Annotated in this window: 40 protein-coding genes and 1 riboswitch; of the genes, 11 read left to right on the top strand and 29 right to left on the bottom strand. The window is 70.7% G+C overall.

All coding sequences use genetic code 11. The annotated features are described in order from the left end of the window. Positions 1-334 precede the first annotated feature (334 nt). The 3 genes from pknB (at position 335) to AB0D04_RS28590 (ending at position 3,846) form a co-directional block, all read left to right on the top strand. Positions 335-2,296 carry a Stk1 family PASTA domain-containing Ser/Thr kinase gene (gene pknB, locus AB0D04_RS28600; protein WP_362708911.1) on the top strand — a complete coding sequence of 654 codons (1,962 nt, stop codon included), beginning with the start codon at positions 335-337 and terminating at the stop codon, positions 2,294-2,296. A gap of 64 nt (positions 2,297-2,360) precedes the next feature. Then, positions 2,361-3,245, top strand: a complete 885-nt coding sequence (locus tag AB0D04_RS28595) for a deoxyribonuclease IV (protein ID WP_362708909.1) — start codon at positions 2,361-2,363, stop codon at positions 3,243-3,245. 70 nt (positions 3,246-3,315) lie between these two features. Beyond that, positions 3,316-3,846: a DUF4396 domain-containing protein gene (locus tag AB0D04_RS28590; protein ID WP_362708907.1), complete on the top strand. Its 531-nt coding sequence runs from the start codon at positions 3,316-3,318 to the stop codon at positions 3,844-3,846. Positions 3,847-3,867: 21 nt separating this feature from the next. Here AB0D04_RS28590 and AB0D04_RS28585 read toward each other — a convergent pair whose 3' ends face one another. Then, positions 3,868-4,491, bottom strand: a complete 624-nt coding sequence (locus AB0D04_RS28585) for a sulfite oxidase-like oxidoreductase (protein WP_362708905.1) — start codon at positions 4,489-4,491, stop codon at positions 3,868-3,870. Positions 4,492-4,645: 154 nt separating this feature from the next. On the opposite strand from AB0D04_RS28585, the gene bfr reads away from it, so the two are divergent. Further along, positions 4,646-5,122 (top strand): bacterioferritin, encoded by a 477-nt coding sequence (gene bfr / locus AB0D04_RS28580; RefSeq protein ID WP_362708903.1) that lies wholly within the window; start codon positions 4,646-4,648, stop codon positions 5,120-5,122. Positions 5,123-5,158: 36 nt separating this feature from the next. Here the strand turns inward: bfr and AB0D04_RS28575 are convergent, their stop codons facing one another. Both AB0D04_RS28575 and AB0D04_RS28570 read right to left on the bottom strand, forming a co-directional pair. Further along, entirely contained in the window at positions 5,159-5,437 is a 279-nt protein-coding gene (locus AB0D04_RS28575) for a (2Fe-2S)-binding protein (RefSeq protein ID WP_362708900.1), read from the bottom strand. Between the two features lie 176 nt (positions 5,438-5,613). Beyond that, a complete protein-coding gene (locus tag AB0D04_RS28570) occupies positions 5,614-6,957 on the bottom strand; it encodes a class II 3-deoxy-7-phosphoheptulonate synthase (protein ID WP_362708922.1) in 1,344 nt (447 codons plus the stop codon). 288 nt (positions 6,958-7,245) lie between these two features. Between AB0D04_RS28570 and AB0D04_RS28565 the strand changes: the two genes are divergently transcribed. Then, the gene (locus tag AB0D04_RS28565) at positions 7,246-9,228 is read left to right on the top strand and encodes an anthranilate synthase family protein (RefSeq protein ID WP_362708897.1); all 1,983 of its coding nucleotides are present in this window, start codon (positions 7,246-7,248) and stop codon (positions 9,226-9,228) included. Here the strand turns inward: AB0D04_RS28565 and AB0D04_RS28560 are convergent. The 5 genes from AB0D04_RS28560 to AB0D04_RS28540 all read right to left on the bottom strand — a co-directional run bounded on the left by AB0D04_RS28560 (position 9,194) and on the right by AB0D04_RS28540 (position 14,258). Continuing rightward, the gene (locus AB0D04_RS28560; RefSeq protein ID WP_362708895.1) at positions 9,194-10,210 is read right to left on the bottom strand and encodes a 2-hydroxyacid dehydrogenase; all 1,017 of its coding nucleotides are present in this window, start codon (positions 10,208-10,210) and stop codon (positions 9,194-9,196) included. The two genes, AB0D04_RS28565 and AB0D04_RS28560, sit on opposite strands and share 35 nt — an antisense overlap. Before the next feature lie 131 nt (positions 10,211-10,341). Then, positions 10,342-11,370 carry a 6-phosphofructokinase gene (locus AB0D04_RS28555; RefSeq protein WP_362708893.1) on the bottom strand — a complete coding sequence of 343 codons (1,029 nt, stop codon included), beginning with the start codon at positions 11,368-11,370 and terminating at the stop codon, positions 10,342-10,344. 160 nt (positions 11,371-11,530) lie between these two features. Continuing rightward, a complete protein-coding gene (locus AB0D04_RS28550; protein ID WP_362708891.1) occupies positions 11,531-12,202 on the bottom strand; it encodes a response regulator transcription factor in 672 nt (223 codons plus the stop codon). Beyond that, positions 12,199-13,392 (bottom strand): DUF5931 domain-containing protein, encoded by a 1,194-nt coding sequence (locus tag AB0D04_RS28545; protein ID WP_362708919.1) that lies wholly within the window; start codon positions 13,390-13,392, stop codon positions 12,199-12,201. The genes AB0D04_RS28550 and AB0D04_RS28545 overlap by 4 nt, the downstream gene beginning before the upstream one ends. Positions 13,393-13,502: 110 nt before the next feature. Continuing rightward, positions 13,503-14,258, bottom strand: coding sequence for a lysophospholipid acyltransferase family protein (locus tag AB0D04_RS28540; RefSeq protein ID WP_362708917.1), 756 nt, complete (start codon positions 14,256-14,258; stop codon positions 13,503-13,505). Positions 14,259-14,500: 242 nt separating this feature from the next. On the opposite strand from AB0D04_RS28540, the gene AB0D04_RS28535 reads away from it, so the two are divergent. Together AB0D04_RS28535 and AB0D04_RS28530 are read left to right on the top strand one after the other, a co-directional pair. Continuing rightward, complete coding sequence (locus AB0D04_RS28535; RefSeq protein ID WP_362708888.1) at positions 14,501-15,298, top strand: alpha/beta fold hydrolase; 798 nt, start codon at positions 14,501-14,503, stop codon at positions 15,296-15,298. Next, positions 15,285-15,878 carry a hypothetical protein gene (locus tag AB0D04_RS28530; RefSeq protein WP_362708885.1) on the top strand — a complete coding sequence of 198 codons (594 nt, stop codon included), beginning with the start codon at positions 15,285-15,287 and terminating at the stop codon, positions 15,876-15,878. The genes AB0D04_RS28535 and AB0D04_RS28530 overlap by 14 nt, the downstream gene beginning before the upstream one ends. Before the next feature lie 7 nt (positions 15,879-15,885). Here the strand turns inward: AB0D04_RS28530 and AB0D04_RS28525 are convergent, their stop codons facing one another. The 6 genes from AB0D04_RS28525 to AB0D04_RS28500 all read right to left on the bottom strand — a co-directional run bounded on the left by AB0D04_RS28525 (position 15,886) and on the right by AB0D04_RS28500 (position 21,017). Continuing rightward, complete coding sequence (locus AB0D04_RS28525; protein WP_362708882.1) at positions 15,886-16,632, bottom strand: endonuclease/exonuclease/phosphatase family protein; 747 nt, start codon at positions 16,630-16,632, stop codon at positions 15,886-15,888. A 130-nt stretch (positions 16,633-16,762) separates the two neighbouring features. Continuing rightward, positions 16,763-17,704, bottom strand: a complete 942-nt coding sequence (locus AB0D04_RS28520; RefSeq protein WP_362708880.1) for an ROK family glucokinase — start codon at positions 17,702-17,704, stop codon at positions 16,763-16,765. Positions 17,705-17,792: 88 nt separating this feature from the next. After that, entirely contained in the window at positions 17,793-18,278 is a 486-nt protein-coding gene (locus AB0D04_RS28515) for a DUF5304 domain-containing protein (RefSeq protein WP_362708877.1), read from the bottom strand. A gap of 65 nt (positions 18,279-18,343) precedes the next feature. After that, entirely contained in the window at positions 18,344-19,558 is a 1,215-nt protein-coding gene (locus tag AB0D04_RS28510; protein ID WP_362708875.1) for an ArsA-related P-loop ATPase, read from the bottom strand. 2 nt (positions 19,559-19,560) lie between these two features. Beyond that, positions 19,561-20,052, bottom strand: coding sequence for an SRPBCC family protein (locus AB0D04_RS28505; protein ID WP_362708872.1), 492 nt, complete (start codon positions 20,050-20,052; stop codon positions 19,561-19,563). A gap of 188 nt (positions 20,053-20,240) precedes the next feature. Further along, positions 20,241-21,017 carry a metallophosphoesterase gene (locus AB0D04_RS28500; protein WP_362708870.1) on the bottom strand — a complete coding sequence of 259 codons (777 nt, stop codon included), beginning with the start codon at positions 21,015-21,017 and terminating at the stop codon, positions 20,241-20,243. 286 nt (positions 21,018-21,303) lie between these two features. On the opposite strand from AB0D04_RS28500, the gene AB0D04_RS28495 reads away from it, so the two are divergent. Further along, positions 21,304-23,100, top strand: a complete 1,797-nt coding sequence (locus AB0D04_RS28495; protein ID WP_362708868.1) for an AMP-dependent synthetase/ligase — start codon at positions 21,304-21,306, stop codon at positions 23,098-23,100. A 34-nt stretch (positions 23,101-23,134) separates the two neighbouring features. On the opposite strand, the gene AB0D04_RS28490 is transcribed toward AB0D04_RS28495, so the two are convergent. From AB0D04_RS28490 to AB0D04_RS28465, 6 genes are all read right to left on the bottom strand, one after another. Further along, entirely contained in the window at positions 23,135-24,277 is a 1,143-nt protein-coding gene (locus tag AB0D04_RS28490) for a glycosyltransferase family 4 protein (protein WP_362708866.1), read from the bottom strand. Positions 24,278-24,394: 117 nt separating this feature from the next. Further along, positions 24,395-25,789, bottom strand: a complete 1,395-nt coding sequence (locus tag AB0D04_RS28485) for a hypothetical protein (protein ID WP_362708864.1) — start codon at positions 25,787-25,789, stop codon at positions 24,395-24,397. 73 nt (positions 25,790-25,862) lie between these two features. Beyond that, a complete protein-coding gene (locus tag AB0D04_RS28480) occupies positions 25,863-26,909 on the bottom strand; it encodes an NlpC/P60 family protein (protein WP_362708861.1) in 1,047 nt (348 codons plus the stop codon). Between the two features lie 255 nt (positions 26,910-27,164). Next, positions 27,165-28,190, bottom strand: a complete 1,026-nt coding sequence (locus AB0D04_RS28475; protein ID WP_362708859.1) for an NlpC/P60 family protein — start codon at positions 28,188-28,190, stop codon at positions 27,165-27,167. Positions 28,191-28,505: 315 nt separating this feature from the next. Beyond that, on the bottom strand, positions 28,506-29,879 hold the full coding sequence (locus AB0D04_RS28470; protein ID WP_362708857.1) for an NYN domain-containing protein: 1,374 nt from the start codon (positions 29,877-29,879) through the stop codon (positions 28,506-28,508). Between the two features lie 18 nt (positions 29,880-29,897). Then, positions 29,898-30,137, bottom strand: coding sequence for a hypothetical protein (locus AB0D04_RS28465; RefSeq protein WP_362708914.1), 240 nt, complete (start codon positions 30,135-30,137; stop codon positions 29,898-29,900). Positions 30,138-30,342: 205 nt separating this feature from the next. On the opposite strand from AB0D04_RS28465, the gene AB0D04_RS28460 reads away from it, so the two are divergent. Both AB0D04_RS28460 and AB0D04_RS28455 read left to right on the top strand, forming a co-directional pair. Beyond that, entirely contained in the window at positions 30,343-31,101 is a 759-nt protein-coding gene (locus AB0D04_RS28460) for a rhomboid family intramembrane serine protease (RefSeq protein ID WP_362708854.1), read from the top strand. Beyond that, positions 31,098-31,379, top strand: coding sequence for an Lrp/AsnC ligand binding domain-containing protein (locus tag AB0D04_RS28455; RefSeq protein WP_362708852.1), 282 nt, complete (start codon positions 31,098-31,100; stop codon positions 31,377-31,379). Before AB0D04_RS28460 ends, AB0D04_RS28455 begins: the two co-directional genes overlap by 4 nt. Positions 31,380-31,763: 384 nt before the next feature. Here the strand turns inward: AB0D04_RS28455 and AB0D04_RS28450 are convergent, their stop codons facing one another. The 6 genes from AB0D04_RS28450 to AB0D04_RS28425 all read right to left on the bottom strand — a co-directional run bounded on the left by AB0D04_RS28450 (position 31,764) and on the right by AB0D04_RS28425 (position 38,961). Continuing rightward, positions 31,764-33,185 carry an aminotransferase class V-fold PLP-dependent enzyme gene (locus tag AB0D04_RS28450; RefSeq protein WP_362708851.1) on the bottom strand — a complete coding sequence of 474 codons (1,422 nt, stop codon included), beginning with the start codon at positions 33,183-33,185 and terminating at the stop codon, positions 31,764-31,766. A 170-nt stretch (positions 33,186-33,355) separates the two neighbouring features. Then, a riboswitch (SAM riboswitch) is annotated at positions 33,356-33,473 on the bottom strand. Between the two features lie 91 nt (positions 33,474-33,564). Continuing rightward, a complete protein-coding gene (gene trpD, locus AB0D04_RS28445) occupies positions 33,565-34,629 on the bottom strand; it encodes an anthranilate phosphoribosyltransferase (protein ID WP_362708848.1) in 1,065 nt (354 codons plus the stop codon). A gap of 134 nt (positions 34,630-34,763) precedes the next feature. Further along, positions 34,764-36,401 (bottom strand): ubiquinol-cytochrome c reductase cytochrome b subunit, encoded by a 1,638-nt coding sequence (locus AB0D04_RS28440; RefSeq protein WP_362708846.1) that lies wholly within the window; start codon positions 36,399-36,401, stop codon positions 34,764-34,766. Continuing rightward, positions 36,398-37,459 carry a Rieske 2Fe-2S domain-containing protein gene (locus tag AB0D04_RS28435; protein ID WP_362708843.1) on the bottom strand — a complete coding sequence of 354 codons (1,062 nt, stop codon included), beginning with the start codon at positions 37,457-37,459 and terminating at the stop codon, positions 36,398-36,400. Before AB0D04_RS28435 ends, AB0D04_RS28440 begins: the two co-directional genes overlap by 4 nt. Then, positions 37,456-38,265 carry a c-type cytochrome gene (locus AB0D04_RS28430; protein ID WP_362708841.1) on the bottom strand — a complete coding sequence of 270 codons (810 nt, stop codon included), beginning with the start codon at positions 38,263-38,265 and terminating at the stop codon, positions 37,456-37,458. The genes AB0D04_RS28435 and AB0D04_RS28430 overlap by 4 nt, the downstream gene beginning before the upstream one ends. Positions 38,266-38,340: 75 nt before the next feature. Beyond that, positions 38,341-38,961: a heme-copper oxidase subunit III gene (locus AB0D04_RS28425; RefSeq protein ID WP_362708839.1), complete on the bottom strand. Its 621-nt coding sequence runs from the start codon at positions 38,959-38,961 to the stop codon at positions 38,341-38,343. Positions 38,962-39,231: 270 nt separating this feature from the next. On the opposite strand from AB0D04_RS28425, the gene AB0D04_RS28420 reads away from it, so the two are divergent. Further along, positions 39,232-39,633, top strand: a complete 402-nt coding sequence (locus AB0D04_RS28420) for a hypothetical protein (protein ID WP_362708837.1) — start codon at positions 39,232-39,234, stop codon at positions 39,631-39,633. 57 nt (positions 39,634-39,690) lie between these two features. Here AB0D04_RS28420 and AB0D04_RS28415 read toward each other — a convergent pair whose 3' ends face one another. From AB0D04_RS28415 to AB0D04_RS28405, 3 genes are all read right to left on the bottom strand, one after another. Further along, positions 39,691-40,968 (bottom strand): Ig-like domain-containing protein, encoded by a 1,278-nt coding sequence (locus tag AB0D04_RS28415; protein ID WP_362708836.1) that lies wholly within the window; start codon positions 40,966-40,968, stop codon positions 39,691-39,693. Between the two features lie 173 nt (positions 40,969-41,141). Next, positions 41,142-41,540, bottom strand: a complete 399-nt coding sequence (locus AB0D04_RS28410) for a cytochrome c oxidase subunit 4 (protein ID WP_362708833.1) — start codon at positions 41,538-41,540, stop codon at positions 41,142-41,144. Next, positions 41,537-42,670: cbb3-type cytochrome c oxidase subunit I (locus AB0D04_RS28405; RefSeq protein WP_362708831.1), on the bottom strand; the 1,134-nt coding region annotated here is incomplete at its 5' end. The genes AB0D04_RS28410 and AB0D04_RS28405, both read right to left, overlap by 4 nt.

Raw genomic sequence — 42,670 nt, 5'->3', positions numbered from 1 at the left:
TGTTCGGCTGCGGCACCGGGCCTCCGGACTTCGTCCTGCGGCCCGGCGCCTCCCCGTTGGGGGTGGTGAAGACCGGTGGGGGCGTAAGTGCGTGGTCGGGTGCGGCCGGTGGACGCAGTGATGGGGCAACCGGACACACGATGCCGACCCCCACCGGCCTCACCACCCACCCATGGGAGGGGACGGACCGTAGCGGCGAAGCCGTGCAGGGCCGTCACCGCACCCGACAAACCCACGCCCGCCGCAGGCGCAACGGCGACAAACCCCAACGGCGCCGCAGCCGAACACGTCGGCCCAGGCAAAGCGCAGCGGAGGGGCCCTTAGACTCTGGGCCGTGGATACGACCCTTCAGGACCCGCTCGAGGGCCAGCTGCTCGACGGCCGCTACCGCATCCAGGCGCGCATCGCCGCAGGCGGCATGGCCACGGTTTACCGGGCCTTGGACACCCGGCTCGACCGTGTGCTCGCGCTGAAGGTGATGCATCCGAGCCTCGCCACCGACGCGGCGTTCGTGGACCGCTTCATCCGGGAGGCGAAGTCGGTCGCGCGGCTGTCCCACCCCAACGTGGTCGGCGTCTTCGACCAGGGCACGGACGGTACGTACGTCTATCTGGCGATGGAGTACGTCGCCGGGTGCACGCTGCGCGACGTCCTGCGTGAGCGGGGCGCCCTGCAGCCGCGGGCCGCGCTGGACATCCTGGAGCCGATCCTCGCCGCCCTGGGTGCCGCGCACCGGGCGGGCCTGGTCCACCGGGACATGAAGCCGGAGAACGTCCTGATCGGCGACGACGGCCGGGTCAAGGTCGCCGACTTCGGCCTGGTACGCGCGGTGGACACCAACACCACCGCCTCCACCGGATCCGTTCTGGGCACCGTCTCCTATCTCGCGCCCGAGCAGATGGAGCACGGCACCGCCGACGCCCGGGTCGATGTCTACGCCTGCGGTGTGGTGCTCTTCGAGATGCTGACCGGCGGCAAGCCGCACACCGGCGGCTCCGCGGCGCAGATCCTGTACCAGCATCTGCACGAGGACGTGGCGCCGCCGTCCACCTTTGTGCCCGGTCTGGCGCCGCAGCTGGACGAGCTGGTCGCGCTGGCCACCGCCCGCGATCCGCAGCAGCGCCCGCAGGACGCCGTGGCCCTGTTCTCCCGGGCGCGGTCGGCCCGCGGCGAGCTGACCGACGCGCAGCTGGACGTCGTGCCGCCGCAGGCGCACGCGGTGCCCGAGAGCGACACGGAGCGGACGGATGTGCTGCCGCGGCTCGGCGCCGTGCCGCTGCCGGGCGAGGCGGAGCTGAACCGCACCAGCCGCCTCGAGATCCCGCCGCCGGGCGGGGTGCCGCCCACGGATGCGACCACCCGGCTGCGCCCGGTGCCCGCCGCGCCGCGGCCGACCGGGCTGATACAGCGGCACAAGATCCTCACCATCGTCGCGGCCGTCCTGCTGGTCCTGGGCGTGGGCACCGGCGTCTGGTACATCACGGCCGGCCAGTTCACGACCGTCCCCGCCGTGCTGGACATGCCGCAGGCCAAGGCCGAGCGGACGCTGCGCGACGAGGGGCTGGGCGTGAAGGTGGTGCGCGGCTTCAGTACCAATGTGGAGCGCGGCCATGTCATGAAGACCGACCCGGGCACCGGCAAGCAGATTCGCGATACGGACACGGTCACCCTCACCATCTCGCGGGGCCCGGAGATCGTCTCCGTACCGGATCTGTCGGGCACCCCGTTGGCCGACGCCAAGCGCAAGCTGCGCGACCGGGGGCTGATTCCGGGCACCGAGACCCGGACGTTCAACGCAGAGGTCGCCAAGGGCTCGGTGATCCATACGGATCCGGCCGCGGGCAGCAAGCGGCGGCCGGACACCGCGGTGGCGCTGACGATCAGCCGGGGCGCCGCGATCGATGTGCCGGATGTGATCGGGGACGACCGTGCCGATGCCGTGGCCTCGCTGCAGGAGGAGGGCCTCAAGGTGAAGTTCACCGCGCCGGTCTTCTCCGAGGAGGACAAGGGCACCATCGCCAGCCAGTCGCCCGTCGGGGACAAGGACGAGCAGCTCGGCAAGGGCGACACGGTCACCCTCACGGTCTCCAAGGGCCCGGAGATGGTCACCGTGCCCGATGTCACCGGGGAGGACGTCGAGGACGCCAAGAAGGAGCTGACCGATCTCGGCTTCCAGGTCGTGGTGAAGAAGCCGTTGCTCTTCCCGCAGGACACCGTCGAGAGCCAGTCGGTCGAGGGCGACGAGCAGGCCCCGAAGGGCAGCACGATCACCATCAAGCTCGAGGGCGCCCTCTAGCTGCGCGCCTGCCGGCCGCTGTCCCCCGGACGGCGGCCGGCAGGCCACCTGGCACCCTGGGTGGGTGAGCACTTCCTCCCCACGCACCCGTAATCCGGTCGGCGGCCATGTGCCGGTGGCCGGCGGCCTGGCGAAGACCGGCCTCCCGTACGCCCGCGAGATGGGCGGCGAGACCGTACAGGTCTTCGTGGCCAACCCGCGCGGCTGGGCGACGCCGCCCGGCAGCCCCGCGCAGGACGAGGCGTTCCGGGCGGCCTGTGCGCAGGAGGAGATCCCGGTCTACGTCCATGCGCCGTATCTGATCAACTTCGGGTCGCACAACGAGGCGACCGTCGAGAAGTCCGTGGAGTCGCTGCGCCATTCGCTGCGGCGCGGGCGGGAGATCGGTGCGCTGGGGGTGGTGGTGCACACCGGGTCGGCGACCGGCGGGCGCCCGCGGACGGAGGCGCTGGCGCAGGTACGGGAGCGGATGCGGCCGCTGCTGGACGAGCTGACGCACGACGACGACCCCTGGCTGCTGCTGGAGCCGACGGCCGGGCAGGGCGCTTCGCTGTGCGCGCTGGCCGAGGATCTCGGCCCGTATTTCGACGTACTCGACCGGCATCCCCGGCTCGGCGTCTGCCTGGACACCTGCCATGCCTTCGCGGCCGGGCACGACATGGCCGCGCCGGGCGGGATGAAGGCGCTACTGGACGAGCTGGTGGACGTCACCGGCGAGGGCCGGCTGAAGCTGATCCACGCCAATGACTCCAAGGACGTGGTGGGCGCGCACAAGGACCGGCACGCCAACATCGGCGCCGGGCACATCGGCGCGGAGCCGTTCGGCGAGCTGTTCCGGCATCCGGCGACCGACGGGGTGCCGCTGGTCATCGAGACGCCGGGCGGCAAGGAGGGCCATGCGGCGGACGTGGCCCGGCTGAAGGAGCTGCGCGGGCCGAGCACCCCCTGAGGAATACCCCCAGGGGGTATACGGTTCCTGTCATCGGGCAGGAACCGCTACCTCTCGTTGGGGGATTCGCATGCAGCACCAGGCGCACCACGAGCACCCGGCCGCCGGGCACCACGAAGGCCGCGGGCACCATGAAGGCCATGGGGACCACCACGGCCACGGCCCGGTCAGCTGGGCGATGGCCGCCAAAGCCACCCTGCACTGCCTCACCGGGTGCGCCATCGGCGAGGTCCTCGGCATGGCGATCGGCACCGCACTGGGCTGGCCCAACGCCCCGACGATGATCCTCGCGATCGCACTGGCCTTCACCTTCGGCTATGCGCTCACACTGCGCGGCATCCTGACGGCGGGCGTCGGCTTCCGTACGGCCTTCCGGATCGCGCTCGCCGCCGACACCCTCTCCATCGCCGTCATGGAGCTGATCGACAACGGCGTGATCGCGCTCTGGCCGGGCGCCATGGACGCCCATCTGGCGGATGCGCTGTTCTGGGGCGCCCTGGCGGCCTCACTGGCGCTCGCCTTCGTGGTGACCACGCCGGTCAACAAGTGGATGATCGGCCGCGGCAAGGGCCATGCGGTGGTGCACCGGTACCACCACTGAGGGCGGACGGGGGCGCGGGGCTCAGAGCTCCGGGCCCTCGCCCGGCTCCTCCTGGTAGGAGTAGCGCTGCTCGCGCCACGGGTCGCCGAGATTGTGGTAGCCGCGCTCCTCCCAGAAGCCGCGGCGGTCGGCCGTCATGTATTCGATGCCGCGGACCCACTTGGGGCCCTTCCAGGCGTAGAGATGCGGCACGATCAGCCGGACCGGGAATCCGTGTTCGGCAGTGAGCAGTTCAGCCGAGCGGTGGGTGGCGAAAATGCAGTTCTCCGCGGCGAAATCCGCAAGCCGCAGATTCGAGCTGAATCCGTACTCGGCCCACACCATCACATGGGTGACATCCGGCGCGGGCGGCGCAAGGTCCAGGATCGTCTGCGTCCGGACCCCGCCCCATTCGGCGCCGAGCATGCTGAATTTCGTGACGCAGTGCATGTCCGAGACGACGGTCGCATACGGCAGGGCCGCGAATTCCTCGTGCGACCAGCAGTGCTTTCCGCCGTCCTTGGTGGCACCGAAGGCCCGGAACTCCCAGCGCTCGGGGCGGAACTTCGGGACCGGCCCGTAATGCGTCACCGGCCAGCCCCGCTGCAGTCGCTGCCCCGGAGGCAACTGAGGATGCCCCTCTTCGCGGCTGTGCGGCTGACCCATGCCTCCATGTTGTCAGACCGGAAGGGGTGCCGATGACCAGGGAGGGAGGGAATCGGGCAACTCATACTAAGCGTGCACTTACTGGACGCTCACTCCGGGCGGTGCGAGGATGCGCGGCACCTGCCCAGTTCACGCGCGGAAGGAGCCCGCAGCCATGCAGGGCGACCCCGAGGTCATCGAATTCCTCAACGAGCAGCTGACTGCCGAGCTGACCGCGATCAATCAGTACTTCCTGCACGCCAAGATGCAGGAGAACTTCGGCTGGACGAAGCTCGCGAAGTACACACGCAGCGAGTCGTTCGACGAAATGAAGCATGCGGAGCTGCTGACCGACCGCATTCTCTTCCTCGACGGGCTGCCGAACTACCAGCGGCTGTTCCATGTACGCGTCGGCCAGACCGTCACCGAGATGTTCCAGGCGGACCGGCAGGTCGAGGTCGAGGCGATCGACCGGCTGCGCCGCGGTATCGACATCATGCGCGCCAAGGGCGACATCACCTCGGCGAATATCTTCGAGGACATCCTCGCGGACGAGGAACACCACATCGACTATCTCGACACACAGCTGGAGCTGGTGGAGAAACTCGGTGAGGCGCTGTACATCGCCCAGCTGATCGAGCAGCCGAGCTGAGCGCGCGCACCGGACGGGCCACCCGGCCCGGCAGGGCTACGCGACCTCCTGGAGCGCCACGGGCACCGCTGCGGCCACCTCCGCGACCGGCGGCGGCCCGGCGGCGGAGCCCAGCGGCTCGGGGTCCCCGCTGTCGATGAGGTCACGGCGCGGGCACGCGCCACGGCCGAGCAGCTCCTGGATACGGCGTACACAGCCGCCGCAGTCGGTGCCGGCCTTGCAAGCGGAGGCGATCTGGCGGGGCGTACACGCGCCGGTGCCCGCGTGGTCGCGGACCTGCTGCTCGGTGATCCCGAAGCATGAGCAGACGTACACGCGGTTTCACCTCCGTAGGACACCTCACCGGCACTCATCACCGGTACTCATCGATCCCGCTGATCTTGAGTGAGGTTACCCTTACCTTACCTGGCCCGCAGGGCGGGAACAACGCGATGGGGCGCGGATCACAGATCCGCGCCCCACTCACGTTCTACCGGTCACTCACCGCGTGCTCACTGGTCGCGGTACATCTCCGCCACCAGGAACGCCAGGTCCAGCGACTGGCTGCGGTTGAGCCGCGGGTCGCAGGCGGTCTCGTAGCGCTGGTGCAGATCGTCGACGAAGATCTCGTCGCCGCCGCCCACGCACTCCGTGACGTCGTCACCGGTCAGCTCGACGTGGATGCCGCCCGGGTGCGTGCCGAGGCCCTTGTGGACCTCGAAGAAGCCCTTGACCTCGTCCAGCACATCGTCGAAGCGACGGGTCTTGTGACCCGAGGCCGCCTCGAAGGTGTTGCCGTGCATCGGGTCGCAGATCCACGCCACCTTGGCGCCGGCGGCGGTGACCTTCTCGACCAGCTCGGGGAGCTTGTCGCGGACCTTGTCCGCACCCATCCGGGTAATGAAGGTCAGCCGGCCCGGCTCGCGCTCCGGGTCGAGGCGCTCGATGAGGGTGAGCGCGTCATCGACCGTGCTGGTCGGGCCGAGCTTGACGCCGATCGGGTTACGGATGCGGGAGGCGAACTCGATGTGCGCGCCGTCCAGCTGCCGGGTGCGCTCGCCGATCCACACCATGTGGCCCGAGACGTCGTAGAGGTTGCCGGTCCGCGAGTCCACGCGGGTCAGCGCCGACTCGTAGTCCAGGACCAGCGCCTCGTGGGAGGCGTAGAACTCGACGGTACGGAACTCCTCCGGGTCCACCCCGCAGGCGTTCATGAAGTTCATCGCGCGGTCGATCTCGCGGGCCAGATCCTCATAGCGCTGCCCCGCCGGCGACGACTTCACGAAGTCCTGGTTCCAGGCGTGCACCTGGCGCAGGTCGGCGTAGCCGCCGGTGGTGAAGGCGCGCACGAGGTTCAGGGTCGCCGCGGATGCGTTGTACATCCGCTTGAGCCGCTGCGGGTCCGGGATCCGGGCCGCCTCGGTGAATTCGAAGCCGTTGACGGAGTCGCCGCGGTAGGTCGGCAGCGTCACGCCGTCGCGGGTCTCGGTCGGCTTGGAGCGCGGCTTGCTGTACTGGCCGGCGATCCGGCCGACCTTGACCACCGGGACGGACCCGGCGTAGGTCAGTACGGCGCCCATCTGGAGGAGCGTCTTGAGCTTGTTCCGGATGTGCTCGGCGGATACGGCGTCGAAGGCCTCCGCACAGTCGCCGCCCTGAAGCAGGAACGCCTCACCACGGGCGACCGCTCCCAGGCGCTCACGCAACTGGTCGCACTCGCCCGCGAAGACGAGCGGCGGATAGGACTCGAGCTCCGCGATCACATCGCGCAGAGCCTCTTGGTCCGGCCAGTCAGGCTGCTGCGCCGCGGGTAGGTCTCGCCAGGTGTTGCCACCGGCGTGGGTTTCAGCGTTCACGGTCACGAACACCACATTACGGGGTCTTCACAGGGGTCCAGAACGCCGCCCGCAGAGTGAGACGGGCTGCGCACGGCACGGGGCGGCACCGGCGCATCGGGTAGGGTGCCCGGCATGCACGCGCAACCGGCCATGAACAGGCACTGGTGGTGGACCGCTCATCCGGCGGCCCACTGATTTTCGCGCGCGCACCACAGACTCCGCGAAGGCCGCCCCTGGGGCGGCCTTCGGCGTTTCCGGAGCGGGCCGTCCCTCTGCCCCACCACTTGAGTGAGAAGGACGAGGACCATGGACCTGCCCCAGCCGCTCGCCGACGACCGGCCGTTTCCCCGCCCGTCGCCCGCCACCGCCCTCAGCCGACTGCTCTGCGAGCAGACCCCATTTGCCTTGTTGCGCCGCCGTACACCGGGCCGCGACCACGACACGGTGGAGGTCCTCGTCGGCCCCGTCGCCGCGTACGACCGGCTCGCCGACCTCCCCGAGGGCCTGGCGCTGGTGCCGTTCCGGCAGATCAGGGAGCGCGGCTTCGACGTCCGCGACGACGGCACCCCGCTGCTGGCCCTGACCCCCGAGGAGACGTACGAGCTGCCGCTCGCCGAGGCGCTGGCGCAGCTCCCGGACCATGAGGTGCGGGTGACGGACGGGGCCTTCGATGTGTCCGACGAGGCGTACGCGGAGATCGTCGGCCGGGTGCTGGACGAGGAGATCGGGCGGGGCGAGGGCGCGAACTTCGTGATCCGGCGGACGTACGAGGGCGTGATCCCCGGGTTCGGCAGGGCCGATGCGCTGGCGCTGTTCCGGCGGCTGCTGGCCATGGAGCGGGGCGCGTACTGGACGTTCGTCGTGCACACCGGGGAGCAGACGCTGGTGGGCGCCAGCCCGGAGGTGCATGTGCGGATGAGCGGCGGCACCGTGGTGATGAACCCGATCAGCGGGACGTACCGCTATCCGGCCGGCGGCCCGACCGCCGACGATCTTCTGGACTTCCTCGCCGACGGCAAGGAGATCGAGGAGCTCTCGATGGTCGTCGACGAAGAGCTGAAGATGATGTGCACCGTCGGCGACATGGGCGGCGTGGTCATCGGGCCGCGGCTCAAGGAGATGGCGCACCTCGCGCACACCGAGTACGAGCTGCGCGGACGGTCGTCGCTGGATGTACGGGAGGTACTGAAGGAGACGATGTTCGCGGCGACGGTGACCGGTTCGCCCGTACAGAACGCCTGCCGGGTCATCGAGCGCCATGAGGCCGGCGGGCGCGGCTACTACGCGGGCGCGCTGGCGCTGATCGGCCGCGACGCGGGCGGCGCGCAGACGCTGGACTCGCCGATCCTGATCCGTACGGCCCACATCGACGGCGGGGGCAGCTCCCGCTCGAGCGGAGCCGAGAGCGGGGGAGGACGGCTGCGGGTGCCGGTCGGGGCGACGCTGGTGCGCGGCTCGGACCCGGCGGGCGAGGTGGCGGAGACGCACGCCAAGGCGGCGGGGGTGCTCACCGCGCTCGGTGTGCGCAAGGCCCCCGCCCTCCCCCATGGCCTGAAGGGCGGGGGAGGCACCGCCACGGCGGACGCCGCGCCGCCCCGGCTGGCCGACGACCCGCGGGTGCAGGCCGCGCTGGACGCCCGCCGCGCCGACCTCGCCCCGTTCTGGCTGCGGATGCGGACCACCGCGCCGACCGCCGCGCTCAGCGGCCATGCGCTGGTCATCGACGGTGAGGACACCTTCACCGCGATGCTGGCGCATCTGCTGCGCACCTCGGGCCTGACGGTGGACGTGCGCCGCTACGACGAGCCGGGGCTGCGCGCCGTGCTGCTCGCGCACGAAGGGCCGGTGGTGCTGGGCCCCGGCCCCGGCAACCCGGCCGACGCCGCCGACCCCAAGATGCGCACGCTGCGCGCCCTGACCGCCGAGCTGGTCCGCGGGCACCGGCACGGGCTTCTCGGTGTCTGCCTGGGTCATGAGCTGCTCGCCGCCGAGCTGGGGCTGGAGATCGTCCGCAAGGAGGTGCCCTTCCAGGGCGCGCAGGAGCGGATCGACTTCTTCGGACGGCAGGAGACGGTCGGCTTCTACAACACCTTCACGGCCCGCTGCGACGACACCACGGCCGCCGAACTGGCCATGCACCGCATCGAGTTGAGCCGGGACGCGAAGACCGGCGATGTCCATGCGCTGCGCGGGCCGGGCTTCGCGGGGGTGCAGTTCCACCCCGAGTCGGTGCTGACCCTGGACGGCGCCGCGGTCACTGCTCAGCTGCTGGCGGCTGTCCTCGTGTGACCAGCATGTTCTCGTTGGAGCGGTGGGCCAGATAGTCCTCGACATTGCGCACGGTGGCGTCGACGATCTGGCCGACTGCGTCCTCGGTGAAATACGCCTGGTGCGAGGTGACCAGCACATTCGCGAAGGTCATCAGGCGGGCGAGGATGTCGTCGTCGATAACGTCGAGGGACTTGTCGAGGAAGAAGAGCCCGGCCTCCTCCTCGTAGACGTCCAGGCCGACACCGGCGAGCCGGCCCGCCTTGAGCGTGTCGACGAGGGCCGCGGTGTCGACGAGCCCGCCGCGGCTGGAGTTGATCAGGATCGCCTCGTCCTTCATCGCGGCCAGCGCCGCGGCGTCGATGAGGTGCCGGGTGGCCTCCAGCAGCGGGACATGCAGGGTGATCAGGTCCGACCGGGCGAACAGCTGCTCCTGGGCGACGTACTTCATGCCGAGGGCGACGCAGTTGGGGTTCTCCGTGATGTCCCAGCCGAGGAGGTTCATACCGAATCCATGGGCGATGCGGGTGAACGCCTCGCCGATCCTGCCGGTGCCGATCACGCCCGCCGTACGGCCGCGCAGATCGCGGCCCATCAGACCGTCCAGCCGGAAGTCGAAGTTCCGGGTGCGGTTGGCGGCCCGTACGATCCGCCGGTTCACCGCCAGCGCGAGGCCCCAGGCGAACTCCGCGACCGCGTACGGGGAGTAGGCGGAGACCCGGCCGATGGTCATGCCGAGGTCGGCCGCGGCCTCCAGGTCGATGTTGTTGAAGCCCGTGGAGCGCTGGGCGATCATCTTGGTGCCGCCGGCCGCGAGGGTCTGGAGCACATCGGCGCCCAGGTCGGCGTTGACGCTGGAGCTGACGACCTCGTAGCCGTGCGCGATGGGCGCGGTGTCCCGGTTGATGAACACCTCCAGGCTGCGGACCTGGTGCCGGCCCTCGAAGGCCTTCTCCAGAAAGGCGCGCTCATCCGCCTGGACACCGAAGGCGACGATCTCCACGTTCTCTCCCGCTGGTATGAATTGCCCCGCATATATGTAATGGGCCGGATATGTCGCGTACGGCGAATATACGGCCCATCGGGGGGCGGCGCCGACCGGGCCGCAGGCAGGGCGGCGCGGCCCGGTCCGGCTCAGCCGAAGAACACGCCGACCTCGGTGTAGAGCGCCGGATCGACGGTCTTCAGCTTCGCGGTGGCCTCCGAGATCGGCACCCGGACGATGTCCGTGCCGCGCAGCGCGACCATCTTGCCGAAGTCGCCGTCGCGCACCGCGTCGATGGCGTGCAGCCCGAAGCGGGTGGCCAGCCAGCGGTCGAAGGCGCTGGGGGTGCCGCCGCGCTGGGTGTGGCCGAGCACCGTCGTCCGCGCCTCCTTGCCGGTGCGCGACTCGATCTCCTTGGCGAGCCACTCCCCCACGCCCGAGAGCCGGACATGGCCGAAGGAGTCGGTGGACCCGTCCTTGAGCACCATCTGGCCGTCCTTGGGCATCGCCCCCTCGGCGACGACCACGATCGGGGCGTAGCGGACCTTGAAGCGCGACTCGATCCAGCCGCAGACCTCGTCGATGTCGAAGCGCTGCTCGGGAATGAGGATGACATTGGCGCCACCGGCGAGGCCGGAGTGCAGCGCGATCCAGCCGGCGTGCCGGCCCATCACCTCGACGACCAGGACCCGCATATGGGATTCGGCGGTGGTGTGGAGGCGGTCGATGGCCTCGGTGGCGACGCCGACGGCGGTGTCGAAGCCGAAGGTGTAGTCGGTGGCCGAAAGGTCGTTGTCGATGGTCTTGGGGACGCCGACGCAGGGCACGTCGTGTTCGTCGGAGAGCCGGGCGGCGACGCCCAGGGTGTCCTCGCCGCCGATCGCGATCAGCGCGCCGATCTCGTTCTTGGCGAGGTTCTCCTTGATCCGGCGGATGCCGTCGTCCTCTTGGAAGGGGTTGGTCCGCGACGAGCCGAGGATGGTGCCGCCGCGCGGCAGGATCCCGCGGACCGCCGGGATGTCCAGCGGCACGGTGTTGCCCTCGAGGGGGCCGCGCCAGCCGTCCCGGAAGCCGACGAAGTCATAGCCGTATTCCTGGGTGCCCTTGCGGACGGCACCCCTGATCACCGCGTTCAGACCAGGGCAGTCGCCGCCGCCGGTGAGTACTCCGACCCGCATCGCTTCACCTATCCCGTCGTTGGCCGCGTACGGCCGTGCATGAGCAGACCCGGTCACGCTAATGGTGACCTGGGTCACTCCGGGATGGGACACACACCGATTCCGGTGAATTCGCGGGGAGTTGACGCCGGGCGTTCACCCGTACGAGCGGCCCCCGCCGCTACGCGTCGTCGAGGCCGCGCTCGATGGCGTACCGCACCAGCTCCACGCGGTTGTGCAACTGGAGCTTGCCCAGGGTGTTCTGGACGTGGTTCTGCACCGTGCGGTGCGAGATGACCAGGCGCTCGGCGATCTGCTTGTACGAGAGTCCCTTGGCCACCAGGCGCAGCACCTCGGTCTCGCGCTCCGTCAGCTGCGGTGCGCCCGGCTCGTCCGACGTCGCGGGGGCCGGTTCGGTGGCCAGCCTGCGGTACTCGCCGAGGACCAGACCGGCCAGGCCCGGCGTGAACACCGGGTCGCCGGCGGCCGTACGGCGCACCGCGTCCAGCAGCTCCTCCGTGCTCGCCGACTTCAGCAGGTAGCCGGTCGCCCCGGACTTGACCGCCTCCAGGACATCGGCGTGCTCGCCGCTCGCGGAGAGCACCAGCACCCGCAGCGCCGGATTGCCGCCGACCAGCTCCTTGCACACCTGGACGCCGGGCAGCCCGGGCAGATTCAGGTCCAGCACCAGCACATCGGGGGAGGCGGCCTGCGCCCGGCGCACCGCCTGGAGGCCGTCGCCGGCCGTGGCCACCACGTCGAAGCCGGCCTCGGCCAGATCCCGCGCTACCGCATCGCGCCACATCGGGTGATCGTCGACCACCATCACCTTCAGGCCCGTCGGTTCACTCACGTTTTCGCCTTCCCCCTGCCCTTGGGCTCCGCGCCCTTGGGAACCGTCAACTCCACTTCCGTGCCCTGGCCGGGGACCGAGACCCACTCGGCGCGGCCCCCCAGATCCCGCAGCCGGCCGCGGATCGACAGGGCCACACCGAGGCGGCCCTCGCGCTCGGCGTCCGCGAGCCGGCCCTCCGGGATGCCGGGGCCGTCGTCGCGCACCGTCACGATCACCGCCTGCGGTTCGTCCTCCACCAGGATCCACGCGTGGGCACCGTCCCCCGCGTGCACCCGGACATTGTCCAGTGCGGCACCGACAGCAGCCACCAGTTCCGCCGCCGCGGCGGCCGCCAGCTCCACCGGGGCGCCGGGCTCGGAGAAGGTGACGCCGGCGCCCGCGTACGGGGCGAGGAGGGCGCGGACGTCGCACGGCCCGCCGGTCTGCCGAACCGCTTCGGCGGTGTGGCGCACCGGCTCCGCGGCGGCCGCCGCCCGCGGCTGCGGCATCAGCCCGCCGGAGACCAACGTCCGCAGCGCGACCTCCTGTTCGCCCGCCATCCGGCCCAGCTCGGCCGCCTCGCCGCCGATCGCGGCGCCGCGCCGCTGCACCATCGCCAGCACCTGCAGCACGCTGTCGTGGATGTCGCGGGCCAGCCGCTCCCGCTCTCTGGTGGCGGCCTCTATCTGCAGCGCGCGGGCGAGGGTGCGCTCACTGGCGCGGGCCACCTCGACGACGTAGCCGATCGCGACGCTGGCAACCCACACCAGGACGACGTTGTGGATGGTGTCGCGGGCCATCTCCTGGCGTTCGACGAGGTTGGCGACGGCCACCAGGGCGGAGGCCACCGCGGCCCAGCGCCAGCCGCGCTTGATCGCAAAGCCCAGCACGGCGCCCGCCGTCCAGATGGAGGGCAGGGTGGGCCCGCCCTCCATGATGCGGGTGGGAGTGTCCACCAGCGGCGTCAGCAGGATGCCGCCGACCGCGAAGCCGAGGTCGCCGAGCAGGAAGTGCCGGGTGCAGCGCTCCGCCGAGGTCGTACGGCGCCAGGTGAACGCCATCCAGACGGTGAGCGCCGCGATGTAGGCGAAGGCGCCCCACGGACGCGCGTACTCCTTGTACGAGAGCGCGAACAGGCACAGCACATAGCCGAGGGTGAGGATGCGGTAGCCGGTGAGCGCGCGCCACAGCGGCAGCTCCACGGACATCCGCAGCACCTTCGGCGGCCGCTTGCCGTGCCGCCGGCCGGCGGCCATGCCACCGCTCACATCCGTTATGCCGGCATCCGTCATGCCGCCCCCCACCCCTCGCCGGGCGTCTACGCCCCGGCCGTCTCGGCCTTCCCGTTGTCGGCGGCCTTCCCGGCCTCGGCCTCCGCCTTCTTCTTCGTCTCCGCCGCCTTCGCCGCCTCGGCAATCTGCCGCTTGGCCGCCGTCGCGTAGATGTCGACGTACTCCTGGCCGGACAGCTTCATGATCTCGTACATGACCTCGTCGGTGACCGACCGCAGGATGAAGCGGTCGCCCTCCATGCCCTGATAGCGGGTGAAGTCCAGCGGCTTGCCGATGCGGATGCCCGGCCGGATCATCTTCGGCACGATCTTGCCCGGAGGCTGCACCTTCTCGGTGTCGATCATCGCCACGGGGATGACCGGGGCTCCGGTGGCCAGCGCCACGCGGGCCAGGCCGCCCGGCTTGCCGCGGTAGAGCCGGCCGTCCGGGGAGCGGGTGCCCTCCGGGTAGATGCCGAACAGCTCACCGCGCTCCAGCACCTCGATGCCACTCTTGATGGCCGCCTCGCCCGCACCCCGGCCGCCCGAGCGGTCGACCGGCAGCTGGCCCACGCCCTTGAAGAACGCGGCGGTCAGCTTGCCCTTCACGCCCGGGGAGGTGAAGTACTCGGACTTCGCGATGAAGGTGACCTTGCGGTCGAGCACCGCGGGCAGGAAGAAGGAGTCCGAGAAGGACAGGTGGTTGCTCGCGAGGATCGCCGGACCCTCGGCGGGGATGTTCTCGATGCCTTCCACCCAGGGCCTGAAGGCAAGCTTCAGCGACCCGCCGATGGAAAACTTCATTGCGCCGTAGATCAACCGACTGCCTCCTGTGTGTGACGCAAAGACCTTAACCTGCCCCGGCGCCCCGCTCGCCGCGGCGGGGCTGCGGCGGCCCGATACGACGGAACGGCTCCCCGCCCCTGACCGGGCCGGGCGGACGCCCGGTGACCGGCCGCGCGGCCGCCGCCGGACCTATCCGCTCCGCGTCGCTCCGCGTACGCTGAGGTAACCCACCAGGCCCCTTTATCGATCGGAGTTCCCCGGTGCCGCTCCTTCCCGGAGCCGAGCCGTTCCGCCGTGACGGCGGAGAGGTCGGCGTCCTTGTGTGCCACGGCTTCACCGGTTCCCCGCAGTCCGTACGCCCCTGGGCCGAGCATCTGGCCGACCAGGGGCTGACCGTCGCCCTGCCGCTGCTGCCGGGACACGGCACCCGCTGGCAGGACCTGCAGGTCACCACCTGGCAGGACTGGTACGCCGAGGTCGACCGCGAGCTGCGCGCACTGACCGAGCGCTGCACCAAGGTCTTCGTCTGCGGCCTGTCCATGGGCGGCGCGCTGGCGCTCCGCCTGGCCGCCAAGCACGGCGACGCAATCAGCGGCGTGGCCGTGGTCAACCCTGCCAACAAGGTCCATGATGCCGCGGCGCCGCTGCTTGTGGTGCTGCGCCATCTCGTACGGACCACCAAGGGGATCGCCAGCGACATCGCCAAGCCGGGCGCCGAGGAGGTCGGCTACGACCGGGTGCCGCTGCACGCCGCGTACTCACTGCGCCGCTTCTTCCAGCAGGTCGACTCCGAACTCCCGGGCGTGACCCAGCCGTTGCTGGTGATGACCAGCCCGCAGGACCATGTCGTACCGCCCGCGGACTCCGAGCGGATCCTTGGCCGGGTCTCGTCCACGGACGTCCGGCACAAGCTGCTGGAGCGCAGCTATCACGTCGCCACGCTCGACCACGACGCCGAGCGGATCGCCGAGGACACCTTCGCCTTCATCACCCGGCTCGCCCCCGAGGCGGTGCCGGGTGGCGTCACGGAGGGGACGGCGGCCCGTGGCGGAGCGTAGCCCCCGCGACCCCCAGGACCCGCTGGACGAAGAGGCCGCCTGGGCCGAGATCGTGGCGGGGTACGGCGAGCAGCCGGAGTTCCCTGCGGCGGACGAGGACAAGGAAGAGCCCGCGGTCGAGGGTGAGGCCGTGGGCCGTAAGGACGGCGCGGCCGGCACGGGCGGCGTGGACGGTACGGGCGGCGCGGACGGTACGGCGCAGCCGGGGGCGGGCGACAAGGCCCCCGGCGACGGCCGCCCCGGCAGCTTCATCGTCTTCGCCCCCGGCGTCGGACCGCGCGACTGGAGCGCCACCGAGCCGTCCGACGACGACTTCGACGAAACCGACGAGGGCCACTTCACCCCGCCCGAGCCGCCCCCGCTGCCCACGGCCGACGTCACCACGAGGTTCGCCTGGCTCGCGGTGCTCGGCGGTCCGCTGCTGCTGGTGGCCATGGTGCTCTTCCAGCAGCCCATGACGTGGTGGATTGCCCTCCTGGGCATCGGCGGCTTCCTCGGCGGCTTCGCGACGCTGGTGGGGCGGATGAAGGAGAGCGGCGGCGACGATGACGACCGGCCGGGCGGCGGGGCGGTGGTCTGAACCGGCGCTAGGCGGCCGGCACCCGCAGCGCGGCCAGGACCGGCAGGTGGTCGGAGGCGGCCAGCAGATCCGCCTCCCGCACCCCCGGCAGGCCGTGCGGCACCCCGCACCCCAGCACCTCGACACCCTCGGTGAAAAAGATCGCGTCGATCCGCTGATACGGCTCATGGGGCGGGGAGGTCATCTCCCCGCCCCACGGCTTGACCGCCCACCCGTCCCGCAGCGCCCCCGCCACCCGCCGGAAACTCCGCCCGTCCGGCCGGTCGTTGAGGTCCCCGCCCGCGACCGCGTACGGCACATCCAGCAGCGCCAGCCGCTCCAGCAGCAGACCGGCCTGCCCGTGGCGTTCCGCGTCGGCCAGGCTGAGGTGACAGCTGAGCACCCCCAGCCGGGCGCCCCCGATCCGCACCACGGCGGTCGCGAATCCGCGCTGGTGCAGGCCGGGCGTACGAGGCAGCAGGAAGTCCTCCGTGCGCTCCACGTGGGCGCGCAGCGAGGAGAGGATCATCGGGCCCGCGGTCGTGGCGCCGCCGGTGACGTACACCAGCTCCGACGTGCGGGCCAGCCGCTCGGCGGCCTTGCGCCAGCGGAAGAACCGCGGCGCCTCCTGGACGAGCACGAGATCGGGGGCGCAGGCCCGGATGACCCGCGCCAGCGCCGCCCGGTCGTCGCGCAGCGAGCGGATGTTGTAGCTGAGCACCCGGATCACGGCCGAACCGTCGGGTTCCGTACGGGAGTCAGGGAGCAAGATCAAGGAGGCAGGTCCTCTCGCCGGGGCCGTCCTGGAGGCCAGGAGACAGGGTCGTCATACGGGCCCAGAATAGGCAACGCCCGCCGCATCCCGGGGGATGTGACGGGCGTTGCCCTACGGCCTACGGGCGGCCTCAGCCCTGGCGGGCCAGGTCAGCGGCTCCCACCAGCCCGGCCTTGCCGCCGAGCTGGGCGGCGAGCACCTGGGCGTGCGGGCGGTACTGGTTGCCCACCAGCCAGCGGCGGAAGGACTTGCGGATCGGGTCGAGGACCAGCTCGCCCTCGTCGGAGACGCCGCCGCCGACGATGAAGGCGGACGGGTCGAAGAGCGAGGCGAGGTCGGCCAGGCCCGCGCCGGCCCAGCGGGCGAGTTCGCGGAAGGAGTCGATGGCGACCGCATCGCCCTGGCGCGCGGCCGCGCTGATGTGCTTGCCCTGGATGCCCTCGGGGGTGCCGTCGCCGAGCGAGAGCAGCGCCGTGGCGTTCTCGGGGGTGGCGAAGGCGCGCTGGCGGGCGTAGCGCAGCAGGGCGCGGCCGGAGGCGTACTGCTCCCAGCAGCCCTGGCTGCCGCAGCCGCACAGCAGGCCGTCGGGCACGACCCGGATGTGGCCGAACTCGGCGGCGACGCCGAAGCGGCCGCGGCGCAGCTTGTTGCCGATGATGATGCCGCCGCCCAGGCCCGTGCCGAGGGTGATGCAGATGACGTCGCTGTGGCCCTGGCCCGCGCCGAACTTGTACTCGCCCCAGGCCGCGGCGTTGGCGTCGTTCTCGACGACCACGGGGAGGCCGACGCGCTGCTCGACCTTGTCCTTGAGCGGCTCGTGTCGCCAGTCGATGTTGGGCGCGAAGAGGACCGTGGCCCGCTTCTCGTCGACATAGCCGGCCGCGCCGATGCCGACGGCCTCGATCTGGTGGCCGGTTCCGACGGTGCGGACCGCGTCCGCGATGGCCTCGGTCAGCGCGTCGGTGGCCTGCGGGGTCGGTACCTGGCACGTCTCAAGGATCGAGCCCTCTTCGTCGACCACGCCGGCCGCGATCTTCGTGCCGCCGATGTCGACGCCGATGGTGAGTCCCATGTGTCCCTCAGTTATTCGCTCGGCTCCCCGCCGGGGTCAACCGTACCGGAGGAGGGACCGCCTTCCGCTGCCCTGCCGCTGCGGGGCGTCAGTCGAGGTCGATCCGCTCGGTGCCGGTGGGGCCGTCGTCGTCACGCGGGTCGTCGCCGCGGCCCGGTGCCCCGCCGTCGGGGCGGTCCTCGAGGTCGTCGCGGGTCCAGCGGCGCTCGCTGCGCTCGACGGCCGAGCGGTAGGCGGCGAGCAGTTCGGATCCGGCCGCGGCGAGGTGGTCGAAGAGCTCGGGGTTGCGCTCGATCACCGGCTCCACGGCGGCCTTGGCCTGCCGGAACAGCTGGCTGACGGCGCCCTGCGCGGCGATCCCGCCCAGTGCGCCGGGCAGCTGGATGCCGGCGAGCTTGTCGGTGACGGCCTCGGCGAGCTTGCGCAGCTCCTCGGCGGCGCTGCCCGGCTCGGGGCCGAATTCGGTACGGCGGCGGTCCTTCTCCGCCGCGAGGTCCTCGGCGCAGGCCGTCTCCCAGGCATCGGCGTCGAAGCCGTCCTTGCGGTCGGCGGGACGCTCGGTCGCATCACTCATGATGATCTCCGTGGACTCCAGCGGCGGGACTCACCCCCGACGTTACCCGAATGGTGGTACGGCGTTCAGGAACTCGGTTCAGGGCTTTTGGGCCACAGGCCCGGATCGGGGGTGAAGCGGATGTCGAGGACGCCGTCGCGCAGTCCGGCGCCGGAGACGCTGCAGCGGCGCAGCGCCGAGGGAAGCGTACGGATCCTGCGGAAGCTGCCGACGGTGACGACGATCTCGTCGCCGCGGCGCACCAGGCCGAGGCCCTCCCGCCGGGCGCCGGGGAGCGGCACCCTCCACAGCAGGATGCCGTCCGTGGCGCGTCGGTCCTCCACCGCCCAGGGGTCGGCGTGCGTGTCGGCGGCGGGTCCGGTGTCGCCGATCTTGCCGGTGGGCCCGTCGATCAGCTCGTCCAGCTCGTCGACGCCCTGGGGGTCGCGGCCCAGGTGCGGCACCTCGTGCACCGGCACGCCGGGGAATTCCTCGCGCAGCGCCTTGAGGGCGGTCTGCTGGCTGCCGGAGAGGGCGGCGAGGAACGGGTCCGCGGAGCTGGTGGGCAGCAGCCGGTTGACGAGGACGGCGTCGGTGCGGCGGCCGTGGAGGGCCAGCCCGGCGCGGAGGGCGTGGAGCTTGGCCGTGGCGAGCGGGCCGGCTTCGGTGACCAGGCGGACGGACGTGCCGGGAGCGTCGATCACCCGCTGGACGGCGGCGAGTTCGCGCTCCCAGCGCTCGGCGGCCTCGTACAGCTTCTGGGCCGGCATCGGGACGCCCGCGAGCTGGGCGAGCACCGGGCGCAGCGCGCGGGCGGCCTGGCGCTCGGGCGGCAGCAGGCGGCGCAGATAGCGGCGGACCTGGGCGGGCAGCGCGAGCAGCCGGATCGTTTCGGCCGCGGGCGGCATGTCGACGACGAGCAGGTCCCAGGCATCCGATTCGTGTTCGGTGCGCAGGGCGTGCAGCAGCGCGAAGGCCTCGGAGCCGGGGAGTTCGGTGAGTTCGTCCTCGTCGAGGGGGGCGGCGCCGAGGAGGTCGAGGGCGGTGCCGGCGCGCTCCTGGAAGGCCAGGAACTCCTGCCGGAAGCGGTCGCCGGAGTCGATGCGGCGGGCGTGCAGGCCGGGGGCTATTGCGGTCGCGGCATCCGCTCGCAGACGTGAGCGCAGCATCGCTTCCGGAGCACTGCTCTCGGCCGTGAGCAGCAGTACGCGCGCTCCCTGCCGGGCGGCGGCCAGGGCGGTCGCGGCGGCCAGCGTGCTGCGGCCCGAGCCGCCGGCACCGGTGACAAGGACGGTCCGCACGCTCAGAGCTTCTTGCCCTCGTCGGCGGACGCCCCGGAACCCCCGGCGCTTCCGGACCCGCTCTCCACCCGCTTCTTCAGCCCGGCCAGCGCGCGGTCGATGATGACCTTCTCCGCCTTGCGCTTGATCATCCCGAGCATCGGGATCTTCACATCGACGGTCAGCCGGTAGGTGACCTCGGTGGCGGCGCCACCGCGCGCCGCCGCAAGCCGGTACGAACCGTCCAGCGCCCGCAGCATCTGCGACTTGACCAGCGACCAGCTGACCTCGTTCTCCCCCGTCCAGGTGTAGGCGAGGGTGTGGTCGTCCTTGATCGCACCAGCGTCCAGTACCAGGCGCACCTGCTCGGCGCGGCCCCGGTCGTCCTCGGCGAGCACCTCCGCCTCCTTGACCTCTCCGGTCCACTCCGGATAGCGGTCAAAGTCGGCGATCACTGACATCACTTCGGCGGGTGCCGCCTCGATCGTGATGCTTGAGCTGGTGTGTTCGGCCATCGCCGTGACTCCTCCATGCCAATCCATGCCGATTCGCGATCCATGCCGATTCGCGCCGGTCCGCCAAGCCGGTCCACCGACTCGCGTCACGCTCGTAAAGCTCGTCAAACTCCGTGTCTCTGCTGCTGAAGGCTACCGCGCGGCGGGTGTCCGGCGGACGCGTGGCCGCGCACAGCGCCACCGCGGGCTCACCACTCCAGGACGTACGGCGTCCCCGTCGCGTTGAAGTGCCCGACGTTGACGCACTCCGTGGCGCCGATCCGCACCCGGCGGGCGAGCGGCTGATGCACATGCCCGAAAAGGGAGTAACGGGGCCGGGTGGTACGAATCGCCTCCAGCAGCGCCGCACTTCCCCGCTCGAAGCGGCGGGCGACCGTGTCGTAGCAGAGTTCGGGGACATCCGGCGGAATGTGGGTACACAGCACATCCACCTCCCCCACCGCCTCGATCTTGGCGGCGTACTCCTCGTCCCCGATCTCGTACGGGGTCCGCATGGGTGTCGTGAGCCCACCCCCGACGAACCCGAAGACCCAGCCGCCGATTTCCACCCGCTGGCCGTCGAGGACGGTGACGCCCTCCCCCGCGTACTCGGCCCACAGCCGCGGCATGTCGACGTTCCCGTAGGTGGCGTACGCGGGCGTGGGGAAGGCGGCGAACAGCTCGGCGTACTGCTTGCGCACCGCGCCCTCGATGACGGCCTCCCTGCTGTGGCCCGCCCGGTCCAACTCCCCCCAGAGCCTGCGCCCGAGATCGCGGGCCTCCTCGAAGCGGCGCGCGGTGCGCAGCTCGACGAGGGCGTGGGCGTTCTCGACGCCGAACAGCTCGGGGAAGATGCCGCGCGAATGATCGGCGTAATCCAGGAAGAGCACCAGGTCGCCGAGGCAGACCACGGCATCCGCGCCGTCGCCGGCGGCGGCCAGGCCACGGCTGTTGCCATGGACGTCACTCACCACATGCACACGCATGGCGCCACCCTAGATGCCCCGGGAAGTTGCCGGGAGGCCGCCTGCGACCTGGGGTTACTTTCGGGTCAGTACGCTGCTGGTCTACTCTGCGCGAGAGCAGTCCCATGGCGTGTCGTAAACCCTGTGTAAAGCGTGTGACGCATGAAACATCTGGCCTCGAACCCCTATCCCAAAAGCAATACCGATGGGTAACGTCCGGGCAGTCCAATCCCCCCTTGCATGATCATGGACCGCAACCGGTGCGCACACAGCGTCGTGGCGCCGGCGCCAATGAGGAGCAGCAGTCTTGCGCGAGTTCAGCCTTCCGGCCCTGTACGAGGTCCCCGCGGACGGCAATCTGACGGATCTCATCCGCCGAAATGCCGCGCAGCACCCGGATGTTGCCGTCATTGGACGCAAGGTGAACGGCCAGTGGCAGGACGTCACCGCCACGGCCTTCCTCGCCGAGGTCCGCGCCGCGGCCAAGGGCCTGATGGCCTCCGGCGTCAAGCCCGGCGACCGGGTCGGCCTGATGTCGCGCACCCGCTACGAGTGGACGCTGCTGGACTTCGCGATCTGGAGCGCCGGCGCGATCACCGTCCCGGTGTACGAGACCAGCTCCGCCGAGCAGATCCAGTGGATACTCGGCGACTCGGGCGCGGTCGCCTGCCTGGTGGAGAGTCCCGGCCATGAGGCCGCCGTGGAGTCCGTACGCGACCGGCTCCCGGACCTGGAGAACATCTGGCAGATCGAGCGGGACGCGGTGGCCCGGCTGCGGGCCGCGGGCGCCGACATCACCGACGCGGAGGTCGACGAGCGCAGCGCGCTCGCCGACGCGGACTCGCCCGCCACCATCGTCTACACCTCCGGCACCACCGGCCGCCCCAAGGGCTGTGTGCTCAGCCACCGCAGCTTCTTCGCCGAGTGCGGCAATGTCGTCGAGCGGCTGCGCCCGCTCTTCCGTACGGGCGACTCCTCGGTCCTGCTCTTCCTCCCCGTGGCGCATGTCTTCGGCCGCCTGGTCCAGGTGGCGGCGCTCATGGCCCCCATCAAGCTCGGCCACGCCCCCGACATCAAGCACCTCACGGACGATCTGGCCTCATTCCGCCCGACGATGATCCTGGGCGTCCCCCGCGTCTTCGAGAAGGTCTACAACTCGGCGCGCGCCAAGGCGCAGGCCGACGGCAAGGGCAAGATCTTCGACAAGGCCGCGGACACCGCGATCGCGTACAGCCGGGCGCTGGACACCGCCGACGGCCCCTCCCTCGGCCTCAAGGTCAAGTACAAGGTCTTCGACCGCGTCGTCTACGGCAAGCTGCGCGCCGTCCTCGGCGGCCGCGCCACCCACGCCATCTCGGGCGGCGCCCCGCTCGGCGAGCGCCTCGGCCACTTCTACCGCGGCATCGGCTTCACCGCCCTGGAGGGCTACGGCCTGACGGAGTCCTGTGCGGCCACCGCCTTCAACCCCTGGGACCGCCAGAAGATCGGCACCGTCGGCCAGCCGCTGCCCGGCTCCGTGGTCCGCATCGCCGACGACGGCGAGGTCCTCCTGCACGGTGAACACCTCTTCACCGAGTACTGGAACAACCCCTCGGCCACCGAAGAGGCCCTCTCCGACGGCTGGTTCCACACCGGCGACATCGGCACCCTCGACGAGGACGGCTACCTCGCCATCACCGGCCGCAAGAAGGAAATCCTGGTCACCGCGGGCGGCAAGAACGTCGCCCCGGCGGTCATCGAGGACCGTATCCGCGCCCACGCCCTGATCGCCGAATGCATGGTCGTCGGCGACGGCCGCCCCTTCATCGGCGCCCTGATCACCCTCGACGAGGAATTCCTCCCCCGCTGGGCCGAGGAACACGGCCACCCGGGCGATGTCACCCCCGCCGACATCGCCAAGGACCCGGAACTGCTGGCCGCCGTACAGCGGGCCGTCGACGACGGGAATGCGGCCGTGTCCAAGGCCGAGTCGGTACGCAAGTTCCGCATCCTGCCGGCGCAGTTCACGGAGGAGTCGGGGCATGTCACGCCGTCGCTGAAGCTGAAGCGGAATGTTGTGGCGAAGGACTTCTCCGAGGAAATCGAAGCGATTTACCGGGGGTGAAGCGCCCCACGTTGTCGGCTGCGGCGCCGTGGGGTCAAAGCAGCGCCTTCAGGCGCCCCGCGAGCCCGTCCCAGCGCCACTTCTCCTCGACCCAGGCGCGACCGCGTGCGCCCATCCGGTGGCGTAGATCGGGGTCCTTCAGGAGGGTGATGAGGCGTTCGGCGGTGGGGGCGGGGGCGCCGCCGGGGACGACCCAGCCGGTTTTGCCGTCGAGGACGGCGTCGGGGGCGCCGCCGGAGTCGCCGGCCACCACGGGCAGGCCGGTGGCGGAGGCCTCCAGGTAGACGATGCCGAGCCCTTCGACGTCGAGGCCGCCGCGGCGGGTGCGGCAGGGCATGGCGAAGACGTCGCCGGCGCCGAAGTGGGCCGGGAGTTCCTCCCAGGGAACGGCGCCGGTGAAGCGTACGGAGTCGGCGACGCCGTTGCGCAGGGCGAGGGCGTGGAGGTCCTTCTCGTAGGGGCCGCCGCCGACGATCAGCAGGACCGCCTCCGGGACCTCGGCCAGGACGGCGGGCATGGCCTCGATGAGGGTGTCCTGGCCCTTGCGGGGGACGAGACGGGAGACGCAGACGATGACCGGGCGGTCGGCGAGGCCGAGGCGGGCCCGTACGGCGTCGCCGCCCGAGGCGGGGTGGAAGGTCTTCTCGTCGACGCCGGGCGGGAGTTGGACCATGCGGGACGCGGCGGCCGGAGTGAGCGCGCCCGCAATCCGGGAGCGGGTGTATTCGCCGAGGTAGGTGAGGGTGTCGGTGCCCTCGCCGATGCGCCGGAGGAGCCGGCGGGCGGCGGGGAGCTGGGCCCAGCCCGCCTCATGGCCGTGCGTGGTCGCCACGATGCGCCGGGCGCCGGCGGCGCGGAGGGCGGGCGCCATCAGGCCGAGGGGGGCGGCGGCGCCGAACCAGACCGAGGAGCAGCCGTGTTCGCGCAGCAGGACGGTGGCGCGCCGGGTCACCCTGGGCGTGGGCAGGAGCATGGTCGTACGGTCGCGGATCACCGTGAACGGCTGCTCGGCATCGAAGGCGGCGGTGGCCGCAAGACCTTCCTTGGTGCGCTTCCACGTCGAGGCGTAGACGACGACCTGGGAGGGGTCCAGGCGCAGCGCCATGCTGTGCAGGAAGGCCTGGATGCCGCCGGGCCGGGGCGGGAAGTCGTTGGTGACGATCAGCGTCTTGTGCACGGTGGTCTTTCGCCAGGGGTTGCGCGGGGCCGGTCCCGGCCGACAGTACCGGGTCGCCGTCCGGCGGCGGGCGGCCCGGCCCGCCGCGCCCCTACCGCCTCCCGCGCGGCGGGTCGCTCACCGCAACTGCCCTTCCACATACTCCCGCCACTCCTGGGTGAACTCCGCGACCCCCATGCCCAGTTGGGACCGCAGCGCCCGGTCCAGCCGCTCGGCGCGGTCCTGGCGGCGGGCGTCGTGGGCGGAGGCGGAGCCAGGGGTGTGCCCGGCCCTGGGGCGGTGGGTGGCCCGGAGCACCTCGATCGGTGGCCCGAGCCGGCCCGCGGCGGTCTCGGCGCCGCTGCGGCCCGCGGCGCGGTAGAAGGCGATCAGCTTGGCCTCGCCCCACTTGTCGGCGATCATGCGGCAGGCGAGCCAGCCGCCCTCGTACGCCTTCGCCAGGCGGTCCGCGCCGGCCTGGAAGCCGAAGTCCTCGTCGGTGGGGAGGCGGTCGGGGGTCTTGCCGAGGGCGACCGCGCGGGAGAGTTCGGGGGCGGTGATGGCGGCCTTGCGGCGTATATCGCGATAGGCGACCCAGTCGGCGAAGCCCTCGGAGAGCCACAGGGGGGTGGCCTCGGTGGTAACCGTACGGGTGGCGACATGGGCGGTCTCGTGGGTGAGGACGACCGCGCGGCCGAGGTCGTTGAGTTCCTCGTACGCCTCCGGGTTGACGATCACCCGGTCCGCGGGGGCGGTGGCCGAGGCGCCCGCCTCGCCGGTGGTGACGGCCGCGATGCCCATGTAGCCGGCGGAGTCGCCGCTGCCCAGCAGCTGCGCCATCTGGTCGACGGTGTCCGGCGCCTCCACCACCACCTTCGCCGACCAGCTGCTCTTCCAGGCGTCGGAGACCGCGGGCACCGCCTCGTCCACCCGGTCCGCAAGATCGCGCAGCCGCGCCGGGTCGGTGGCGCCGCCCAGGACGAGGCTGTGCCGGCCGCGCACCAGCCGTACCGGGCCCTGGTCCCACAGCTGGCGGGTGCCGGGCCGCCCGGCCGGGGTGCCGTCGGTGTCCGAGGTGATCCGCCAGCGGCCGCCGCGTTCGGTGAGCGTGAGGTACTGGAGGGAGGTCACGGGCGCGGTGTCGTAGCCCTTGAGGCGGTAGCTCAGCCGTACCTTGGCGGCCATCCGGCCGTGGGGGCCGCCGGCCGGGAGCGGGAAGGCATCGGTGGAGACGAGGTCGTAGCGCCAGTCGGTGAGCGGGACCGCCGTGAGGTTGGCGATCAGGCGGCGCTGGCGGGCGCGGTAGGGGGTGGCCGCCCGCGGGTCGACGGTGGCCAGGAGGGCGGCGGTGTCCCGGTGGCGGACGGCCCGCGCGCGGGCGTCGAGCATCCGCTGGACGTCCGGGAAGCGGTCGCGCGGCGGGGACTGGGGTGCGCAGCCGGTGAGCGGGACGAGCAGCGCAAGGAGCGGGGCGGCACAGACCGCCGCCCCGGCCCGTGACGGCCATCGCCGCCGCGCCCGCTGACGTGACATGCCGCTGATCGTAAGTGCGACCCGCCCGGCGCAAAAACGCAGGGAAACGGCGGGAGGGGGGTCGAGGGCCGGTTCAGGGCCTGGTGACGGAGGCGACCGGCATCATGCCGACGGGGTCGTAGCGGACCCGGGCACCCGGATACGGGGCGTGCACGACCTGGCCGTTGCCCACGTACATCCCGACGTGGCTGGCGTCCGAGCGGTAGACGACCAGGTCGCCGGGCTGCGCCTGGGAGAGCGGCACCTGGCGGCCGGCGCCCCGCTGGGCCTCCGAGGTCCGCGGGATGGAGACTCCGGCGCGCGCATAGGCCCATTGGGTGAGTCCGGAGCAGTCGAAGGACGAGGGGCCGCTGCTTCCCCAGGCGTACGGGGAGCCGACGGCGGCGAGTGCGGCGGCGACGGCCGCGGCGGCCCGCCCGGAGGCCGGTACGGCGCCGGAGAGGTCGGGGAGGATCTCGTCCCGCCCGTCGCTGCGGGAGGCCCGGCCGTAGGCCGCCCTGGCGTCCCGCGGGAGGGCGTTCAGCAGGCGCTGGGCGGCGGCCAGCTTGCGCCGGACCGCCTTCTTGCCGCGGGCGACGTCCCGGCGGCCGGCCTCCAGGGCCGCCAGCTTCGCGGCGGTCGCCCGGCGCTGCTGCTCCAGGGCCCGCAGCGCGTCCTGGAGCTCGCGCAGCTCGTGCGCCCGGGTGCTGTTGATCCGGTCGAGGGCGAAGGCCTTCTCGAGGTAGCTGTCGGGGCGTTCGGAGAGCAGCAGGCGCAGGGCGGGGTCGATGCCGCCGCCCCGGTACTGGGCGGCGGCCAGGGCGCCGAGCCGGGTGCGCATCCGGTTGACCTGCTCCTGGGCGCGGGCGGTGCGGTCCTGGAGGTTCGCCACCTCGTCCCGCAGCCGCCGGGTCCGCTCGTCGGCGCCGTTGACGTTCTCGGTGGCCCGCTCGGCCTCCTCGTAGAGCTTGTCGAGCCGTGCGGTGGCCGCTTCCCGGCCCGCGGCGGGGTGTTCCGCGGGGTCGGCCGAGGCCGGTGTCCCCGACAGTGCGGCGGCCGCGGTTGCCAGGGCCGCCGAGACGGCGGTGACACCGGTGCGGGTGACGGGGCCTGGCTGTGAGGTACGGCGATGGGAGACCACGTGTGCCGCACTCCTTCCCTGTGCAGCCGCTGCCGCCCGGGAGGGCGGACGGTGACCCGCAGCTGCGAGGGCAGACAGTAACGGCGCAGGTCGGTGGCGACCAAAGACCCTTTTCCGTCCGCACAATGCCGCCCCGCCGGTGACTGCGCAGGTCACCGGCGGGGCGGGAAGTCAGCGGCGGGGGCCGCAATTCGCCCGTTCGGGCGGCAGGTTGCAACTGTTGTGAGGCTTTTCAGACCCTTGTGCCTGGTGTGATCAGACCCGCACGCCGAACGCGAACGGCATGTTGTTGATCGACTCGTAGCGCACCGCGGCGCCCGGCTTCGGGGCGTGCAGCACCGTGCCGTTGCCCGCGTAGAGGCCGATGTGGTGCAGGTCGTTGTAGAAGAGCACCAGGTCGCCGGGCTTGAGCTGGCTCTCCGAGCCGAGCCGGGTGCCGGCGTTGGCCTGCTCCTGCGAGGTGCGCGGCAGCGACTGGCCGGCTTGCTGGTAGGCCCAGGAGGTCAGGCCCGAGCAGTCGAAGGAGGAGGGGCCGGTGGCGCCCCAGACGTACGGCGAGCCGATCTTGGACTGGGCGGCGGACAGGGCGGCCGCACCGCGCTGCGACGCGGGCACGTCGTCGCCGAGGTCGGTCCGGTCGTTGGCGCGGTTGGCGCGCTCCTGCTCCGCCTGCATGGCCGCCTTCTCCTTGGCGGTCATGGCGTTGAGCAGCTCCTGCGCCTTGGCGAGCTTGCCCTTGATCTCGTCCTTCTTCTCACCGAGGACCTTGCGGGTCGCGCTGAGGTCCTCGATCTTGCCGGCGGCCTCCGCGCGCTCCTGGGCGAGCCGGCGCTGCTTGTCCGCGATGGTCTTGAGCTGCTCGGCCTGGTGGCCGCTCAACTGGTCGAGGGTGGAGGCCTTGTCCAGGTAGCTGTCCGGGTCGCCGGAGAGGAAGAGCTGGACCGAGGGGTCGATGCTGCCGCTGCGGTACTGGCCGGAGGCGACGGCGCCCAGGCCTTTGCGGAGCTGGTTGAGCTCCTGCTGGCCGCGGGCGACCTTGTCCTGGAGGCGGTCCACCTCCTTCTGGAGCTTGTTCTGGTCTTCCTTGGCGCCGTTGTACTTCTCGGTGGCCTGCTCCGCCTGCTCGTAGAGCTTGTCGACCTGGGCCTTGACGTCCTTCTTGGACGGGTTCGGGGCGGCCTGGGCGGCCTGGGAGGACAGGGCGACGGCCGCGGCGGCGGTCGCGGTGAGCACGGTCACGCGAGTACGGCTCGGCTGCTTGGGTCGACGGTGGGACGCCACGGGGGCGAGCTCCTTCTTCCTCCAGCCGCCTACCGGGAAGTGGGGGGTGAAACCCCGGCTCCGCGTGAACGCCGCGGACTCGGCGGTACCTCCACTGACCATCCCGGTTGGATAATCACCTGTATGAAGGTTCGAGGCCCGACCTTAGTAACCGAGTTGTGATCGCTTCAAATCCCCACAGGAAAAATCTGTGCCACGGGCCCCAAGCTTTACCAACATCACACAGGCAGTAAGCGGCACTTGACGCTCCGGTACGGCAGTCAAGGGAAAATCAAGTGGTTTTCCGGGCGGGACGCCCCCGGAGCCGCAAAACGGTCAGGTCCGGGCAAGTCGCTTGAGGAGCAAGGCAGATGCGACCGGCCGGGCGCCCGCCTTGGCGACGCCGTCGGCCACTTCCCGGTCCGTGGAGACCACGACGACCGGGCGGCCGGGCGGTTCGGCCCGTACCAGCTGACGAATCAACTCATCGGCCGTTACGCCCGGTTTGCTGAACAGGACCCGCACCCCGCGCGGCGGCGCGAGCAGCACCGGCGCCGCCAGCTCCGCGCCGTCGAAGACGCAGGTCATCTCCGCGCCGGTCTGCGCGGCCAGCACCGCCAGCCCGCCCAGCAGCCGCAGCCGCTGTTTGTCCAGAGGCATGGTGGGATAGCCGGTTTTGGTGACGTTGTAGCCGTCCACCACCAAATGCGCCTGCGGCAGCGCCAGTAGCTGGTCGAGCAGCGCCGGGTCCATCTCCGACAGCGCGCGGGTCGCGATGTCCTTGGGCGTCATCTTGCCGGGCGCGACCGCCTCGACGGTGTCCGCCGGATGGACGTTGGCGGGCGGCAGGGCCAGTTCGCGGCGCAGCCCCTGGGCGGCGTCCAGCACCGTGTCCAGCAGCAGCCGCAGCCGCATGTCCTCGACGCTGCGGCCTTCACGGGCGGCCCGCCGGCTGGTCTCCAGCGCCGTCTCGACCTCGGCGACACGGGCCTTGAGCCGGCGCAGCTCGCTGTCCGCGACGGCCTTCTCCGTCGCGGCCTGGGAGCGCGCGGCGTCCACCGCGGACGCGGCCTTGCGCACCGCCGCCTCGCCGCGCTTGACGTCGCTCAGCGCGCTCCGCAGCTTGCGATGCAGCGACTCGCTCTCCTTGCGGGCCGCGTCCAGATCGGCCCGGACCCGGTCGGCGTCCGCACGGGCCTCGCTGCGCGCCTGCGCCAGCTCCTCGCGCAGCCGGGCCAGCTCCCGTTCGGCCTCCTCACCGGCCCGCTCGGCGCGCACCCGCTGCGCCTCCTCGCCGGCCGCCGCGACGAGCTTGACCCAGCCCTCGGGGCGCAGCACATAGGCCGCCGCCGCAACGTCCAGCGGATCGGCGGCCGCGGGCGGGGTGCCGTCCTCCAGGGCCGCGGCCAGCTCCGGCTGGGCCTCGCGCAGCTTGCCCGCGATCCGCTGCCGGAAGACCGCGTCGCTCTCCAGCGCCGCGGCCATCGCATTTCCGGCGAACTTGGCGCGGCGGGTGGGGGTGAACCGGGCGTACTGCCGCAAGGGGGGCGGGAGTTCGGAAACCGTCAGCGCACCGAACGACTCCGCGGTGAGCGCCACGACACGGCGCCGTACGCCCTCGGGCAGCGGACGGTCGAGCACCTCGTCGACGGCATCCTCCGATGCGTCGGCGTGCGCCGCCCCCGGCTCCCTTTCTGGACGCTCCACCACGGCTTGATCGCTCCGATCTCAGGCGCTCGCGCCCGGCCGGTCCACCAGCTCGATCTGGTCGACCGCGTTGCACCAGCGGCAGCGCACGGACTCGATGCTCTCACTGAGGACCTCGCGCTCCTCCACCTTCGGCTCCCCCGCAAGGTCCAGGTGGACGTACTCCACGACCTTGGACCGGCGGGTCACATCGAAGCGGGTGAGGTTGCCGCAGAGCGTGCAGCGCCACCGCGTTTCGGCCGTCGGCAGGGGAGCAGCCATCGTGTTGTCCTCTTTCGTACTCGTCATGCTCGTCGGTCTCGTGCTGATGTACGGGTTCACGCGGTGCGCCGTCGGACTGCGGAAATACGCAAGGTACTGACTGCAACCCTACGGCCTGGAGGGGGCCGGGTGCGGGCCGTGCCCAGGAGGCGGGACACGGCGAGGCACTCTGTCCCGAATGCCCCCATTACGCCATGATCACTTCATGACGGCGCCGCCCCTGTTCCCGGGCATCCCCCGGCCACCGCACCCCGCCCGCTCCCTGGCAGCGGCCTTCTCCCGGACGACGAACGTCCTCATCGGGCTGTGCTGCGTCATCTTCGCGATCGGCCCGGCCTCCGGCCTGAACCATGTGTACGGCCACGGCGACGCCCTGCTACAGGCCCAGACCGCCTACTTCGAGCGCTGGGGCGTGATTCCGCTCGATCTGTGGAGCGGCTCGCTCCGCGCCCTGATCACCCCGTTGACCGCGCTGTTCGTCCACGGCAGCTGGCTGCACCTGCTCGGCAACATGCTGTTTCTGTACGTCTTCGGCGGCATGACCGAGAGCCGGATGGGGCGGCTGCCGTTCACCGCCTTCTACCTCGCCACCGGCTACCTCGCCCTGCTCGGCTACGCCGCCGCGCACGCCACCTCCGGCCAGACCCTGGTGGGCGCCTCCGGCTCGATCTCCGGCGTACTCGGCGCCTTCCTCTACCTCTTCCCCAGGGCCCGCGTCACCAGCGTCTTCCCCTTCCTCTTCTTCCTCCCCCTGCGCTTCCCCGCCTGGATCGTGCTGCTCTTCTGGTTCGTCCTCCAGTGGCAGGCCGCACAGGCCGGCCCCCACGGCCCCGGCGTCGCCTACCTCGCCCATGTGGTCGGGTTCGCGCTCGGCTTCCTGTACGCCTGGGTGCGCTACGGGAGGGATAGTGTGGGGTCCACCAGGGAGAACGCCCCGGCGACCGAGGGAGAGAGCCAGCCGTGATCACGTCGATCGTGCTCATCAAGACCAGCGTGGACCAGATCCCGGAGATCGCCCAGCAGATCGCCGCGCTGGACGGCGTCAGCGAGGTCTACTCCGTCACCGGTGCGCACGACCTGATCGCCATGGTGCGGGTCGCCGCCCACGACGACCTTGCCGATGTCATCCCTGGCCGGATCAGCAAGGTCCCTGGCGTCGCCTCGACCGAGACGCACATTGCGTTCCGCACGTACTCCCAGCACGACCTGGAGGCGGCGTTCGCCATCGGCCTGGACGCGTAGACGCGTAGCGTCTGCGCCCCACGTTGTTGGCTTTCCCTCCGTGGTGGTGTCTCGCCGTTGCTCCCCCACTGCCCTAAAGGGCGTGGGAGGTACCCCCAGCGGCGGGCGTGGTGTTGTCGGGTGCGGTGACGGCCCTCCGGACTCCGTCCTGCGGGCCGTCCCCTCCCGTGGGTGGGCGGAAAGGGCCGGTGGGGGCGTGCGTCGCTACGCACACCCCCACCGGTTTTCTTCCCCCCACAACGGGGAGGGGCCGGGCCGCAGGACGGAGTCCGGAGGCCCGGTCCCTCAGCCGAACAGCCCCGCGCAGCGGCACCAGCCCGCCAAACGGAGGCAAAGCCAGGCACGTCGGCCCAGGCAAAGCGCAGCGGAGCGGTGGGAAAAGGCCTACGCGGACGCGGGTACGCAACGGCCGTCCTCGGTGCGGTAGTTCCACCGCGCGCCGTCCGCGACCAGTTCCTTGACCGCTCGCACGAAGCGGTCAACATGCTCGTCGGGGGTGCCGGCGCCGAAACTGACCCGGATGGCGTTCAGAGAACGCTCACCCGGCGCCGCCTCGGGCGCACCGCACTCCCCCGGCTCCTGCGGCTCACTGCCGAGCAGGGTCCGTACGAGCGGGTGGGCGCAGAAGAGGCCGTCGCGGACGCCGATGCCGTACTCGGCGGACAGCGCGGCCGCGAAGTGCGAGCTGTTCCAGCCCTCGACGACGAAGGAGATCACGCCCACCCGCGGGGCGTCGTCGCCGAAGAGGGAGAGGACGTTGACCTCGGGCACCTCGGCCAGGCCCGCCCGGACCCGGGCGATCAGCGCCTGCTCGCGGGCGACCAGTTGGTCGAACCCGGCCTCGGTCAGCGCCCGGCAGGCGGAGGCGATGGAGTAGGCACCGATGACGTTCGGGGAGCCGGCCTCGTGCCGGGCCGCGGTGGTGTGCCACTCGACGTCCACGCCGCCGTCCGCGCGGCGGGACACCTTGCGGCTGGCGCCGCCGCCCGCCAGGTACGGCTCCGCGTCCTGGAGCCAGTCCGCGCGGCCCGCCAGCACCCCGGCGCCGAACGGCGCGTACAGCTTGTGTCCGGAGAAGGCGACCCAGTCGACGTCCAGCTCCGCGATGTCGACGGGGTGGTGCGGGGCGAGCTGCGCGGCGTCGAGGACGATCCGGGCGCCGTGGGCATGCGCGGCGGCCGCCAGCTCCTGTACGGGCCAGAGCTCACCGGTGACGTTCGAGGCGCCGGTGACGCACACCAGGGCGGGACCGCTCCGCTGCGCTCCGCCTCCGCTCTTCACCGAGTCTCCGGAAGCGGAGCACGGCTCGCGCTCGGCCAGCGCCTGCTCGAGGATGGCCACCGCCTGCTGCGGGGTGCGCGGCGCGTTCAGGTACGTCACGGCGGTGTCCGCGCGCTGTTCCCACGGCAGCAGCGACGCGTGGTGCTCGGTCTCGAAGACGAACACCTGGGTGCGGTCCGGGAGTACGGCCGCCAGCAGGTTGAGCGAGTCGGTCGTGGAGCGGGTGAAGACGACCTGGTCGTCGGCCCGGCAGCCGAGGAAGTCCGCGATCGTCTTCCGGCTGTTCTCGAAGAGGTCGGTGGACAGCTGCGAGAGGTATCCGGCGCCGCGGTGCACGCTGCCGTAGTACGGGGCGTAGGCGGCCACGTCGTCCCAGACCCGCTGCAGGGCCGGGGCGCTGGCGGCGTAGTCCAGTGCGGCGTAGGCGGCCTCGCCGCCGGTCACGAGCGGGACGGTGACATCCCGGCCCAGAACCGGCAGCGGGGCACAAACGGAACGGTCGGCGGCAACGGCGGAAACAGACATGGCGAACTCCCGTAACAGGAAAGCGAATTCACCGCGGGCGGGTGCGCGGAAGGGCACCGCACAGCACACGCGGCGGGAAAGAAAAGGGGTGCGGAAAAGGGGCCGACGGCCCTATCGCATTCGCTGAATCACGGAAGAGGCTCCCTCGAGGACCAGGATCCCTGGCGAGGGATCCGCGCTTGCCGCAGACCTCGCTGCCTGCGGCCTGGTCATCACCCGGGGCACCCCGCCACGGACGGAGGGTTGCCGGACAGCGGGCCGGGGCCTGTGTCGCTGTCACTCGTGACCTGCGCAGCATCATGCCATACGGCCGATGCGCCGCAAGCCCCGGTCCGGATGACGGACCGGGGCTTGCGTCACACCGTGCGTGACGGGGTGCTCAGGCGTTGGTTGCGGCCACCCACCGCTCCAGCACGCGCTTGGCCGCCCCGGAGTCGATGGCCGCGGCGGCCTTCGCCATCCCGGCCCGGATCTGCTCCGCCAGCGGCGCGTCCGTCGGCTCCAGCGCCACCAGCGCCGCCGCGGCGTTCAGCACCACCGCGTCGCGTACCGGGCCGGTCTCGCCGTCCAGCAGGCGGCGGGCCACATCGGCGTTGTACGACGCGTCCGCGCCGCGCAGCGCCTCCACCGGCACCAGGTCGATGCCGACGTCCCGCGGGTCGAAGGCCTCCTCGCGCACCGCGCCGTCCCGCACGATCCACACCCTCGAGGTGGCGGTCGTGGTCAGCTCGTCCAGGCCGTCGTCGCCGCGGAAGACCAGCGCCGACGAGCCCCGCTCGGCGAGCACCCCGGCCAGGATCGGCGCCATCCGGGCGTCGGCGACGCCGGTGGCCTGGGCGCGGACCCGGGCGGGGTTGGTCAGCGGGCCCAGCACATTGAAGGTCGTACGGATGCCGAGCTGACCGCGGGCATTGGCGACATGGCGCAGCGAGGGGTGGAACTTCACCGCGAAGCAGAAGGTGATGCCCGCTTCCTGGGCGACCTCGGTGACCCGCTGCGGAGTGAGGTCGAGGTTGACGCCGAGCTTCTCCAGGACGTCGGAGGCGCCGCTGGCCGAGGACGCCGCGCGGTTGCCGTGCTTGACGACCTTGGCGCCGGTGCCGGCCACCACGATCGAGGACATCGTGGAGATGTTGACGGTCTTGGCACCGTCGCCGCCGGTGCCGACGATGTCGACGCTGGGGCCGGGCACCTCGATCAGCCGGGCGTGTGCGTACATGGTGCGCACCAGGCCGGAGATCTCGGCGACGGTCTCGCCCTTGGCGCGCAGGGCCACCGCGAACCCGGCGATCTGGGCGTCGCTGGCCTCGCCCCGCATGATCTTGTCCATCGCCCAGGCGGTGTCGTCGGCGGCGAGGTCACGGCCGTCCAGCAGGGCGTTGAGGATGCCCGGCCAGGTGTGGGCCGCCACGCTGTCGCCGCCAACCGGGGTCACAACGTTCATGGTCCACACTCCTGGTCTGTCTACTGCCTGTGACCTCACCCTATCGAGCCGCGGGAACGCCGGAGGGCCCCGTCCGGTGCTCGGACGGGGCCCTCTGGGTGGCGTACTACGTGCGCCTTACAGCGCTGTGGTGATCAGTGGTGGCCGTGGCCGCTGGTGATCTCCTGGTACTCCTCGACCGTCGGCTTGGGGATGACGTTGTCCTCGCCGTAGTAGGTCTTCGAGAGCTTGGCACGCAGCTTCTGCGACCGGGTGAACTTGCGGCGGACGCCGTTCTCGTCGACCTCCGGGCCCAGCTCGTAGGGGGCGGGCTGCTCGTGCTGGGTGAGCACGTGCAGCTGCTCCTGGCCGAGCGGCTCGTGGACCTCGACGAACTCGCCGTGCGGCAGGCGCTTGATGATGCCGGACTCGCGGCCGTGCAGCACCTTGTCCTTGTCGCGCCGCTGCAGACCCAGGCAGATCCGCTTGGTGGCGATGAAGGCCAGCACCGGAAGGACGAAGAAGCCGATCCGGACGAACCAGGTGAGCGAGTTGAGCGACAGGTGGAAGTGCGTCGCCCACAGGTCGTTGCCGCCGCCGATCAGCATCACGAAGTACGCGACGAGCCAGGCCACACCGAAGCCGGTGCGGGTGGGGGCGTTGCGCGGGCGGTCCAGGATGTGGTGCTCACGCTTGTCGCCGCGGACCCAGGACTCGACGAACGGGTAGACCGCGATGGCGACCAGGACCAGCGGGAAGATCAGGATCGGGATCAGCACACCGAAGTTGATGGTGTGGCCCCAGAAGTCCCACTCCCAGCCCGGCATGACACGCACCAGGCCCTCGGCGAAGCCCATGTACCAGTCCGGCTGCGCACCGGTGGAGACCTGGTCCGGCCGGTACGGCCCGATGGCCCACACGGGGTTGATGCTGGCGACCGCGGCGATCACCGAGATCACACCGAAGACCAGGAAGAAGAAGCCTCCGGCCTTGGCCATGTAGACCGGCAGCAGCGGCATGCCCACGACGTTGCTGTTGGTCTTGCCGGCACCCGGGAACTGCGTGTGCTTGTGGTAGAAGACCAGGATCAGGTGCGCCACCAGCAGGCCGAGCATGATGCCCGGCAGCAGCAGGACGTGCACCGTGAAGAACCGCGGGATGATGTCGTGGCCCGGGAACTCGCCGCCGAAGATGAACATCTGCAGGTACGAGCCGACCAGCGGCATCGCCAGGATGACGCCCTCGATGAACCGCACGCCGGTGCCGGAGAGCAGGTCGTCGGGGAGCGAGTAGCCGGTGAAGCCGGTGAACATGCCCAGCACGAACAGCAGGAAGCCGAACAGCCAGTTGACCTCGCGCGGCTTGCGGAAGGCGCCCGTGAAGAACACCCGCATCATGTGGACCATCATCGCGGCCAGGAAGACCAGCGCCGCCCAGTGGTGGATCTGGCGGATGAGCAGGCCACCGCGGACGTCGAAGCTGATGTCCAGCGTCGACTCGAAGGCCTGGGTCATCCGGATCCCCTGCATGGGCACATAGGAACCGTGATAGGTCACCTCGGCCATGCTCGGGTGGAAGAACAGCGTCAGATAGACACCGGTCAGGATGATGATGATGAAGCTGTAGAGCGCGACCTCACCCAGCATGAAGGACCAGTGGTCCGGGAAGATCTTGCGCATGTTGGACTTGGCGAGGCTGTAGATGCCCAGCCGGCCGTCCGCCCAGTCGGCGATCCGCTCGCCCCGCGGCGCCTGGCCGCGGCGCGGGTTGGTCGCGCTTGTCTCGTTACTCATCCGCGCTCCCAGAAGCTCGGGCCGACGGGCTCCGCGAAGCTGCTCGCGGCCTCGAGGAAGCCGTCCTTCTCCGTGATGTGCAGCTGCGGCAGGGCGTGTCCGGCCGGACCGAAGATCACCTTGCCGCCGTCGGCGAGGTCGAAGGTCGACTGGTGGCAGGGGCACAGCACGTGGTGCGTCTGCTGCTCGTACAGGCTGATCGGGCAGCCCACGTGGGTGCAGATCTTCGAGTACGCGACGATGCCCTCGTGCGACCAGGACAGTTCCTGCTTGTCCTTGATGTCCTGCGGCTGGATCCGCACGAGCATCAGGGCGTCCTTGGCGATGTGCTCGTTGAAGTCCTCGCTGTCCTCCTCCAGGCCCTCGGGCTTGGCGAAGGTCAGGGAGCCGACCGCGATGTCCTCGGGACGCAGCGGAAGGTTGGTGGACTGGTTGACGAGCCGGACGCCCTTCTTCCAGTTCGTCGTCCGCAGCTTCGTCCCGGGCAGCGGCCCGAGGTCACGCAGCAGGACGACGCCGGAGAGCGGGACCAGGGTCAGCGCACCGAACATCGTGTTGCGGATCAGCTTGCGCCGACCGAACTGCGACTCCTTGGCGCCCTCCGCGAAGTCCGCCATGACCTTGGCCTTGACCTCGGGGGTGGCCTCGATCGGGTGGCGGTCGTCGGCGACCTCCACGTCCGACATCAGGGTGCGGGCCCAGTGGACCGCGCCGGCACCGATGCAGAAGAGCGCGACGCCGAGGGTGAGGCCCAGCGCGAAGTTCAGGCCGCTGATGTGCCCGATCGGCCAGATGTAGACGATCTTGTCGATCGGCACGGCCACGTACGAGGCGATGAAGCCGACCGTGGCCAGCATCGACACCAGGAAGAGCAGCGCCACCATGCGCTCGGAGCGGCGGGCGGCCTTCTCGTCGATGTCCTGGATGCGGTGCTCGTGCTCCGGCAGGCCGGGGTCGGCGAACGGGTTCTCCGCCGTCGCCAGCGCGCCTTCGTGCGCCGTCTCCCGCTCGGGGAGCTTGTCTTCTGGCACGTCTTCGTGTCGTTCAGTCTCACTCATGACTTCTTGGCCTTCGTAGTCCGGGCTGCGACCCAGATGGCGACCGCGACCAGCGTGCCCAGGCCGAAGATGTAGCCGAAGAGACCCTCACTGACCGGACCGAGACCGCCGAGGTCCAGGCCGCCGGGGCTCTCGGACTCATCGCCGTTGACGGCGCCGATGTACGCGATGATGTCCTTCTTGTTCTGCTTGCTCAGCGAGCCGTCACCGAAGGAGGGCATGTTCTGCGGGCCGGTTTCCATGGCCTCGTAGATGTGCTTCGGGTCCACGCCCTCGAGCGTCGGTGCGTACTTGCCGTTGGTGAGGGCGCCGCCCTCACCGGTGAAGTTGTGGCACTGCGCGCAGTTGGTGCGGAACAGTTCGCCGCCCTTGCCGATGTCGGCGCCGTCCGCGTTGTACTGCTTCTCGTCGGGGACGGTGGGACCGGCACCCAGCGACGCCACATAGGCCGCGAGCTGCTCGATCTGGGCGTTGTTGTAGATGTTCCGCTTCCGCGGCACCTGGGCGCCGGGCTGCTGGGCGGGCATGCGGCCGGTAGCGACCTGGAAGTCGACGGCTGCGGCACCGACACCGACCAGGCTGGGGCCGTCGGAGGTGCCCTGACCGCCGGTGCCGTGGCAGCTTGCGCAGCCCACGGCGAAGAGCTTTTTGCCCTCCTTGATGGCAAGGGACTGGGCGGTGTCATCGGCCTGAGCCTTGTCCGCCGGCGCGAACGCGGCGTACAGCCCCCCAGTGACCGCCAGCGCGAAGAGTAGGACGACGAGCGCCGCCAGCGGATGGCGCCGTCGTGCGGAGAGCTTTTTCACGGATTACCCCGGTGTCAGGATCTTCTGCGTCGATGCTTTGGCTATGTCTGGAATGCGGTCCGGTGCGGGACCGGACTACTTGATCAGGTAGATCGTGGCGAAGAGGCCGATCCAGACGACATCGACGAAGTGCCAGTAGTAGGACACGACGATGGCCGCGGTGGCCTGCGTGTGGGTGAACCTCTTGGCCGCGTACGTCCTGCCCAGGACCAGCAGGAAGGCGATGAGTCCGCCCGTCACGTGCAGTCCGTGGAAACCGGTGGTCAGGTAGAACACCGAGCCGTACGGGCCGGACGAGAGCGAGAGGCCCTCGTGCTTGACCAGTTCGGTGTACTCGAAGACCTGACCGCCGATGAAGATCGCGCCCATGACGAAGGTGACCACGAACCAGGCGCGGAGCTTTTTGACGTCGCCGCGCTCGGCGGCGAAAACGCCGAGCTGGCAGGTCAGAGAGCTGAGCACCAGGATGAAGGTGTTGGTTCCGGAGAACGGAAGATTCAGCGCCTCGGCCGATTCCTTCCAATACTCCGCACCGGTCACCGATCGCAGGGTGAAGTACATCGCGAAGAGGGCCGCGAAGAACATCAGCTCGGAACTCAGCCAGATGATGGTTCCGACACTGGTGAGGTTCGGCCGATTGACCGTCGGGTGCGCGTGCCCGGTTTCTACTGTCGTTGCTGTCGCCACGACCGACATTATGTCGGTCGCTTATCCCGCCCTCACTCCGGGGGGTGCCGTTCGGTGTGTCAAGGACGTACGGCCTGCTCGCGGGGACCTGTGCGGCGGTCGCCCAAAGGAAGGAAGCGGGCACGTCCCGGGCGGCCCCGGGACGGCCGCCGACCGGTCCTGACGGGCTGTCGGACAGATCGCCAATCGGTACGAACCCTGCTGCGGGCACCCGTTACGGGAGTAGCATCCGCGCAACGATCGACCCGATAGCCGGCCCACCGACAAGCTGGAGGAACGATGCAGGCGACTGCCACGGTGCTGGTCTACAGCGACAACGCCAACACCCGCGAGCAGGTCAGGCTGGCGGTCGGCCGGCGCCCCGCCCCCGACGTCCCGCAGGTCGAGATCCTGGAGTGCGCCACCGCCCCGGCCGTCCTCACGGCCCTGGAGCAGGGCGGGATCGACGTCTGTGTGCTGGACGGCGAGACCGCGCCCGCGGGCGGGATGGGCGTGTGCCGGCAGATCAAGGACGAGATCTTCAACTGCCCGCCGGTGCTGCTGCTCATCGGCCGCCCGCAGGATGCCTGGCTGGCGACCTGGAGCCGTGCGGACGCCGCGGTGACCCACCCCATCGACCCGGTGGCGTTCGCGGACTCACTGGCCTCGCTGCTGCGCCGCAGGGCGCTCGTACAGGCCTGAAGCGGGCGGCCCGGCGAAAGGGCCTGACGAGCGGCCTGGGCGGCTACTGAAGGGCCTTCAGAGCTGCGGGCGCAGCCGGGCATCGGAGGAGGAGTCCTGCTCGCGCTCGGCCGCTCCTGTGGTCTTGGAGGCCTTGTTCTTCAGCGCGCTGCCGGCCCGCCATTCCTTCCACGGCATGTTCCAGTCACCGAAGCCGTTGTCGAACGGCGACATGGTGTCGCCGCCGCTGTTGACGACCTTGACGATGTCGCCCACCCGGACGTTGTTGAAGAACCACTGGGCGTTGCCGGTGGACATGCCGGTGCAGCCGTGGCTGACGTTGGCCGCGCCCTGCGATCCGACGGACCAGGGGGCGGCGTGCACATACTCGCCGCTCCAGGTCACCCGGGTGGCCCAGTGGACCGGCAGGTCGTAGGAGTCCGAACTTCCGGCGGCGATGCCGACGGTGGTGGAGCGCATCCGTACGAAGCTCTCCTTGCCGAGGACGACCTTGACGCCGTTGCGGGTGGAGAAGCCGGGCTTTCCGGTGGTGACGGGGATGGTGTGGATTTCCTCACCGTTGCGCAGCACCGTCATGTGGTGTGACGCGGCATCAGTGATGGCCTCCACCGCGTCGCCCGTGGTGAGTTTCACGGGCTTGGCGGGGCCTCCGTAGAGCCCACGGGTGATCTTCAGGCCGTCCAGGTTGCTGTGGACGGAGATGGTGGCGTGGGCGGGCCAGTAGTGCTTGGGGCGGAAGTGCAGGGACTTGCCGTCCACCCAGTGCCAGGCGCCCTCGACGCGCGGGGTGGAGTCCACCTTCAGGGCGCTTTCGATGACGGCCCGCTGCTTGGGGTCGCCGACTTCCTTGCTCAGTTCGGCGGTGACGGGCTGGCCGACCCCGTATTCGCCGGTGTCGGGGCCGAACTTGACGCGGAGCCGGTCGTCGTTGTTGTCGGTGGTGTCGACGACGAGGGTCTTGCGGCCGGGGGCGCCGTCCTCGTCCTCGGTGCTCACCCGCACCGTGTAGCGCGTTCCGGCGGCCAGTGGGACGGTGGTTCTCCAGCGCCTGCCGTCGGCGCTCAGTTCGCCGCGGATGTAGCGGCCGGAGGAGTCGGTGGCGGTCACGTCCGTGATCCGCGCCTCGTCACCCTTGACGGAGACCTCAAGCGGCTTGTCGGGATCCGCTTTCTGCTTGCCGTCCGGGGTGTTGGCCGAGATCTGGTCGGCCGCGTCGTAGGGCTGGGCGGAGAGCGGCTGTGACGACGAGTCCCCGCAGGCGGTGGCGGTCACCGCCAGGGGCACTATCAGGAGGCCGCAGCTCAGCACCGTCCGGGTTCGAGGTCTGTTACTCATACCCCAAAAATATGAAGAATCCCCTCTTACGGCGCGCTGGATGACTGCAAATGGGGTGCCCGCCGGGCGCGCCGCCACGCCGGAACGACAGCGGGCCCGGACACCTGATGAGGTGTCCGGGCCCGCCCGGTACGGCGCTCGGGCCGTCCTTACGGCATGCCGTGCCGCACGCCTTACTGGGTGCGGTTCTCGCCGCGGTAGTACTCGAAGACCCAGCCGAACAGGCCGACGAAGATCACCGGGAGCGAGAAGTAGAGCAGCCACCAGCCGAAGACGACGCCCATGAAGGCGAGCGCGCCACCGACGGCCAGGGACAGCGGCTGCCAGCTGTGCGGGCTGAAGAAGCCCAGCTCACCGGCGTCGTCCGAGACCTCGGCGTTCTCGTTGTCCTGCGCACCCGCGTCGACCCGCCGGGCCGTGAAGGCCAGGTAGTAGCCGACCATGATGCACAGGCCGAAGGCGAGGAACAGTGCGGTGGTGCCCGCCGGCTCCTTCGACCAGACGCCATAGACGATCGCCATGGCGAGGACGAAGACGGCGAGCCAGATGAACATCTTGCCCTGGATCTTCACTTGCCAGCCTCCTTGCCGCCGGCGAGGGACTTGTCATCCGAGGAGCCGTGGCCGTTGTGCAGCGCGTCGAGGGCCGCGATCTCCGGGTGGTGCAGGTCGAACGCCGGGGATTCGGAGCGAATACGCGGCAGGGTGAGGAAGTTGTGCCGCGGCGGCGGGCAGGACGTGGCCCACTCGAGCGAGCGGCCGTAGCCCCACGGGTCGTCGACCTCGATCTTCTCGCCGTACTTGGCGGTCTTCCAGACGTTGTACATGAACGGCAGGATCGACAGGCCCAGCAGGAACGAGCTGATCGTGGAGATGGTGTTCAGCGTGGTGAACCCATCGGCAAAGAGGTAGTCGGCGTAACGACGCGGCATGCCCTCGGCGCCCAGCCAGTGCTGGACGAGGAAGGTGCCGTGGAAGCCGATGAACAGCGTCCAGAAGGTGATCTTGCCGAGGCGCTCGTCGAGCATCTTGCCGGTGAACTTCGGCCACCAGAAGTGGAAGCCGGCGAACATCGCGAAGACGACCGTGCCGAAGACGACGTAGTGGAAGTGGGCCACCACGAAGTACGAGTCGGAGACGTGGAAGTCCATCGGCGGCGAGGCCAGGATGACACCGGTCAGACCACCGAAGGTGAAGGTGATCAGGAAGCCGATCGTCCACAGCATCGGCGTTTCGAAGGAAAGGGATCCCTTCCACATCGTGCCGATCCAGTTGAAGAACTTCACACCCGTCGGGACCGCGATCAGGAACGTCATGAAGGAGAAGAACGGCAACAGCACGCCGCCCGTCACATACATGTGATGCGCCCAGACCGTGACCGAAAGACCGGCAATCGAAATCGTCGCCGCGATCAGACCGATGTAACCGAACATCGGCTTCCGGGAGAACACCGGAATGATCTCGGAAATGATGCCGAAGAACGGCAGCGCAATGATGTACACCTCGGGATGGCCGAAGAACCAGAAGAGGTGCTGCCAGAGCAGCGCTCCGCCATTTGCCGCGTCGAATACATGGGCACCGAATTTACGGTCCGCCTCCAGGGCGAACAGCGCGGCGGCCAGAACCGGGAAGGCGAGCAGGACCAGCACACCGGTCAGCAGCACGTTCCAGGTGAAGATCGGCATCCGGAACATCGTCATGCC

This window comes from Streptomyces sp. NPDC048483 (assembly GCF_040651455.1).
Taxonomy (GTDB): Bacteria; Actinomycetota; Actinomycetes; order Streptomycetales; family Streptomycetaceae; genus Streptomyces.
This window is presented reverse-complemented; position numbering and strand designations above follow the sequence as displayed.

What these genes read in the sequence shown, in the direction of transcription:
- trpD (WP_362708848.1), bottom strand. Translation starts at nt 34,629, where the DNA reads ATGAACGTTGTGACCCCGGTTGGCGGCGACAGCGTGGCGGCCCACACC.
- AB0D04_RS28515 (WP_362708877.1), bottom strand. Translation starts at nt 18,278, where the DNA reads ATGAGTGATGCGACCGAGCGTCCCGCCGACCGCAAGGACGGCTTCGAC.
- AB0D04_RS28450 (WP_362708851.1), bottom strand. Translation starts at nt 33,185, where the DNA reads ATGTCTGTTTCCGCCGTTGCCGCCGACCGTTCCGTTTGTGCCCCGCTG.
- AB0D04_RS28440 (WP_362708846.1), bottom strand. Translation starts at nt 36,401, where the DNA reads ATGAGTAACGAGACAAGCGCGACCAACCCGCGCCGCGGCCAGGCGCCG.
- AB0D04_RS28465 (WP_362708914.1), bottom strand. Translation starts at nt 30,137, where the DNA reads ATGGCTGCTCCCCTGCCGACGGCCGAAACGCGGTGGCGCTGCACGCTC.
- AB0D04_RS28485 (WP_362708864.1), bottom strand. Translation starts at nt 25,789, where the DNA reads ATGTCACGTCAGCGGGCGCGGCGGCGATGGCCGTCACGGGCCGGGGCG.
- AB0D04_RS28565 (WP_362708897.1), top strand. Translation starts at nt 7,246, where the DNA reads ATGGACCTGCCCCAGCCGCTCGCCGACGACCGGCCGTTTCCCCGCCCG.
- AB0D04_RS28555 (WP_362708893.1), bottom strand. Translation starts at nt 11,370, where the DNA reads ATGCGGGTCGGAGTACTCACCGGCGGCGGCGACTGCCCTGGTCTGAAC.
- AB0D04_RS28500 (WP_362708870.1), bottom strand. Translation starts at nt 21,017, where the DNA reads ATGCGTGTGCATGTGGTGAGTGACGTCCATGGCAACAGCCGTGGCCTG.
- bfr (WP_362708903.1), top strand. Translation starts at nt 4,646, where the DNA reads ATGCAGGGCGACCCCGAGGTCATCGAATTCCTCAACGAGCAGCTGACT.
- AB0D04_RS28545 (WP_362708919.1), bottom strand. Translation starts at nt 13,392, where the DNA reads ATGTCCGTGGAGCTGCCGCTGTGGCGCGCGCTCACCGGCTACCGCATC.
- AB0D04_RS28590 (WP_362708907.1), top strand. Translation starts at nt 3,316, where the DNA reads ATGCAGCACCAGGCGCACCACGAGCACCCGGCCGCCGGGCACCACGAA.
- AB0D04_RS28415 (WP_362708836.1), bottom strand. Translation starts at nt 40,968, where the DNA reads ATGAGTAACAGACCTCGAACCCGGACGGTGCTGAGCTGCGGCCTCCTG.
- AB0D04_RS28460 (WP_362708854.1), top strand. Translation starts at nt 30,343, where the DNA reads ATGACGGCGCCGCCCCTGTTCCCGGGCATCCCCCGGCCACCGCACCCC.
- AB0D04_RS28540 (WP_362708917.1), bottom strand. Translation starts at nt 14,258, where the DNA reads ATGAAGTTTTCCATCGGCGGGTCGCTGAAGCTTGCCTTCAGGCCCTGG.
- AB0D04_RS28420 (WP_362708837.1), top strand. Translation starts at nt 39,232, where the DNA reads ATGCAGGCGACTGCCACGGTGCTGGTCTACAGCGACAACGCCAACACC.
- AB0D04_RS28505 (WP_362708872.1), bottom strand. Translation starts at nt 20,052, where the DNA reads ATGGCCGAACACACCAGCTCAAGCATCACGATCGAGGCGGCACCCGCC.
- AB0D04_RS28520 (WP_362708880.1), bottom strand. Translation starts at nt 17,704, where the DNA reads ATGGGACTCACCATCGGCGTCGACATCGGCGGCACGAAGATCGCGGCC.
- AB0D04_RS28585 (WP_362708905.1), bottom strand. Translation starts at nt 4,491, where the DNA reads ATGGGTCAGCCGCACAGCCGCGAAGAGGGGCATCCTCAGTTGCCTCCG.
- AB0D04_RS28425 (WP_362708839.1), bottom strand. Translation starts at nt 38,961, where the DNA reads ATGTCGGTCGTGGCGACAGCAACGACAGTAGAAACCGGGCACGCGCAC.
- AB0D04_RS28435 (WP_362708843.1), bottom strand. Translation starts at nt 37,459, where the DNA reads ATGAGTGAGACTGAACGACACGAAGACGTGCCAGAAGACAAGCTCCCC.